54 protein-coding genes and 1 pseudogene (2 of these 55 running past the window's edge) are annotated in these 56355 nt (G+C 68.0%); 31 read left to right on the forward strand and 24 right to left on the reverse strand.

Going from position 1 to position 56355, the window contains the following annotated elements; translation table 11 throughout:
- From IG98_RS0126180 to IG98_RS0126190, 3 genes are all read right to left on the reverse strand, one after another.
- Window positions 1-250, reverse strand: the start of a protein-coding gene (locus tag IG98_RS0126180; RefSeq protein WP_030917507.1) for a quinone-dependent dihydroorotate dehydrogenase. Its footprint begins 836 nt before the window's first position; only the first 250 of its 1086 coding nucleotides appear in the window; the start codon lies at window positions 248-250; its stop codon lies beyond the left edge, outside the window.
- A 95-nt stretch (window positions 251-345) separates the two neighbouring features.
- A complete protein-coding gene (locus IG98_RS0126185) occupies window positions 346-1053 on the reverse strand; it encodes a GAF and ANTAR domain-containing protein (protein ID WP_051752921.1) in 708 nt (235 codons plus the stop codon).
- A gap of 45 nt (window positions 1054-1098) precedes the next feature.
- A complete protein-coding gene (locus IG98_RS0126190; RefSeq protein WP_051752923.1) occupies window positions 1099-1569 on the reverse strand; it encodes a GAF domain-containing protein in 471 nt (156 codons plus the stop codon).
- Between the two features lie 173 nt (window positions 1570-1742).
- Between IG98_RS0126190 and IG98_RS0126195 the strand changes: the two genes are divergently transcribed.
- The 4 genes from IG98_RS0126195 to IG98_RS0126210 all read left to right on the forward strand — a co-directional run bounded on the left by IG98_RS0126195 (window position 1743) and on the right by IG98_RS0126210 (window position 4174).
- Window positions 1743-2126, forward strand: coding sequence for a hypothetical protein (locus tag IG98_RS0126195; protein WP_030917516.1), 384 nt, complete (start codon window positions 1743-1745; stop codon window positions 2124-2126).
- 53 nt (window positions 2127-2179) lie between these two features.
- A complete protein-coding gene (locus tag IG98_RS0126200) occupies window positions 2180-2944 on the forward strand; it encodes a phosphatase PAP2 family protein (protein ID WP_030917518.1) in 765 nt (254 codons plus the stop codon).
- A 25-nt stretch (window positions 2945-2969) separates the two neighbouring features.
- Window positions 2970-3701 carry a phosphatase PAP2 family protein gene (locus IG98_RS45310; RefSeq protein ID WP_063766289.1) on the forward strand — a complete coding sequence of 244 codons (732 nt, stop codon included), beginning with the start codon at window positions 2970-2972 and terminating at the stop codon, window positions 3699-3701.
- Window positions 3702-3925: 224 nt separating this feature from the next.
- Window positions 3926-4174 carry a hypothetical protein gene (locus IG98_RS0126210; protein ID WP_030917524.1) on the forward strand — a complete coding sequence of 83 codons (249 nt, stop codon included), beginning with the start codon at window positions 3926-3928 and terminating at the stop codon, window positions 4172-4174.
- A 231-nt stretch (window positions 4175-4405) separates the two neighbouring features.
- Here the strand turns inward: IG98_RS0126210 and IG98_RS0126220 are convergent, their stop codons facing one another.
- The 3 genes from IG98_RS0126220 to IG98_RS0126230 form a co-directional block, all read right to left on the reverse strand.
- Window positions 4406-6307, reverse strand: a complete 1902-nt coding sequence (locus IG98_RS0126220; protein WP_030917526.1) for a glycoside hydrolase family 15 protein — start codon at window positions 6305-6307, stop codon at window positions 4406-4408.
- A 132-nt stretch (window positions 6308-6439) separates the two neighbouring features.
- A complete protein-coding gene (locus IG98_RS50825) occupies window positions 6440-6577 on the reverse strand; it encodes a DUF2267 domain-containing protein (protein WP_211264104.1) in 138 nt (45 codons plus the stop codon).
- An 86-nt stretch (window positions 6578-6663) separates the two neighbouring features.
- The gene (locus IG98_RS0126230; RefSeq protein ID WP_030917529.1) at window positions 6664-7599 is read right to left on the reverse strand and encodes an AraC family transcriptional regulator; all 936 of its coding nucleotides are present in this window, start codon (window positions 7597-7599) and stop codon (window positions 6664-6666) included.
- Between the two features lie 112 nt (window positions 7600-7711).
- Between IG98_RS0126230 and IG98_RS0126235 the strand changes: the two genes are divergently transcribed.
- Window positions 7712-8227, forward strand: a complete 516-nt coding sequence (locus IG98_RS0126235; RefSeq protein WP_030917532.1) for an anthrone oxygenase family protein — start codon at window positions 7712-7714, stop codon at window positions 8225-8227.
- Between the two features lie 169 nt (window positions 8228-8396).
- Window positions 8397-9524 (forward strand): serine hydrolase domain-containing protein, encoded by a 1128-nt coding sequence (locus tag IG98_RS0126240; RefSeq protein ID WP_051752927.1) that lies wholly within the window; start codon window positions 8397-8399, stop codon window positions 9522-9524.
- Between the two features lie 110 nt (window positions 9525-9634).
- On the opposite strand, the gene IG98_RS0126245 is transcribed toward IG98_RS0126240, so the two are convergent.
- From IG98_RS0126245 to IG98_RS0126270, 6 genes are all read right to left on the reverse strand, one after another.
- Complete coding sequence (locus tag IG98_RS0126245; RefSeq protein WP_030917538.1) at window positions 9635-10501, reverse strand: NAD(P)-dependent oxidoreductase; 867 nt, start codon at window positions 10499-10501, stop codon at window positions 9635-9637.
- Between the two features lie 90 nt (window positions 10502-10591).
- Window positions 10592-11623, reverse strand: a complete 1032-nt coding sequence (locus IG98_RS0126250) for an ABC transporter ATP-binding protein (protein WP_030917541.1) — start codon at window positions 11621-11623, stop codon at window positions 10592-10594.
- A complete protein-coding gene (locus IG98_RS0126255; RefSeq protein ID WP_084195670.1) occupies window positions 11620-12354 on the reverse strand; it encodes an ABC transporter permease in 735 nt (244 codons plus the stop codon). Before IG98_RS0126255 ends, IG98_RS0126250 begins: the two co-directional genes overlap by 4 nt.
- Before the next feature lie 76 nt (window positions 12355-12430).
- A complete protein-coding gene (locus IG98_RS0126260; RefSeq protein ID WP_030917546.1) occupies window positions 12431-12838 on the reverse strand; it encodes a TOBE domain-containing protein in 408 nt (135 codons plus the stop codon).
- 242 nt (window positions 12839-13080) lie between these two features.
- Window positions 13081-15228 (reverse strand): SF1B family DNA helicase RecD2, encoded by a 2148-nt coding sequence (gene recD2 / locus IG98_RS0126265; protein WP_030917549.1) that lies wholly within the window; start codon window positions 15226-15228, stop codon window positions 13081-13083.
- A gap of 577 nt (window positions 15229-15805) precedes the next feature.
- Window positions 15806-18934 (reverse strand): tetratricopeptide repeat protein, encoded by a 3129-nt coding sequence (locus IG98_RS0126270; RefSeq protein WP_084195659.1) that lies wholly within the window; start codon window positions 18932-18934, stop codon window positions 15806-15808.
- A 303-nt stretch (window positions 18935-19237) separates the two neighbouring features.
- On the opposite strand from IG98_RS0126270, the gene IG98_RS0126275 reads away from it, so the two are divergent.
- From IG98_RS0126275 to IG98_RS0126285, 3 genes are read left to right on the forward strand one after another with little or no spacing between them, the layout of a single operon-like run.
- The gene (locus tag IG98_RS0126275; protein WP_245651717.1) at window positions 19238-20368 is read left to right on the forward strand and encodes a hypothetical protein; all 1131 of its coding nucleotides are present in this window, start codon (window positions 19238-19240) and stop codon (window positions 20366-20368) included.
- A gap of 22 nt (window positions 20369-20390) precedes the next feature.
- A complete protein-coding gene (locus IG98_RS52005; protein WP_030917558.1) occupies window positions 20391-21047 on the forward strand; it encodes a hypothetical protein in 657 nt (218 codons plus the stop codon).
- Window positions 21044-21976, forward strand: coding sequence for a carbohydrate kinase family protein (locus tag IG98_RS0126285; protein WP_030917560.1), 933 nt, complete (start codon window positions 21044-21046; stop codon window positions 21974-21976). The genes IG98_RS52005 and IG98_RS0126285 overlap by 4 nt, the downstream gene beginning before the upstream one ends.
- A 41-nt stretch (window positions 21977-22017) precedes the next feature.
- Here IG98_RS0126285 and IG98_RS0126290 read toward each other — a convergent pair whose 3' ends face one another.
- Window positions 22018-24153: a tetratricopeptide repeat protein gene (locus IG98_RS0126290; RefSeq protein WP_051752928.1), complete on the reverse strand. Its 2136-nt coding sequence runs from the start codon at window positions 24151-24153 to the stop codon at window positions 22018-22020.
- Window positions 24154-24602: 449 nt separating this feature from the next.
- Between IG98_RS0126290 and IG98_RS0126295 the strand changes: the two genes are divergently transcribed.
- The 6 genes and pseudogenes from IG98_RS0126295 (at window position 24603) to IG98_RS0126315 (ending at window position 32082) form a co-directional block, all read left to right on the forward strand.
- The gene (locus tag IG98_RS0126295; protein ID WP_030917566.1) at window positions 24603-25628 is read left to right on the forward strand and encodes a LacI family DNA-binding transcriptional regulator; all 1026 of its coding nucleotides are present in this window, start codon (window positions 24603-24605) and stop codon (window positions 25626-25628) included.
- Between the two features lie 287 nt (window positions 25629-25915).
- Window positions 25916-26461, forward strand: a pseudogene (locus IG98_RS54360) (hypothetical protein); the annotation flags it as partial.
- 28 nt (window positions 26462-26489) lie between these two features.
- The gene (locus tag IG98_RS54365) at window positions 26490-27728 is read left to right on the forward strand and encodes a ricin-type beta-trefoil lectin domain protein (RefSeq protein ID WP_211264105.1); all 1239 of its coding nucleotides are present in this window, start codon (window positions 26490-26492) and stop codon (window positions 27726-27728) included.
- 193 nt (window positions 27729-27921) lie between these two features.
- On the forward strand, window positions 27922-29130 hold the full coding sequence (locus IG98_RS0126305; RefSeq protein ID WP_030917569.1) for an ROK family transcriptional regulator: 1209 nt from the start codon (window positions 27922-27924) through the stop codon (window positions 29128-29130).
- A gap of 497 nt (window positions 29131-29627) precedes the next feature.
- On the forward strand, window positions 29628-31031 hold the full coding sequence (locus IG98_RS0126310; protein ID WP_051752929.1) for a M14 family zinc carboxypeptidase: 1404 nt from the start codon (window positions 29628-29630) through the stop codon (window positions 31029-31031).
- 160 nt (window positions 31032-31191) lie between these two features.
- On the forward strand, window positions 31192-32082 hold the full coding sequence (locus tag IG98_RS0126315) for a MurR/RpiR family transcriptional regulator (protein ID WP_030917576.1): 891 nt from the start codon (window positions 31192-31194) through the stop codon (window positions 32080-32082).
- 165 nt (window positions 32083-32247) lie between these two features.
- Here IG98_RS0126315 and IG98_RS0126320 read toward each other — a convergent pair whose 3' ends face one another.
- Window positions 32248-32976 (reverse strand): class I SAM-dependent methyltransferase, encoded by a 729-nt coding sequence (locus tag IG98_RS0126320; RefSeq protein ID WP_030917579.1) that lies wholly within the window; start codon window positions 32974-32976, stop codon window positions 32248-32250.
- A 404-nt stretch (window positions 32977-33380) separates the two neighbouring features.
- Here IG98_RS0126320 and IG98_RS0126325 point away from each other — a divergent pair, with 404 nt between their 5' ends.
- Entirely contained in the window at window positions 33381-33575 is a 195-nt protein-coding gene (locus IG98_RS0126325; protein ID WP_030917583.1) for a DUF5999 family protein, read from the forward strand.
- A gap of 196 nt (window positions 33576-33771) precedes the next feature.
- Complete coding sequence (locus IG98_RS0126330) at window positions 33772-34143, forward strand: ATP-binding protein (protein ID WP_051752932.1); 372 nt, start codon at window positions 33772-33774, stop codon at window positions 34141-34143.
- Between the two features lie 379 nt (window positions 34144-34522).
- Here IG98_RS0126330 and IG98_RS0126340 read toward each other — a convergent pair whose 3' ends face one another.
- Window positions 34523-34993: a MarR family winged helix-turn-helix transcriptional regulator gene (locus tag IG98_RS0126340; RefSeq protein WP_030917589.1), complete on the reverse strand. Its 471-nt coding sequence runs from the start codon at window positions 34991-34993 to the stop codon at window positions 34523-34525.
- 76 nt (window positions 34994-35069) lie between these two features.
- Here IG98_RS0126340 and IG98_RS0126345 point away from each other — a divergent pair, with 76 nt between their 5' ends.
- The 6 genes from IG98_RS0126345 to IG98_RS0126370 all read left to right on the forward strand — a co-directional run bounded on the left by IG98_RS0126345 (window position 35070) and on the right by IG98_RS0126370 (window position 42724).
- Window positions 35070-37163 (forward strand): MMPL family transporter, encoded by a 2094-nt coding sequence (locus IG98_RS0126345; protein ID WP_037971346.1) that lies wholly within the window; start codon window positions 35070-35072, stop codon window positions 37161-37163.
- 348 nt (window positions 37164-37511) lie between these two features.
- Window positions 37512-38771: an MFS transporter gene (locus tag IG98_RS0126350; protein WP_030917595.1), complete on the forward strand. Its 1260-nt coding sequence runs from the start codon at window positions 37512-37514 to the stop codon at window positions 38769-38771.
- 420 nt (window positions 38772-39191) lie between these two features.
- Window positions 39192-39377, forward strand: coding sequence for a hypothetical protein (locus tag IG98_RS0126355; protein ID WP_030917598.1), 186 nt, complete (start codon window positions 39192-39194; stop codon window positions 39375-39377).
- A 466-nt stretch (window positions 39378-39843) separates the two neighbouring features.
- Window positions 39844-40854 carry a hypothetical protein gene (locus IG98_RS0126360; protein ID WP_030917601.1) on the forward strand — a complete coding sequence of 337 codons (1011 nt, stop codon included), beginning with the start codon at window positions 39844-39846 and terminating at the stop codon, window positions 40852-40854.
- Entirely contained in the window at window positions 40854-41219 is a 366-nt protein-coding gene (locus IG98_RS0126365) for a GntR family transcriptional regulator (RefSeq protein WP_030917604.1), read from the forward strand. Before IG98_RS0126360 ends, IG98_RS0126365 begins: the two co-directional genes overlap by 1 nt.
- Window positions 41220-41374: 155 nt before the next feature.
- A complete protein-coding gene (locus IG98_RS0126370; RefSeq protein ID WP_037971319.1) occupies window positions 41375-42724 on the forward strand; it encodes a phytase in 1350 nt (449 codons plus the stop codon).
- A gap of 193 nt (window positions 42725-42917) precedes the next feature.
- Here the strand turns inward: IG98_RS0126370 and IG98_RS0126375 are convergent, their stop codons facing one another.
- From IG98_RS0126375 to IG98_RS0126395, 5 genes are all read right to left on the reverse strand, one after another.
- Window positions 42918-43283: a DsrE family protein gene (locus IG98_RS0126375; protein WP_030917611.1), complete on the reverse strand. Its 366-nt coding sequence runs from the start codon at window positions 43281-43283 to the stop codon at window positions 42918-42920.
- A 181-nt stretch (window positions 43284-43464) separates the two neighbouring features.
- The gene (locus tag IG98_RS45320; protein WP_063766291.1) at window positions 43465-44037 is read right to left on the reverse strand and encodes a carboxymuconolactone decarboxylase family protein; all 573 of its coding nucleotides are present in this window, start codon (window positions 44035-44037) and stop codon (window positions 43465-43467) included.
- A gap of 74 nt (window positions 44038-44111) precedes the next feature.
- Window positions 44112-46697 carry an ATP-binding protein gene (locus tag IG98_RS0126385; RefSeq protein ID WP_030917614.1) on the reverse strand — a complete coding sequence of 862 codons (2586 nt, stop codon included), beginning with the start codon at window positions 46695-46697 and terminating at the stop codon, window positions 44112-44114.
- A gap of 327 nt (window positions 46698-47024) precedes the next feature.
- Window positions 47025-47333, reverse strand: a complete 309-nt coding sequence (locus IG98_RS0126390; protein WP_030917617.1) for a hypothetical protein — start codon at window positions 47331-47333, stop codon at window positions 47025-47027.
- Window positions 47330-47617, reverse strand: a complete 288-nt coding sequence (locus IG98_RS0126395; protein ID WP_030917621.1) for a hypothetical protein — start codon at window positions 47615-47617, stop codon at window positions 47330-47332. Before IG98_RS0126395 ends, IG98_RS0126390 begins: the two co-directional genes overlap by 4 nt.
- Before the next feature lie 746 nt (window positions 47618-48363).
- On the opposite strand from IG98_RS0126395, the gene IG98_RS48115 reads away from it, so the two are divergent.
- From IG98_RS48115 to IG98_RS0126410, 3 genes are all read left to right on the forward strand, one after another.
- Window positions 48364-48765: a winged helix-turn-helix domain-containing protein gene (locus tag IG98_RS48115; protein ID WP_030917624.1), complete on the forward strand. Its 402-nt coding sequence runs from the start codon at window positions 48364-48366 to the stop codon at window positions 48763-48765.
- Window positions 48766-48905: 140 nt separating this feature from the next.
- Complete coding sequence (locus IG98_RS0126405) at window positions 48906-49748, forward strand: helix-turn-helix domain-containing protein (protein WP_030917627.1); 843 nt, start codon at window positions 48906-48908, stop codon at window positions 49746-49748.
- A complete protein-coding gene (locus IG98_RS0126410) occupies window positions 49735-49935 on the forward strand; it encodes a DUF397 domain-containing protein (RefSeq protein ID WP_030917630.1) in 201 nt (66 codons plus the stop codon). Before IG98_RS0126405 ends, IG98_RS0126410 begins: the two co-directional genes overlap by 14 nt.
- A 126-nt stretch (window positions 49936-50061) precedes the next feature.
- Here IG98_RS0126410 and IG98_RS0126415 read toward each other — a convergent pair whose 3' ends face one another.
- Entirely contained in the window at window positions 50062-50901 is an 840-nt protein-coding gene (locus tag IG98_RS0126415) for a permease-like cell division protein FtsX (protein ID WP_157594524.1), read from the reverse strand.
- An 89-nt stretch (window positions 50902-50990) separates the two neighbouring features.
- Here IG98_RS0126415 and IG98_RS0126420 point away from each other — a divergent pair, with 89 nt between their 5' ends.
- The gene (locus IG98_RS0126420; protein WP_030917635.1) at window positions 50991-51185 is read left to right on the forward strand and encodes a hypothetical protein; all 195 of its coding nucleotides are present in this window, start codon (window positions 50991-50993) and stop codon (window positions 51183-51185) included.
- 151 nt (window positions 51186-51336) lie between these two features.
- Here the strand turns inward: IG98_RS0126420 and IG98_RS0126425 are convergent, their stop codons facing one another.
- A complete protein-coding gene (locus IG98_RS0126425) occupies window positions 51337-51993 on the reverse strand; it encodes a response regulator transcription factor (protein ID WP_030917638.1) in 657 nt (218 codons plus the stop codon).
- Complete coding sequence (locus tag IG98_RS0126430) at window positions 51990-53165, reverse strand: HAMP domain-containing sensor histidine kinase (RefSeq protein WP_030917640.1); 1176 nt, start codon at window positions 53163-53165, stop codon at window positions 51990-51992. The genes IG98_RS0126425 and IG98_RS0126430 overlap by 4 nt, the downstream gene beginning before the upstream one ends.
- A 188-nt stretch (window positions 53166-53353) precedes the next feature.
- On the opposite strand from IG98_RS0126430, the gene IG98_RS0126435 reads away from it, so the two are divergent.
- Both IG98_RS0126435 and IG98_RS0126440 read left to right on the forward strand, forming a co-directional pair.
- Window positions 53354-54244, forward strand: a complete 891-nt coding sequence (locus tag IG98_RS0126435; protein ID WP_030917642.1) for an ABC transporter ATP-binding protein — start codon at window positions 53354-53356, stop codon at window positions 54242-54244.
- Window positions 54241-55230: an ABC transporter permease gene (locus IG98_RS0126440; protein ID WP_030917644.1), complete on the forward strand. Its 990-nt coding sequence runs from the start codon at window positions 54241-54243 to the stop codon at window positions 55228-55230. The genes IG98_RS0126435 and IG98_RS0126440 overlap by 4 nt, the downstream gene beginning before the upstream one ends.
- Window positions 55231-55269: 39 nt before the next feature.
- Here the strand turns inward: IG98_RS0126440 and IG98_RS50835 are convergent, their stop codons facing one another.
- Window positions 55270-55416, reverse strand: coding sequence for a hypothetical protein (locus IG98_RS50835; protein ID WP_157594525.1), 147 nt, complete (start codon window positions 55414-55416; stop codon window positions 55270-55272).
- 217 nt (window positions 55417-55633) lie between these two features.
- On the opposite strand from IG98_RS50835, the gene IG98_RS50840 reads away from it, so the two are divergent.
- Both IG98_RS50840 and IG98_RS0126450 read left to right on the forward strand, forming a co-directional pair.
- Window positions 55634-55927 carry a hypothetical protein gene (locus IG98_RS50840; protein WP_157594526.1) on the forward strand — a complete coding sequence of 98 codons (294 nt, stop codon included), beginning with the start codon at window positions 55634-55636 and terminating at the stop codon, window positions 55925-55927.
- Between the two features lie 28 nt (window positions 55928-55955).
- On the forward strand, window positions 55956-56355 hold the 5' portion of the coding sequence (locus IG98_RS0126450; RefSeq protein ID WP_030917646.1) for an SRPBCC family protein. It continues 116 nt past the right edge of the window; 400 of the gene's 516 nt are visible here — the first part of the coding sequence; the start codon lies at window positions 55956-55958; its stop codon lies off the right edge, out of view.

Genomic DNA, 56355 nt, shown 5'->3' on the forward strand with positions numbered 1-56355 from the left:
AGCCGAGCGCGGACATGGCCTCCACACAGCCGGCGTCCTTGTCGAATCCGGCCGCCAGCCCGAACGGGCCGGGGAAGTGCACGCCGAATGCCTGCACGCGCAGTGCGGGATCGCGCGGCGCGAGGCTGCGGTGGAGCAGCCTCTTGACCACGGGCATGACCGAGAGGGCACGGAGCGCGCGCACCATCAGATGGTGCGCGTCCTCCGCGTCGAGGCGGCTGAGGACCTGCGAGAAGACGAATTTGTACATCACCGATCAGGTTAGTGCCCCTACCGGGCAGGGCTCGCGCCGGAGTGCCTGATCAGTGGGCATCCATCGGGCTCAGCTCCATGACGTGAGCAGGATCACCGCATTTCTCCGGCTCCCTCACCGAGTAGTTCGGCTGCGAGGTCGGCGACCCGGCGACGGCTGTCCCTGGCCTGCTTGCGCAGACCGGTGAAGGCCTGGGTGGCGGTCAGGTCGTGCTTTCCCATCAGGTAGCCGATCGCCCGCTCGATGACCACGCGGTAGTCGAGGGCGTACTGGAGCTGCTCGGCCAGCGCGCTCTTCTCCTCGGCGGCCATCGCGGCGGCGAGCAGCTGCTCGATCACGTCCGCGTAGCCGTAGAGGGCTTGGATGTCCGACTCGTCCCATTGGTAAACCGTGGCCTGGTAGACGTTCAACGTACCGACCGGCTCGCTGCCGAGCCGGACGGGCACCCCTGCCACCGCCCGTACCTCCGGGTGAAGCAGGTCGGCGAGCTTCGGCCAGCGCGGATCGACGCACACGTCGTTTGAGGTCACCGCACAATTCTCTTCAAACGCGGAAATGCACGGCCCCTGACCAAGATGGAGCTGCGCACCCTCAAGACTCCGCCCCGGGTCGTCGGTGGCGACCAAATAACGAAGATCCTTGCCCTCCTCCGCGAACATCAGCCCCGCACCCGAATACCCGAACAGCGAGTTCACCACGTCCACGGCACGTTCCAACTGATGGACTATGCCTGTGGCGGGCGAGGTCGTCCTGAGCTTTCTCAAACTCGCGACCAGCGCTTCCGGATCAATGTGAGTCATATGCGGGGCGCCTTTCAGCGTCGACCTGGTTACTTGACATACACACTACGACTGCCCAGAAATGGGAGATCTATTGGCCAGCGTTTGGAGAACCATCACCATGAGCTCGCCGAGGCGTTCTCCGGCCCGGACTTTCGCGGGTTGCCATTCATGGCTCATCCGGTCGTAGAAATTCAGGGTGCCGATCAGCCGTTCCTCGGTTCGCAACGGCACCGAGAGCACCGCGCGGACCTCCGAGACCCGCGCGGCCACGCCGGGGAACCCGAGGGGCCTGGCCGCCCGCAGGTCGTCGACCGTGACGTCTTCCCCCCGGACCAGGCTCTCGATGGCCGGCCCGGAACCGATCTGCTCCTGGATCAGCTCCAGGCGCCGGCCGTGGTCGTCGGAACCGCCGATCGCCCGCAACCGGTCGTGGTCGTCTATCAGCATGAGCGCCGCGCCGTCGGCGCCGAGAACGTCGGCGAGCGCACCGAGGGTGCGATCGATGAGCCGGGAGAGTTCGAGGACCTGTGTCATGGGCGGGCTTCCTCCACGTCGAGGTAGCTCCGCGGACACAGGGCGGAATGATTTGCGGATCAGAGCCTAGTGCTGCCCGATGACTCCGGCCAAGCCGTTCTCCTCCCCGGCCGCATATCGCCGTCAACACATCGTCAAGCGTTCGACAAACAGAGATCGGCAAGGTGGACCGCATGAACACCCTGTCACGTTCGGCCATCGCCCGGCGGCGCCGCACCCTGGCGCACATCGTGCTCCGCGACCTCACGGAGACCGGTGATGTCACTGTCCCCATCTGGTGGGAGGAGGAGATCCAGCGGGAGTTCGACGGGCTCGGCGGGTTTCTGGCCGAGCTGAGCCGCCAGTGGTGGACCGCCTACGCCGCGCACCTGGACGCGCTGATCGAGCTCGGCGTCGACGACCCGTCCCAGGCGTGGGACGACGTCGCGGCGCAGATGCCTCAGCTACGGGCCGTCCTCGACGCCTACAAGGACGAGGTGGCACTCGCCGAGGCCGAGCGACGGCACTGCGACGTCCTGCGCTGGACCACCCGACGCGAATCCAGGCCCGCGGCCTGAGGCTTTACCCGGAGTGGAAAGAATATTCACCGGAAATCGGGTAGCCATGGACGATGGTTCGATCTGTCCAAGGTGAGTCACCACCTCACGGAAATCCCGATGATCACTCCGCCGACCTGCGCCTGGGCATACGCCTGACGCTGGCCGTGGTGGCAGTGGCGATCTTCACGGTGCCGTTCGTGGTCCTGCTCGTACTTGTGAAGACCTCCTCCTCACCACTCAGGAGCTTCGACGAGAGCATCGCCCTCCAGCTGCACGCCCAGGCACTGGATCACCCCGGCTACACGACCTTCCTCAACGTGGCGACCGAGGTGTTCGGCCCCTGGACATGGCGTGGGCTGGTGCTGCTGACCGCCGCCTGGCTCTGGTACCGGGGCGCGCCGCGGCTGGCCGTCTGGGCGGTCGCCACGATCACCTTCGGCGGCCTGCTGAACCTCGCGGTCAAGGGGATCGTCGACCGCGCCCGGCCTGATCTGCCCGACCCGGTGGCCTCGGCGCCCGGCGCCTCCTTCCCCTCCGGCCACGCGATGAGCGCCGCGCTGGGCGCGTGCATCCTCGTGCTCATCCTGCTGCCCTTCCTACGGACTCAGGCCTCCCGGATCGCCGCCTGGATCGTCGCGGCGGTCATCGTGGTGTTCGTCGCCTACAGCCGGGTGGCGCTCGGCGTCCACTGGACCAGTGACGTCGTCGCCGGGGTCGCGCTGGGCGTGGTGGTCGTGGTGGGAACCGCCGTGGGCTTCGAGGCCTGGCGCCGGGGAGAGGGCCGCAAACCCGTCGAGCCGCCCATGGAAGGCATCGAGCCCGAGGCGTTCCGGTGAGGTCATTTGGGGTAGCTGGCGCGCCATGTCGAAAATGTCGGTGGACTTCAAGGGCGTGACGCGCCTCATCCTGGTACCGCTGGCCATCATGGCCGCTCTGACGATCGGCGTCGGACTCCTCATCACCAAGGTCCTGCAGACAACAACCCTGATGGCGAACGACCAGGGGGTCAACGAGCAGCTGGCCCAGGGCCGCACCGCCTACTGGAGTTCGATCACCGATGTGATGTCGGGTCTGTCCGACACCCCGGTGATCATCACTGCGACCGCGTTACTCGTCCTCGGCTTCCGGCTGGTCTTCAAGCGCTGGAACGAGTCGATCTTCCTCGCGCTGGCGGTCTTCTCCCAGTCGGCGATCTTCCTGCTGGCCACCGTCTTCGCCCAGCGCAAGCGACCCGCCGTCGAGCATCTCGACCCGGCCCCGCCCACCTCCAGCTTCCCCTCGGGCCACACCAGTGCCGCTGTCGCCTTCTACTGCGGTGTCGCCCTGGTACTGACCGTCCACACCCACCGTTACAAGATCCTGAGCGTGCTGTGGTGGCTGGTCGGCCTGGGCATCCCCCTCGGTATCGGCTACTCGCGCATGTACCGCGGCATGCACCACCTGAGTGACGTGAGCTGGGGCTTCCTGCTCGGCCTGGTCTGCATCGCGGTGGCGGCCAACGCGCTGCTGTTCCGGCCGGTGGTGGGGGAGAAGGAGAAGGCCCCGAGGCCGGGGGGAACCGCCCGGTCGTACCGAGAATCGGCCGGGGGGTGAGAGAGACATTCCCCACCCACGGGATCGCTTCACATGAGACCGTTATGAAGCAGCGCCACCAAGTCTCACATCTGTCACTTGGGGTCGCTCAATGATCGCCCTGCGCTACGAAGTAAGATAGAAACCCCAATAGGGAGATTCACCTCTCTCCGGCGGGGCACGAACAGCCAGCCGGCCGGACAGAGAGACGTTCGACGGCTACCCTCAAGGAAGGAAGCCGGCCCATGGATCACCAGTCCGTCGTCTGCGCCAAATGTACGGGCGTTCTCCTCGCCACCGACTCCCGCACCTACACGGCGCAGCGAGGTCGCCTGATCCTGACCAACGGCTACTGCGGCTGCCCTGCCACGCAGGCCCCCGCCGAGCAGGTCACCGAGCAGCAGCATCAGCCTCAGCCCGTCGCGGAGCAGCCCGCGTACACCTCTCAGCAGAACGCGCAGCCCGCAGGCCAGAACTCGATGGTGGTCGCCTGACGACATCGACGGAGGGAGCGGTCGCGGCGTCGGGGGGCGTGCGCGACGGCTCGGCCACTCAGCGGCCCCGTGTGTTCAGCCGCTGAGTCCCCAGGCCAGCACCACCGACAGGCCACTCGTCGCGAGCAGGCCGACGAGCACCACTATCGCAATCACCCGACGGTTCATACCCGAAAGCCTAGCCAGGCCGTTCGGGTGCTCTCGTACGTCCGCGTGCGGTCATGACCGCTGCTAGGTCGGCCAGGCGGTCGAGGTGAACTGCTCTCGCTCCGCGCGGATGATGTGGATCACCGCGTTGATGAGTGCCAGGTGGGTGAACGCCTGGGGAAAGTTGCCGAGGTGGCGCCCGGTCACCGGGTCGATCTCCTCGGCGTAGAGTCCGAGGGCGCTGGCGAAGGAGAGGACCCTTTCACAGAGCCTGCGGGCCCGGGTGTACTCCCCGATGTCGACCAGCGCCGAGACGAGCCAGAACGAGCAGATCGTGAAGGTGCCCTCCTCGCCCGACATGCCGTCGTCCGTGTACTCCGTCCGGTAGCGCAGGACCAGGTCGTCGGCTGTCAGCTCGTCGGCGATGGCCAGAACGGTGGCGCGGACCCGGGGATCACTGGGCGGCAGGAAGTGCACCAGCGAGACGAGCAGGAGTGACGCGTCGAGAGCGTCGGTGTCGTAGTGCTGCTTGAACACCCCTCGCTCGCTGACGCCGTTGGCGCACACGTCGACGTGGATCTCGTCGGCGATCGCCTGCCAGCGCGTGGCCAGCTCGAACTCCTCCCTGAGCAGGGCGAGCCGGGTGCCCCTGTCGATCGCCACCCAGCACATGATCTTCGAGGAGGTGAAGTGCCGTGGCTCTCCGCGCACCTCCCAGATGCCCCGGTCGGGCTCCTGCCAGTGTCTGATGGCCGACTCGACCTGCCGTTTCAGGACGGGCCAGATCCGCTCGTCCACGCGGTCCCGCGACCTGGTGTGGATGTAGAAAGAGTCGAGGACGGCGCCCCAGACGTCGTTCTGGCGGTGCTGGTAGGCGTCGTTGCCGATCCGGACGGGCCTGGCGCCCTCGTATCCGTGAAGATGGTCGAGGATGTGCTCCTTCAGCTCGCGCTCGCCGTCGACGCCGTACATGATCTGGAGCTCCTCGTCCCGCTCCGCGACATCGGCGATGAACCAGAAGAAGTCGTCGGCCTCCCAGTCGAAGCCCAGCGTGTAGAGGCCCCAGAGGGCGAGGGTCGAGTCTCTGATCCAGGAGTAGCGGTAGTCCCAGTTGCGGCTGCCGCCCGGGGTCTCGGGCAGGGAGGTGGTCGCCGCCGCGATGAGCGCGCCCGTCGGGGCGAAGGTCAGGCCCTTGAGGGTGAGGGCGCTGCGCTCCAGGTAGCTCCGCCAGTGGTGGTCGGGAAAGTTTCCCCTGGCGAGCCAGTGCTGCCAGTGGTGGGCGGTCCACACCAGCCGCTCGTAGGCCTCCGCGAAGGTGTACGGCGGCTCGTGCACGGTCCACGACAGCGCGCAGAAGCGCGTGTCCCCCTCCTTGAGGAGGGTGCGCGCCGTCGCCCGCCCGGCCTCGAACCCCAGCCGCAGGTCCGTGGTGAGCCTGAGCTCCAGGCTCTGCCCCGCCGCCCTCGCGACACCCTGGTGGTAGCCCCTGTCGGTGTACGACCAGCGGGCGGGGATGCGGCCGTAGTCGAACATCGGCTCGCAGCCGAGCGTGACCTGCGCCTCCCCGCTGACACAGCGCACCGTGCGGAGCAGCACGTGGGAGGCGTCGTAGTCGGTCGGCGCCCTCCGATGCGTGTGGGAGAGCTCCTCGTGGTGATGCCAGGGCCCTATCAGGAGCAGGTCGCGCACGATGATCCAGCCGGTGGGCGTGCCCCAGCTCGTCTCCAGGATCATGGTGCCGGGCAGGTAGCGGCGGGCGGCGGGCACCCTCATGTCCGCGGGACCGAACCGGAAGCCTCCCGCGCCCCGGTCGAGGATGGCCGCGAAGACGCTGGGAGAGTCCATCCTGGGCAGGCAGAGCCACTCGACGTTCCCGCTCGGCGCGATCAGCGCGGTGACCTCACAGTCGGACAGGAACGCGTACTCGGCGATGGGCGGGAAGGGAGAGGCGCCGTGCAGCGCGCCCACCGATGGATCCGCGGTCATAAGCCCCTCCTCTCCTCGGCCGCCCTGCTCGGGAACACCTGTCGTCACACCCACCGGTTCCGGGATTTCCGGCCCGCGGCGGGGAACCAGGCTGTCCGCTTCACCAGGCCCCCCGCCCGCCGGCCCCCCGGGTCAGGTGGTGGTCTCCACCATCTCCTGGAATTCCCCGGGAAGCTGTGCCAGAACATGATCGAAAACTTCGTCGTCGATCAGCTCACGCAACGTGGTCAGCACCGCTCGCACTCCGGTGCCGGTCTCCTTGTATTCCATGTCGTCCCCCTCGACCGGCTAGCCTTCCCGGTCGGTACGAGAATGAACGCCCAGGTCACCACCTGTGTCCACTTCCCGGGGGCTGGCTACCCCGCCCCGGCGCGGTACTCCTGCGGGCTGACCCCGCGTACCCGCTTGAAGGCCGTGCTGAGCGCGAACGAACTGCCGTACCCGACCGACGCGGCCACCGCGCCGACCGTGGCGTCGGTCTCGCGCAGCAGGTCGGCGGCCATGGCCAGCCGCCAGCCGGTGAGGAAGGCCATCGGGGACTCGCCGACCAGTTCGGTGAAGCGGCGGGCCAGGGCAGCGCGGGAGACGCCGGCCCCGGCGGCCAGGGCGGCCACGGTCCAGGGGCGGGCGGGGTTGTTGTGCAGCATGCGCAGGGCCTTGCCCACCACGGGATCGCGGTGGGCGCGGTACCAGGCGGGGGCCCCGGCCTCGGGACGGGAGAACCAGGCCCGCAGGACGGCGATGAGCAGCAGGTCGAGCAGCCGGTCGAGAACGGCCTCCTGACCCGGCTCGTCCTTGACGATCTCGTCGGCGAGCAGCGGGATGATGGGGCAGTTCCAGGCGTCTTCCGGCAGGACCAGCAGCGTGGGCAGCGCCTCCAGGAGACGCCGGCTGATCTCCCCGCGCATCTGGTAGGCGCCGGTGATGATCACCGCCGACCCGTCCGGGCTGTTGCCCCAGGTGCGGACGCCCAGGTCCATCGCCTGGGCCAGGTCGTGGCCGTCGAGGGTGGTGCAGTGCTGCCCGGGGTGGATCACCACTTCGGGAGGCGTGGCCGGGTCGTCGGCGACGGTGTAGGGATCGGGACCACGGATGATCGCGACGTCCCCGGGCCCCAGGCGCACCGCGTCGCCGCCGTCGGGGACCACCCATGCCTCGCCCCGCACCATGGCCGCCAGGGCGAGCGGTGCCCGATCCTGGATGCGGAGGGACCAGGGCGGGCTCAGGATCGAGCGGAGCAGGAACGCTCCCCGGGCTCTCGGCCCGTCCAGGAGGTCGGTGAGTGCGTCCACGATCAACACTGTAGACGCTGAAACATGGAATCGCGCTTCTCAACCATGGCCCGTCTTGCCGCCGGCGACTTCACTGGCGGTATGCCGGAAAACCCACACGGAAGAGGATGTGATGTCGGTGCTGTTCCGAGGCGTCGCACTGGTCGCGGCGGCCATCACGATGGGGCTCACGGCGGGCCTCTTCTACGCCTACAGCTGCTCCGTCATGCCCGGCCTGGGCCAGACTGACGACCGGACCTTCGTCGGCGCCATGCAGCGGATCAACGTGGCGATCCTCAACGGCTGGTTCGCGGTCTGCTTCGGCGGCGCACTGGTGCTGACCGTCCTGGCCGCGCTGCTCCACCTGCACCGGGAGGGACGACCCGTGCTGCCCTGGATCGTGGCCGCGCTCGTCCTGTACGTGCTGGTGCTCGTCATCACGGCGCTGGTCAACGTGCCGCTCAACAACGCGCTCGACGCGGCCGGGGAGCCCGACGGCGTCGCCGGCCTCGCGGCGGTGCGCGAGCGGTTCGAGGCGACGTGGGTTCGCTGGAACCTCGCCCGCACCGTGGCGTGCGTCGCCGCCTTCGGCTGCCTCACCTGGGCCCTCGTGCTGTACGGGCGCATCGGGCCATCGGGCGGCTCGTGACCCGGGCGGACTGCCCGGCCGCCCGTGCCCCACCACCGGGAGCCCTCACCGGAGAGACCTCAACAGGAGGACTCCGGGCGGTTACCGTATGGGGAACCGCCCTGCCCCTGCCAGAGAGCTACCGGAAAAGCCTGCCACGATCCCCACCGCCGAGCTCACCGGAGGAAACATGGGAAGGATCGACATCGGCCACCGCCTGTCAGGACCGGTCGTCGCGACGATCACCGCACTCACACTGACCGCCGGGGCGACGCCCGCCCTGGCCCGGACGGCGCCGGTCTCCTTCACCCCGGCCGCCGCCAAGGCGGGCTCCTTCGACCTCATGTGGCCGTCGGCACATCCGGTCGAACTGCGGAACGCCCCCAGGCGGCTCTCCGTGACCTACACCTACAAGGGACGCGAGCACACCCTTGACAGCTTTCTCACACGAACGAAGACCAACGGCTTCGTCGTCCTGGACGGCCAGAAGATCGTGAACGAGCGCTACGTCCAGGCCGATCCCGATACCCGGTTCCAGTCCTGGTCGATGGCGAAGTCCTTCACGTCGGCCGCGGTCGGCATCGCCCTGCACGAGGGGCACATCCGCTCGATCGACGACCCGGTGACCGGTTACCTGACCGAACTACGCGGCTCGGGCTACAACGGAGTGTCCATCCGCGACCTCCTCCGGATGTCGTCGGGAATCGACTGGGACGAGCGCTCCGACGTGCCTGACCTGCATAGGAGCGCTGTCCGGGGCCAGTCGGTCACGAAACTGGCGGCGCGGCAGGTACGCGGCTGGAAACCCGGCAGCAGGTTCGAGTACACGAGCATGAACTCCTTCGTGCTCGCCAAGCTCGTCAGCCGCGCCACCGGTACGCCGTATCACCGATACGTGGAGGAGAAGATCTGGAAGCCCGCCGGCATGGCGTCCACGGTACGCGTCGACAGCGACTCAGGCGGCGACAGCCTCGGCTACTGCTGCTACCACGCCACCGACCGCGACTTCGCCCGGTTCGGCCTGCTCTACCTCCGCGACGGACGGGCAGGAGCGCGTCAGGTGGTGCCGCGCTCCTGGGTCAGGAAGTCGACCACACCCTCCGCTTCCTTCAACCCCGGCTACGGGCTGCACTGGTGGCTCGGCGGCGACGGCCGGGGCGACTTCATGGCCGCCGGGTTCGGCGGGCAGTACATCTACGTCTCGCCCAGGCACGGGGTGGTTGTCGTCAAATCGGCCCGCTCCGCCTCGGGCCAGAACCAGGGCGAGACGCTGGCCGCGTTCCGCGCCGTGGCCGCCGAGGTGGCGAGAACCCGCTGATGCCGGACCAGCCGCGAGAGGATGCCCCAGGGCGTGCTCTGTGGATCTTCGCCTGGGCTGCGGATCGGCCGGACGGATGCCCCGCACGGCGGCGACGCGGGGCAGTACACCTAGCGTGATCCGCCGCGCAGCAGCTCGACGATCGCGCCGATGTCGGCGTCGCTCCAGCCGCGCTCGGCCGCCTCCTCGTAACGCCGCTCGACCAGCCGGGCGATGGGCAGCTCAAGACCGCTCGACTCGGCCAGCTCGGCGGCGAGCCGCACGTCCTTGGCGGCGAGCCTCGTCGTGAACCACCCCTGGTGGTCGCCGGCCAGGACATCGTCGATCCGGTTGTGCAGGGCGGGCGCGACGGTGGACCACTGGAAGAGGAAGTCGTGCAGCAGCATGTTGTCGAGGCCGGCGGCCTGGCTCGTGGCCGTCACCTCGGCGAGCACCGCGATCCCGGACATGAGCAGGTAGTTGCTCAACAGTTTGAAAGCGAGCGCGGCGCCGGGGTCGGCGCCGCAGTAGGAGTAGGCGGCGAAGACCTCCGTCCACACCGGCTTCAGCGCGTCGACGAGGTCGCGCTCGCCGCCCACCAGGACCGCGGCCTTCCCCTCGGCGACGGCCGAGGGACCGCCGAGCACGGGGGCCGCCACGAATCGGCCTCCCGGCACCAGGTCCCGCATCTCGCGAGCCGTGGCCGGGGCGACGGTGCTCAGGTCGGCCACGACCGGCCTGGTCGACTCGATCGGGCCGGCCTGGACGAGCTGGGCCATCACCTCGCGGACCGCCCGGCCGTCGGCGAGCGACAGCAGCACCGCCTCGGCCGCCCGCACCGCCTGTCCGAGCGAGGCCGCCTCGACCGCGCCGAGGCTGACCGGCTCGTCCGCCCGGCCCGGCGTGCGGTTCCACACCGTGACCTGGAAACCGAGCCCCAGCAGCCGCCGGGCCAGCGCCCGCCCCATCATGCCCATCCCGAGCACGGCAACGCGCATAGGTCATCCCCCCTCCCCGTCATTATGCGCACCGGGGTTCCGGCGGCCGTGCCGCCACGCGGACCGCCGCCCATCCCGCCGACCGCGGCGTCAGAACGGGTAGACGTGGGTCTCGGTGGCCTTGACCGACGCCCAGATCCGCTGTCCGGGGGTGAGGTCGAGGTCGGCGACGGCGGCGGGGGTGACGTCGGCCGCGGCGGCGATCGGCCCGGCCAGGTGGATGCGGACGCTGTCGCCGTGCCGTTCGATGCCCTCGATCGTGGCCTGCCAGAGGTTGCGCGGGCTGCCGTCGGGGCGGGTCCGATACAGCGCGACCGCGCTAGGCGGAAAGGCGACGAACGCGGGGCCCTCCAGCTGCTCGGCGACGCTGAAGAGCACCTCTCCGACGGAGACCTGCTGTCCGGCGGCGGTGCCCCGGTAGAGGTTGAGGCCGACCAGGCGGGCGACGTAGTCGGTACGCGGGCGCCGGGCGACCTCGGCGGGGGTGCCCTGCTGCACGACGGCGCCGTTCTCGATGACGACCAGACGGTCGGCGAGCACCATGGCGTCCAGCGGATCATGGGTGACCAGGACCGTCGCGCCGCCGAAGTCGGCCAGGTGGCGGCGGAGCTGGGAGCGGATCTCCAGGCGGGTGTGGGCGTCCAGGGCCGCCAGCGGCTCGTCCATTAGCAGCAGGCGCGGCTCCACCGCGAGGGCGCGGGCCAGCGCGACGCGCTGGGCCTGACCGCCGGAGAGCTGCCGGGGTCTCATCGTGGCGTGCCCGGTCAGGCCGACGCGCTCCAGCCAGACCGCGGCACCGCGCCGCGCCTCCGCCCTGGAGGCGCCGCGGCAGCGGGGCCCGAAGGCGACGTTGTCCAGCGCGGACAGGTGCGGGAAGAGCAGGTAGTCCTGGAAGACCACGCCGATCGGGCGTCGTTCGGCCGCCAGGGTGTGCAGCGCCTCGCCGTCCAGGCTGATCCGCCCGCCGGACAGGGCGGTGAGCCCGGCCAGCGCGCGCAGCGCCGTGGTCTTGCCCGCACCGTTGGGGCCGAGCAGGGCGACCACCTGCCCCGCGGCGACCTCCAGCTCGATGTCCAGCTGGAAGCGGGGCCTGGTGACGACCAGCCGGGCACTCAAGGTCACGGGGCACTCACCCACCGCTCGCGCAGGCCGGCCAGGATGATCACCGAGACGGCGAGCAGGACGAGACTGAGCACGATCGCGGCCTCGGGTTCGGTCTCCAGGGCGAGGTAGACGGCCAGCGGCATGGTCTGGGTCCGGCCGGGGAAGTTGCCGGCGAAGGTGATGGTGGCGCCGAACTCACCGAGCGCGCGGGCCCAGCACAGCACGGCTCCGGCGACGATGCCGGGGGCGATCAGTGGCAGGGTGACCCGGCGGAAGATGATCCAGCGGGACGCTCCCAGTGTCGCGGCGGCCTCCTCGAAGCGCAGGTCGGCCGCACGCAGCGCGCCCTCGACACTGATGACCAGGAACGGCATGGCGACGAACGCCTCGGCGACGACCACTCCCGCCGTGGTGAACGGCAGGGTGATGCCGAAGGTGGCGTCCAGCCACTGGCCGATCAGGCCACGCCGCCCCAGCACGAGCAGCAGGGCGACCCCGCCGACCACCGGGGGCAGCACGAGGGGCACCGTGATCAGCGCCCGCACCAGGCGGCGCCCGGGGAGGTCGACCCGGGCCAGCAGCCAGGCCAGCGGCACGCCGAGCAGCAGACATACCAGCGTGGCCAGGGTCGCGGTCACCAGCGACAGGCGCAGCGCCTCCAGCACATGGGGCTCGCCCAGCCTCTCGACCAGCGTGGACCAGGGGGCGCGCACCAGCAGCCCGGCCAGCGGCAGCGTCAGGAAGACCATGCCGACCACCGCGGGCAGCACCAGCACCCAGGGCAGGCGACCCGCCACACCATGCGCCCTGCCGCTCACCTGGCTGTCAGCTCGCCGTACGGGCGTGATCGGGGATCTCCACCACGACGTTGGTGGACTTGATCACGGCGACCGCCATCACCCCCACCTCCAGGCCCAGCTCGTCGGCGGCCTGGCGGCTCATCAGCGACACCACCCGGTAGGGGCCCGCGGCGATCTCCACCTGGGCCATCACCGCGTCCTTGATCACCTCGGTCACGATGCCGCGGAAACGGTTCCGCGCCGAGGAGAGCCCGGAGCCGTTCTCGGACTCGATCTGGGCACGCGCGAATGCCGCCAGGTCCGCGCCCGCCACCATCCGGTGACCGTGCTCGTCCCGCTGGGCCGCGAGCCGCCCGGCGTCCACCCAGCGGCGGACGGTGTCGGGACTCACCCCCAGCAGTGCGGCGGCCTCACTGATCCGAAACGTCGTCACGACAATCACCATACCTTTGCATATGCAGGCTTTTATCGCCATATTTCATGGCAGGCGCCCACCCCGGGGTGGGCGCGCACCTCATCTTCGCCCTCCACGGAAGCCGGACGACCCGGTTGACCCCTCCCGCTCCCCCGTCGTCATGTTCGGCGACTCCTCGGCCAGGCTCACCCGGCCGGGGAGTCGCCCTTCCGTCATGGTTCCGGGGTCCGAAACGGTCAGGGGCGCTTCGGAGGTCCTCGTCAGTCACCGATCAGTACGGTTCCGAGGCTCAGCGCGAGCCGGCGGGCGAGCCCGGTGTTGCGGCGGTGGCCGAGCCGCTGGACGGCCATCTCCAGCGCCTTGCGTTCGCCGACGACGACCACCCAGGACCGCGCCCGGGTGATCAGGGTGTAGAGCAGCCTGCGGCGGAGCATGACGCCGCCGGACTCGGTGACCAGCGGCGCGACCACGAAGGGATACTCACTGCCCTGGGAACGGTGGATGCTGATGGCGTACGTGTGGGTCAGCTCGTCGAGCTCGCCGAAGCCGTACTTCACGATCTGCCCGTCGTCGGTGCGGATCTCGACGAGCCGCTCCTCGGTGGTGACGGCGGTGACCGTGCCGGTGTCCCCGTTGAAGACGCCCTTGTCGTAGTTGTTGCGGATCGGCATGACCCGGTCGCCGACCCGGAAGACCGAGGCGCCCGACCAGTGTTCCGCGACTCCCTCGCGAGCCGGGTTGAGCCGCTCCTGGATCATCCGGCCGATCTCGGCGGTCCCGGTCAGGCCCCTGCGCATCGGGCACAGCACCTGGACCTGGTCCGGGCTCACCCCCTGCTTGCGCGGGATCGCCACCGTCGCCAGGTGCGTCACCCGCTCGGCGACCTGCTCGGGGTCGTCGACCTCCTCGAACCAGAAGCCCCCGCCACCGGGGATCGGAGGCACCTCTCCGGCCCGGATCCGGTGAGCGGCTCTGATGATCCCGCTCCCCTCGGCCTGGCGGAAGACACGGGTCAGCCGGATCCGCGCGATCTCCTCGACGCGCAGCAGGTCGGCCAGCACGCTGCCGGGGGCGATGCTGGGCAGCTGATCACTGTCGCCCACGATCAGCAGGTGGCTGCCCACCGGGACGACCGCGGTGAGCCGGGTGGCCAGATGCAGGTCCAGCATGGAGGCCTCGTCGACCACGATCAGGTCGGCCTGCGCGGGTGTCTGCTCGAACAGCGCGCCGCTGTCGGTGTCCGGTTGGTGGGCCAGCATCCGGTGCACGGTCATCGCGGGCATGCCGGTGAGCTCCGACAGGCGCTTGGCCGCCTTGCCGGTAGGCGCGGTGAGGGTCACCGAGCCGCCCATCGCCTTCGCGGTCGCCGCGATGGTCCTGACAGTATGGCTCTTCCCGCAGCCCGGACCGCCGGTGATGATGGACACGGTGCTGGTCAGCGCCATGTTCACCGCCGCCCGCTGATCCTCGTCCAGCCCGGGATCCTCCTGGAAGGCGCGCATGGGCAGCGTCGAAGTGGCCTGGATGAGCCTGGTCAGCTGGGCGGTCAGGGTGAGTTCGCGGCTGTGGGTCTCCCTCAGGTACACCACGGCCTGCCCCCGGTCGTCGGGCGACACCTCGACGACCACCCTGCGGTCGGCGACGAGGGCGTCGAGCGTCCGGCGGACGAGGTCGTGGTCCTGCTCGACCAGTTCCGCGGACTGGGCGACCAGCGCGACCAGCCGTACGTAGCAGTGCCCGTCGCGGCTGGCCGCCGTCTCCAGCCTGTCCAGGATCGCCGCCTTGATCCGCTGCGGGCTGCTCTCGGAGACCCCGGAGCGCAGGGCGACCCTGTCGGCCGTGGCGAACGCGATGCCCCTGACCTTGCCGATGAGCCGGTACGGATCGGAGGCGAGGACGTCGCCCGACTCGGCGCCGAACACCTGGTAGATCCTGGCCGCGAGCAGCGGGCTGATCCCGAACCCCTGCAGGGTCACCATCAGCTCGGCGATCGCCTTCTGCTCCTGCCACGCGTCGGCGATCTGGGCCTGCCGCGCGGGGCCGATGTTGACGACCTCGATGAGCCGTTCGGGTTCGGTGTCGATGACGGTCAGTGTCGTCTCACCGAAGTGGCTGACGATGGCGTGGGCGAGCCTCGGCCCGATACCCCGGATCAGACCGGAGCCCAGATAGATCCGGATGGCCCTGACCGTGGCCGGGACCAGCCGCTCGCACGCCGTGACCTCGAAACGCCTGCCGTGACGCGGATGCTCGCCCCACGCGCCGACAAGCCGGAGCGTCTCCCCCGGCTGTACCCCGCCCAGGGCCCGGCCGGAGGCGACGAAGCCGGGCATGCCCTCGGCGCTCATCCGCGCGATCGTGTACTCGTCCTCCCGGACGTACACCAACTGCTCGACGGACGCCTCCACCGCGGCGAGCCATCCCTCCCCTTGACCCCACTCCTGGCACCTCAGACTAGGTGATCGGGTGTCCCCGCAGAGCGTCACCTGCCAGGTCGTCCGTGAGTGGGACACGACGTACCTGAGATCAGGAGCGGTTCCGTCGTTGGAGGGAGTGATCGTGCCTCGGTGATTCCGGTGTCGCGATGAGCGGTTCGAACAGAGAAAGGAGGCGGATCAAAAGTCCGCCTCCTTTCCGCACCCACCTTTTCATCCCTCAGGCCGAAATACCCACATTAACCAGAAATTCGGCAACATATACGACATAAACCATGAACATCCCTGAAATGGACATCAAGGTGACAAACTGTCGATTCACCATATATCCCTAGCGGTCAATAGCGCTTTCTGATTTCCGATCCGAGTTTCTCCGGAGCCGTTATGGCACTTAGAGCTTACCAAAAATCAAAGAGACGTAAACCGCGATAAGGTCTTTTAGTGCATATGTCCAAGTAAGATAGATAGTGACCGCAAGTTCCACAAAATGGCCTACATGCCCCTATGACCGTTTCAGAAAAACCGATTTAGAGTGGAAAATGATCATACTTCAGGGCGAGCAGGCGTTTCCTAGCTCGGCGAGCCGGGCTCGGACGGCCTCGGCTTCGGGGACTCCCAGAGGCTCGTACAGATCGAGCGCCCGCCGCCAGTGTTCCTCAGCCCGCGCCCCCTCGCCAAGGTAAGCAAGCGTGACACCCATCTCGTCCAGCGTGCGGGCCTCCTGGTAGACGTCACCGATGACACGCGTCAGAGCAAGGGCCTTCTCATGGCAGGCGAGAGCGGCGTCGTAGCGGCTCGCACGGCGGTGGATGCTGCCGATCCCACGAAGCGCCCGGCTCTCCTCATATCGCTCCGATATCTCCATCGATATCCTCAGCGCCTTCTCCCGATGGGTGAGCGCCTCTTCATCCCTGCCCATGCGCGCATAACAACCGCCGAGGTTGTTCAGCACGTCCGCCTCGCCTCGCCGGTCACCGATGTCGCGATATCCGCCCAGGGATTTTCCGTAGCATTCGAGCGCTTCGGTGTATCGTCCCAGGCACTGGTAGGCGTTTGCGATGTTGCCGAGCCATATGGCCTCGTTCTGGGTTCCCATGTGGGGGTACAGGGAGGCGGCTTCCTGGTAATGCTCCAATGCCGTGGCATGGTTACCGAACCGGATCTCGACATCGCCGAGGTTGTTCAGCGTGACCTGCTGCCCGCGCCGATCGCCGTTCTGCTGGTACAGCACGAACGCCTCCCGGAAAAGTCCGGCCGCCTCGACGTAACAGGACCGATGCCATTTGATCATCGCGATGTGGTCGAGACTCGCCGCCTGACCGTAGCGGTCGCCGATCGCCCTGCGCAGGTGCAAAGCCCGCTCGAAATAGTCCAGTGCGACATCGAACTCGGAGCGGTGCCAGTGCACCAGGCCGCAGTGGTCGAGCAGGTCGCCGACGGCCCGTTCGTTGTTGAGGACACGCTGGATCACGAGCGCCTCACCCGCCAACCGGAGCGCTTCGTCGTTCTGACCGGTCCGCCATCGCACCACGCTGAGGTCGGCCAGCGCGCGAGCCGTCCACGCCCGGTCCCCCATCTCCCGCCACATCGCCACAGCGCATGCGTGGAGATCGGCCGCCTCCGCCCAGTGTCCCGATGCGTGGAGGTGGCGGCTGAGCACGTGGGAGAGGAGCGCCGCGTACCTCACCCATCCATGGCCGGCGGCGTGGCGCGTGATGAGAAGGAGATTGTCCAGTTCGGCGTCCATCCAGGCACGGGCCTGATCCTCGGTGCCGATGACCGATCGAAGGTGTGACGGGCTCGACACCTCGACGGGGCCACGTGCCAGGTGCGGATAGAGCAGCCGATCCACCGTGTCCGCCATGAAGAGGTAGTAGTCGAGAACCCGCCGGAGCACCTCTGCCCGCCTGCCGTCCGACTCCCCGCTGGACAGCAGGCGGGCGTAGTCGCGAATGAGGTCGTGGAATCGGTACCGGCCCCGTAGAGGTTCGGCGATCAGATGGTGATCGTGAAGGTCTTCGAGGAACTTCTCCGCGTCGGCCTGGTCGACTTCCAACAGCACCGACGCGCACTCGGAGGTGATTTCCGTTCCAGGATGCAGCCCGAGCCAACGAAACGCCCGCTGCTGCCATTCATCGAGACAGTTGAAGGAGAGTTCGAACGCCGCGGTGATCTCGCGGTTCTCCGCGCGGATCTCGGCCAGTCGCCGGTCGGCTCTGCCGAGCAGTTCCACGAGGTCGGTCACGCTCCAAGCGGGCCGATGCCGGAGCCGGTTGCCGGCCAACTGGATCGCGAGGGGGAGATATCCGCAGAGCCGTACGACCGAGGCGACGTCGTCCGCCTGAAGCACGCGTTGCGGGCCCACCACTCGGGCGAAGAGCGTGGCCCCATCCTCGGGAGACAGCACGTCCAGGGAGAGCGACTGGACATCGTCCAGTCCGGCCAGCCGCCGCCTGCTGGTGACCACGACGAGGCAGCCGGGCGCCCCTGGGAGGAGGTGGCTGATCTGGTTGTGCCCCGTGGCGTTGTCAAGAACGATGAGCACCCTGCGACGAGCCAGTTCGGTCCGCCACACCGTCGCGCGCTCGTCCAGGCCGCTCGGAATACGAGGAGCGGGGACACCGAGAACACGGAGAAGCCGGTCCAGCGCGGTCGCCGGATCCACCGGCTCGTTCTGGGCGTCGTGGCCATGCAGGTCCAGGTAGAGCTGCCCGTCGGGATAGTCGTCGGTGATCCGGTGGGCCAGGTGCACGGCCAGGGCGGTCTTCCCGACACCCGCCATGCCGTCGATCGCGAACACGGTGACCGTGTCTTTCCGCGCCCGCTCCCCGATCAACCAGTCGAGCTCAACGGTTCGGCCAGTGAAGGTGCGGCTGTCACGAGGAAGGTTGTTCACGGGGGTGTCTTTCCGGACACCGGGCTGGGATTCGGGCAGCAGTGCCGGGTCCCCCTGGAGGATGCGTTGGTGCAACGCCCGCAGACCGGGGCCGGGTTCGGTGCCGAGTTCACCGACGAGCCGCCCGCGGGCCTGACGGTAGGCGAGAAGGGCCTCCGTCTGCCGGCCGCTGCGATAGAGCACCTGCATGAGCAACTCGACCAGCCTCTCCTCAAAGGGAAACCGGCCAATCAGATCGTGTAGTTCCGCCACGAGATCGGCATGCCCGCCCTGCAGGAGTTCGAGTTCCATCCGTTCGACGATGCCGCCCAGTAATTCGCCTTCGAGATTCTGGCGGGTCTGTACGGCCCAGAAACCGGATAGACCGGCCAACGGCTCCCCTCGCCATAACCGGCCCGCTTCACGGTAGAGTTCCGAAGCACGGCCGATATCACCCTTTTCGGTTACCGAACGGGCTTGCGAACGGAGCGCACGAAAGCGGTGGTAGTCGATGTTCCGGGGGTCTATTTCGAGAAAATACGCCCCGGAACCGTATCGTAGGCCCACGTCCTCTCCGGTGTCCTGGAGGCGTGCCCTCAGCCGGGCGATGTGAATGTACAGGCTGCTCCGGGCTTTCGGCGGTGGATTCTCATCCCATACCTTGCGGATGAGCGACTCTGTGGATACCGGCTTGCCCGGCGCCATGAGAAGGATGGCCAAAACGTGGCGCTCTCTGGCCCACCCCAGGTCACAGCGCTTTCCTCGGGACCAAAACTCGACTGGACCGAGAATACGGAATTCCATTCGAGCCCCTTTCTCAGGGAGCCACCTTCCCGTATGACATTTAAACCCAGGTGAGTCAATCGAGATGTAAGTGACCGGACCAGCTCTACGACCTATTTATCCTTAATAAGCCTTGGCTGGCAACAGGATCGCCGCAAGGGTTTCCGCAAGTTCCGGCAGTGACTCTCAGGAGAGGGCGGCACATCTCGCCCGCACACCGGAAGGAGGGATAGCCCGCGAATGTCTGGCCACGAATGGAGCAGGGTTCCGATCGGACTTGACGCCCGCCGATGGGTGACACGCAGGGACTGCAAAGCGGTTCTGGTGATCGTCCACACCGTGACCTCGGGACAGCGTCTGCTGGACACGGTCCGTCTCGTGGAGTCCGACCTGAGAATCCAGGTCGTGTTCACCATGGCTCCGGATGTCTTCAGCAATGGAGTGGCACAGTTCATCAGCGGTCTGGGCGCGGTGTCGCTGCCCTGGCCACAAGCGACACAGCAGAGATTCGATCTTGCCCTCACCGCCAGCCTGGGCTCGATCCACGAGATCCACGCGCCCTTGATCGTCATGCCGCACGGTGCCGGCTTCAACAAGTTCGTCACCGTGCGGGAGGGGGCCCGTGCCGTGGGCGACCGCGTGGCGTACGGACTCGACCCCCAGCGACTGCTGCATGACGGCGCCGTACTCCCCGCGGGGATCGTCCTCTCTCACGAGTCCGAACTTGGGAGGCTGGGCCGGACCTGTCCGGAGGCACTGCCCGTGGCCTCCGTCATCGGCGACTCGTCGTACGACAGGCTGGTCTCCGGCCTGCCGCACCGCGACTCGTATCGCCGGGCGCTGGCGGTCGAGCCGGACCAGAGACTCGTCGTCGTCAGCTCGACCTGGGGCCCGCAGTCGCTCTTCGGCCGGTGGCCCAACCTGCTCCCCCGTCTGATCGCCGAATTACCCCGGCGGGAGTACCGCATCGTGGTGCTCCTGCATCCCAACGTATGGTTCGGGCACGGTGTCTGGCAGGTGAGAACTTGGCTCGCCGACTGCCTGCGGCACGGGTTGAGCCTGGTGCCACCGGAAGCGGACTGGCGTGCGGTCCTCGCCGCGGCCGACTGGATCATCGGGGACCACGGGTCGGCGACCCTGTACGGGACGGCCACCGGAGTTCCGGTCGTGCTGGCCGGCTTCCCCCGCTCCGGCATCGATCCGGCATCCGCGCTCGCCAAGCTCGCCGCCATCGCCCCTCGGATCTCCAGGCTCGGTTCACTCCGCGGCCAGTTGGCCAGGATCGCCGCCGAGGTGCGGCCCGACCACTACCGAACTGTCACCGAAGGCATCACCTCTGCGCCGGGTCGTTTCGATCGCAACATGCGCCACCTCATCTACCGGCTGTTGGATCTGCGGCAGCCCGCGACCATCCCGGTGACCGCACCGGCCTCGGTGCCCTTCCTCGTCACATAGACCAGCCAGATCGGAGGCCGACATGCTCGGCAAGCTCGTCTCAGTCCACCTGTTCCGGCTGGAGCACACACTCAGGTTGTGCCGGATCCCGCCCGGAGCCCTCACCTCGCGGCGGAGCGTGCCGGCGATCCTGGTGATCCCTCGCGAGGGCCCGCTCCGCGCGCCCCACCTCATGATCCTGTCTCGTGTACGCCACCATCGCGGACTACCCCCCGGCCCTCGGCTCTTCGACGGCACGCACACCGTCGTCGGCCTCGACGACCTCGCGGACCAGAACTGGTGTGAGGTCGCCGACGTGCTCGTGGGCCAGAAGGTGCCCTGGAACGTTCCAGAACATGGCGTGGCACGCCTCCTCGACCGGTATCCCGGCTGTGAGGTCGCCGCCGTCAGGCACGGGCGCGGATGTCTGGCCGGGTTGCGCGACGGACGGCTCGCCGCGGTCACCGAGGTGGGCGGGTTCCCGAGTGGCGCCGGCTCGTGGCCGGAGGTCTACGGGTCGTTCCTGTACGCCTGGCGGGTCGCCGAGATGCCGTTCAACGGCCTGGCCACCGCCTCGGTGATCGTGGGCCGGTACACCGGTTCGTCCGCGGGCCGGCTCGGATCACTCGAAGTCGCCGGAAGGGCGCAGATCAGATTGGCCAGGCGCCGGGCGGGAAACGTCGGAGGGATGTCCGCATGACCCGGAAGATCGTCGTCGCCGGTGTCGTCAGTTTCTACCTCTCGGTCGGGATAGCGGAGTTCCCCCTGCGCTACGCCCCCACGTCATCGCCACGCTGGCTCACCGGCGGCGTGTCCGGGGCGGCCGGCCACATCGCCCGAATCCTGAAGACGCTCGGCGACAACGTACACCTGTGCACCGTCGTCGGCCGCGACCCCATCGGTGCCGGCATAGCCGCCGAGTTGGAGCGTGCGGGCCTGGTCAGTTCCGGAGTCATCGAGGGCGCGGAATCGTCGGCGGGCCTGACGCTTGTCACGCCCGACGGCCGCCGCATGGGATTCCCACACCTGGCGCCCGTGAACCAGGTCGGGTATCCGCCGGAACTGTTCGACGCGAGCGCACACGGCGCCGACCTCCTGGTCCTGACGAACGCGAAGTTCGTTCGAGACCTGGTAGGGCCCGCGGTCCGGCTCGACATCCCCATCGCCGTGGACGTCCACCTGATAGCCGATCTCGCCGACGAGTACAACCGTCCATGGCTGGAGGCCGCGCAGATCGTTTTCTGCAGCCACGAGCGCCTTCCGGATCCGCCGGAACTCTGGGTGGCGAAGATGTTCGACCGTTACCCGGGCTGCCGGTTGGTGGGCATCGGACTCGGCGGGCAGGGAGCGATTCTCGGCACGAGGGACGGGCAGCTCATCAGGGTGGAGGCCGTGACCCCCCGGGAGGTCGTCAACACCTCGGGGGCGGGCGACACGCTGTTCGCCACCTTCCTCCATGTCTGGCAGAACACGAGCGATCCGGTGCGGGCCCTCAAGGCCGCGGTGGTGCACGCGGGCTGGAAAATCGGCTGCTGGACCCCGGTGACGGCGTCACTGACCTGCGAGGAACTGTCCCTTTTGAGTGCCTCGCACTCGCCTCGCACCCTCGTCGGGCGCTGGGACGTCTGATCATCAGATCCCCCCAGACGCGATGGAGGGATGCCTCCCCATCACGTGCTGTCCAGACGTGACAACCGGTCATCCAACTGCCTGCTCCGAGCCCCCCTTCGCGCGAGGATCCGCTCTGCTTCCTCGTAGAGACGGCGCGCTTCGTCCCGCCCATGGCTCTCCAGAGCGAGATCCCCCAACGCCTGGAGGGCCTGGGCCTCGCCCGTGTCCGAACCGATCCGCCGCATCTCCTCCAACCCCTGTGCCAGAAGGCCGATCGTCGCCGTGGGCCCCCCGGCCCTTGCCCGGCCGAGCAGGATGAGCACGCGTGCCTGGTTGTACCGATCGGCCTCCGGTGCGAGGAGCCGTCGCGCCTCCACCAGATACGCGACGGCCTCCTCCACGTGTTCCACCTCGATCAGCGCGTTGCCGAGGTCGCACAATGTGAGAGCGGCTTTGCGTGGTTCGCCCGCCGCACGGTAGTCGCCGAGCGCTTCCTCGAAGAGCACGATGGCCTCATCGACATGACCCCGATCCATCTCCACCAGCCCCAACCGGCGTCGGCTTCCCGCCATCCGTTGCCGATTTCCTGCGCGGCGCCAGATTTCCAGTGCCCCGCGGAAATCATCGGCGGCCTCGTCCAGTCGGCCGAGCGTGCGCAGTGCCAGACCGGTCCGGTTCAGCATCTTGGCCTCGGCCCGGGAGTCCGAGCAGGCCCGTGCCGCGGCCAGCCCCAGCATGTCGACTTCCAGCCGTTCGGCGTGATGACCGCGATAGAGGAACAGTGGCCAGAGCGCGTCGACCAGCTGCCACGTCGTGGCAAACAGACCTCGCTCGAAGGCGGCGCGGCCGGCCGCTCTGAGGTTGCCGAACTCGTACTCAAACCAGTCGAGTGCCTGCACCGAGTCGGCGAAGACAAGAGGCTCGGCAGGTTCGTAGACCACCGCCTGGCAGAGAACGCGACGGTAGGGCATCGCGACCTGGCTCGCGGTCGAAGCGGTGTACAGGAACCAGTCCAGCGCTCTCCGTACGGTCTGGTCGCGGGTAGCCTCGGGTTCTTGCTGCTCGGCCAGCCCACGGGCATGCAGCCGGGTTAGGTCATGGAAGCGATAGCTTCCCCCCGGTACGTCGTCGAGCAGGTTGGCGTCCGTCAGGACTTCCAGCAGCCGCCGGACCTGGGCACGCGGAAGCAGCACCGTGGCGGCGGCCGCCCAACTGTCGAAAGTGGTGCCGGGGAAAAGCCCGAGCAGCCTGTAGAGTCGTGCCGCCTCCGGCGGTGAGAGCCCGTGGTAGGAGAGCGTGAGAGCTGCCTGGATCGTCATGTCGTCCTCCACCGACAGCGCGGAGAGACGCTGTCGCTCATGGGTGAGGGCCTCCACCATCTCGGACAGGGACCAGTGCGGTCTGGTGGCCAGCCGCGCGGCGGCCACACACAGGGCGAGGGGCAGCCGCGCGCACAACTCCACCAGCTCACCGGCGGCATCCGGCTCTCTTTGCACCCGATCGTCGCCCACGATCCGTTGCAGCAACGTCAGTGCGGCGTCCGCACTGAGCTGGTCAAGCTGCACTCCTCTCGCGCCCCGCACCAGGAGCCCCGCCAGACGCCACCGGCTCGTGACGATCGCGACGCTGTTCGCCGAGGCCGGCAGGAGCGGGCTCACCTGAGCCGCCGAGAGGGCGTCGTCCAGCACGACGACCAGGCGACGCTCGCTCACTAGGGACTGGTAGAGCGCCGAGCGCTCCGCCAGGCCGCCGGGTATGCGCTCGGGCGCGATTCCGAACGCGCGGATGAACCGTCCCAGGACCTCGACCGGCTGCACGGGGGCGTCTGCGGCATGCCCCCGCAGATCGGCGAAGAGCTGGCCGTCGGGGAACCCTCCGCGCTCTCGGTGCGACCAGTGCAACGCCACCGCGGTCTTGCCGATCCCCGCCGGACCACTGACCACCGCCACGTTCGGCACACCTGTCCCGCCGCGGCCGGACCCTATGACGTCCAGCAGGGCGAGTGCCTCACTGCGATTGACCAGGATGCTGCCTGCCGGCAACTGGGTCGGCTTCGGCAGGGGGATGGACGCCTGATGCAGATGAATCCCACCATGGACGTCGCGAGCCTGAACAACCGGCCCCAGCACGGTCCCGCCCAGCTCGTTGACGTGGCCCTCGGATCTCTGGTTTCTGTCGCTGAAGTCGGCACTCATCGCCCTGCTTGCGTCGTGGGCGAGAAGTCACACCCACAAGGTCATTGTCAGCCGGATTAATGACTCCCACACCTGAACGGTCGCTTCCATGCTTAACGGTCTCCGAAGTCTCCGTCAAGGCGAAAAAAATCGCCGCACGTTATCCATCCAACAAAACGTGCTAAAAAAGATGCTTTGACCTGGTCAAATGCTCTTTCGTGCCATTTAGCGGACATGCCACTTAAGCGATAACAGCCGTGACGCAAAATCATATAGACGCGCCCAGCGATACTCACCCCAAGAGATATCAACATGGTGAGGCGGAGTGGGCCGGGTGGCGATGGCGTGGCAGGCGCCCCGGGAGAAGGACTGCTCCCGGCCGGCCCACAGCCGTCCGGCATCACTGAGGATCAGTCGCCGGCCGCCGATGGTTATTCTGACGACAGGGACGCGGCGACCAGGGGGCGTGAATGGCCAGACCCGGGACGCGGGCGACCGTGCGCGACGTCGCGGCGGAGACGGGCCTGTCGATCGCCACCGTCTCGCGGGTCCTGAACGGGCAGGCCAATGTCGCCCCGCGCACCCGGGATCTGGTGCTACAGGCCGTCGGCCGCCTCGGAGACCAGGCGCCCCAGCCGCGCGCCAGGCAGGAGGCGATGGCCGGCGGCACGATCTACGTGCGCTGCCCCTACCTGCTGACCGACTATTTCGGGCTCATCGTCTCCTCCGTCGGGGAGACCGTCGAACTGCACGGCGGGCAGATGATCCTGAGCACCGGAGAGTCCGCCCAGCACACCCCGGTGCTCTCCGGCCTGCCCGACCGCCCGGACATCGCGGGCGCGATCCTGATCCTTCCCCCGGAGCCGGGCGACGAGCTCGTCCGGCTCCGTGACCGGCGCTTCCCCTTCGTGGTGATCGACCCCAGGACACCGCCTCCCAAGGACATCGTGGCGGTGTCGGCGGCACACTTCGCCGGCGCGCGCAAGCTGATGGCGCACGTGGTCGAGCTCGGCCACCGCCGGGTCGGCATCATCGGCGGTCCGGTGGAGTGGCTGCCCAGCGAGGCCAGGCTGGCCGGCTACACCGCGTCGCTGGCCGACGTCGGCGTCCTGCCCTCGGCCGAGTTGCTGCGCAACGTGCCGGAGCCCAACACGGAGAACGGCTACCGCGCGGCCGGTGAACTGCTCGACCTGCCCGAGCGGCCGACGGCCCTGATCGCGTTCAACGACAAGATGGCGGTCGGCGCGCTGTGGGCGGCGGCCGAGCGCGGCCTGAGCGTCCCCGGCGACCTCTCGGTCGCGGGTTTCGACGACATCGACATCGGCAGGGCGACCCTGCCGATGCTGACCACGGTGCGCCAGCCCCTGCAGGAGATGGGCCGGATGGCGGTCACGCTGCTGATGCGGCTGCTCAGCCGGCACAGGCTGGAGGCGCTGCACGTCTCCCTGGGCACCGACCTGGTCGTCCGCGGCTCCACCGGACCCGCTCCTTACTGATTGTTTCATTTGTTTCAGAATTGACCCACCCCTGGAACAGCCGCGTAAAGCACGGTAATTCCGACCTTGACAACCAATTCCCAGCCGTGTTGTTCTGTGCTGTAACAGACAGGTTTCTTACTTGTTACATTTGTTACAGCGGCGGCTCCCCGGGTGCCGAATGCGATCCGATTCGAGCAGCCCAGAGCCTCGCGGACCCTGTCGCACCCCCCGAAAGGATCCCTGCCGTGTTTCGACCTCCCCGCCGGGCCCTCACCCTGGCCCTCGCCTGCGTCGCCGCCCTGTGGATGGCGGGGCCCGGCGTCGCCTCGCCCGCCCTCGCCGCGGGTGAGCCCGTGAACGTCTGGCTCACCACCACCTCCGACTCGGACGGCCGGACCGTCACGCGGGGCCTCCAGCAGCAGTCCGCCATCGCCTTCGGGCCTGCCGGCGGCAGCGCCAACCACACCATCACCGTCAACGAGGGCACCACCTACCAGCAGTTCGAAGGGGGCGGAGCCTCGATCACCGACACCACCGCCCACCTGCTGCGCGGTGGAGCGATCAGCGCGACCACCCGCGACGCCGTGATGCGCAAGCTCTTCCACCCCACGGACGGCATCGGCCTGTCGTTCGTACGCAACCCGATCGGCGCCTCCGACCTCTCCCGGCCGGGCCACGTCTCCCTCGACGACACCTGCTGCGACCTGGGCGACTTCGGCGCGAACGGGTACGACACCAACGTGCGCCTGCTCACTCAGCAGGCCAGATCGCTCAACCCGGAGCTGCGCGTCAAGGGCGTGCCGTGGAGCGCCCCCGGCTGGATGAAGGACAACGGCCGGATGGACCAGATGGGCTGGCTCAAGTGGGAGTACTACCTCCATGTACGCCCAGTACCTGGTCAAGTACCTGCAGAGCTACCAGGCCGCCGGAATCCCGGTGAACTACATCTCGGTGCAGAACGAGCCCAACTGCTGCCAGGCGGGCAACCCGACCGCGATGAACTACCCCGGCATGAGCTGGAACCCCTCGGGGCTGGCCGAGTTCACCAAGAACCACGTCTACCCGGCCTTCCGCGCCGCCGGCATCACCACCAAGGTCCTGGTCCACGACTGGAACTACGGTGACTACGCCAGCTTCGGTTCAGGCGTGCTGAACGACGCGGGCGTGCGGAACGACCCGCTCTTCGGCGGCATCGCCTGGCACGGCTACTTCGGTGACCCCGCGGTCGGCACCCAGGTGCACAACCAGTACCCGGCCGTACGCCAGTTCAGCACCGAGCACTCGGGCGGCACCTGGATCGGCAACCAGCACAACGAGGATCTCTCCGACATCGTCGGCTACGCCCGCAACTGGAGCGGCAGCCTGGTCAAGTGGAGCCTCGCGCTCAACCAGAACATGGGCCCGCACAACGGCGGCTGCGGCACCTGCACCGGCCTGATCACCGTCCAGGAGGGCGGCTCCCGCGCCGGCCAGGTCGACTACACCATCGAGTACTACACGACCGGCCACCTCACCAAGTTCGTCAGGCCCGGGGCCTACCGGATCGACTCCACCGCCAACGGCACGATCCAGAACGTCGCCTGGCGCAACCCCGACGGTTCCAAGGCCCTGATCGCGCACAACGGCGGCACCTCCGCCCAGTCCGTCCGGGTCAACTGGGGCAACCAGTCCTTCGTCTACTCCCTGCCCGCCCGTACCACCGCCACCTTCACCTGGGCCGGCGCCTCGGCGGGCACCGGCGGCACCATCACCGGCCTGGGCGGCAAGTGCGTGGACGTCGCGGGCGGCAGCAGCGCCGACGGCGCCGCCGTCCAGCTCTACACCTGCAACGGCACCGCCGCCCAGCAGTGGACCCGCCCCGGCGACGGCACGCTCCGCGCGCTCGGCAAGTGCCTGGACGTCGTCGACAACGGCACGGCCAACGGCAGCCGGCTCCAGTTGTGGACCTGTTTCGGCGGTCCCAACCAGCAGTGGACCTACAACTCGACGACCAGGGACCTGGTGAACCCCGCGACGAACAGGTGCGTGGACGTCACCGGTAACACCAGCGCCGACGGCACCCGCCTCCAGCTGTGGGACTGCGCCGGCGGCGCGAACCAGAAGTGGACGATGTCCTGACCTGGGTGTCGTGGACCTGCCCCGTCCAGCCGACGGGGCAGGTCCGCGGCCTTTTGTCGCCGGTTCGCCGGTACGGTGCCCTGCCACCTCATCCCTGGACGGCCTGACGATTCCGCGGAGTGCGCTAAGAATCTAGAATCATCATTGTCGTCAGGCACAACGGCGACAGCCCCGAGTCGTCAGGATCCCCACGATGCTGAAAGCCGGTCCGTCCCAGGAGGAGATCCGCCAGCACAATCTGGGCACCCTGCTCCGGCATGTTCACCTCGGCGGACCGGTCTCCCGCACGGTGCTGGCCGATCGGATGGGGCTGAACCGCAGCACGATCATGGCGCTGACCGCGGAGCTCACCTCGGCGGGCCTGGTCCGCGAGGAACTCCCCAAGGAGACCGGCAGGGCGGGCCGGCCGTCGCTGGTGGTCCGGCCGGAGTCCGACCGGGTGTACGTCCTGGCGTTCGACGTCGCCGTGGACCGGCTGGTCGCCGCCAGGGTCGGGCTGGGCGGAAAGATCCTGGACCGCAGGGAGGCGGTCCGGGCGCGCGCCGGGGCCGACCTCGACGACGTGGTCGAGGTGCTCGCCGGGTTGGCCCGCCCGATACACCGCGAGGCGGCTCCGGACTCGGTCTGCGTCGGCGTCGGCGCGGCCTACTGCGGCATGATCCGGCCCGGTGACGGGATGGTGCGTTTCGGGCCCAACATGGGCTGGGTGGACCAGGCCTTCGGTGCCGAGCTCGGCCTCAGGCTGGGGCTCGGACTGCCGGTCTCGGTGGGCAACGAGGCCCACCTGGGCGCGCTGGCCGAACACGAACGCGGGGTGGGCATCGGCTTCGCGAACCTGGTCTACCTGCACGGGGATGTCGGCGTGGGGGGCGGGATCATCGTCGGCGGCAAGCTGCTGGACGGCGACGGCGGGTACGGCTGTGAGCTCGGGCACATGATAGTGAACCCGTACAACGGACGGCCCTGCGGATGCGGATCGCGAGGCTGCCTTGAGGCGGAGGTCGGCGAGCAGGCCCTGTTCGACGCCGCCGGCCGGGCCTCCGAGCTGGTCGGCCACGACGGCATAAGGGCCGTGGTGGACGCCGCCGACCGCGGCGACCTCGCGGCCCAGAACGCGCTGGACCGGATCGGCGACTGGCTCGGCATCGGGGTGGCGAACCTGATCAACCTCTTCAACCCCGGATTGGTGATCTTCGGCGGGATGCTGCGTGACATCTACCGGGGATCGGCGGCCCAGGTCCATCGCCGGGTGGCGGCCAATGGACTGGTGATCTCCCGGGAGAAGGTACAGCTCCGCACCTCGGCTCTCGGGAACGACGTCACCCTGATCGGCGCGGCCGAACTCGCCTTCTCCGAAATACTGGCCAGCCCCCTGGAAGTGCTCGCCCGTACGACGTCATGACCAGGTGTTCTCCCTGACCGTCGTACCGGTCGAACCGCTGCCCACGACGTCCCCGGGAACCAGTCGGCCCCATTTTGTAACAGACCCTTAACCACCATATGGTCCATGTCCCGATTGACTTGGCACCCGGCGCCCCAGCACGACACCTGAGCATCCACACGACACCCCCACCCGATCCGGTCCGAGGCTCACCCGCCCGGCGGCGCCCCGCCCGCTCCGGAGACATCCCTCACCCCCGACATTCCGCACATGTGCGGAAATACCATCGGCACAACTGGTTGACAACCATACATTCATGACGAAGACTAACTGAAAGTTTGCAATCAACGGTCGATGGCCGGTTATCCAAGAGCGCTCCCGAAAGAACAGAGCGGGAAGAAGCACGCGTTTCTGATGCCAATTCGTCCGTGGCTAGAAAGGTTCATTTCAGCATGTCTTCAAGAGACTCGCAGTCCCCCACGGCCTGGAGCGCCAAGAAACGCGTTTTGACGCTTGCGTTGAGCGTCGGACTTCTGGGAAGCCTCAGCATTCCGGCGGCCACCACCACCTTCGCCGAGTCCACCGACATCGCAGCAACCGCCCAACTGCTGGCAGCGCAGTCAACGACGCTGCCCAGCGGCCGGACCACCTACCGGACGATCACCGACTACAACGACGAGATGCTCGCGCTGAGCAATCAGCACCCCGATCTCGTCAAGCACATCACGCTGCCGCACAAGACCCGCCAGGGCCGCGAGGTTCACGGTATCGAGGTGACCCGCGACGTCAACGCCTCCGACGGCAAGCCCGTGCTGTTCATGATGGGAATGCACCACGGAAACGAATGGCCCTCGGGTGAGCACACCCTGGAATTCGCCTACGACCTGGTGAACAACTCCGGGAAGGACCCGAAGATCAAGCGCCTGCTCGACCAGGCGCGGGTCATCTTCGTCCCGGTCGTCAACGTGGACGGGTTCGTCATCAACCGGCGCACCAGCTGCGGCATCTCGCCGACGTGCGCCAGCAGCGGCGGAGTCGACATCAACCGCAACTACCCCTTGGGCTGGGGCAGCAACGCGGGTTCCAACGTGACGAACCGCGGCCCGGCTCCGGCCTCCGAGCCCGAGGTGCGGAACATCATGGACCTGACCACGGCCAACCAGGTCACGGTCCTGATCACGAACCACACCTCCGGTCACACCCTCCTCCGCCCGCCGCTGGAGAAGCGCGCGGGCGACACCCCGGACGAGGCCGTCTACGCCGCCCTGACCGACGCGATGGCGGCCAAGAACGGCTACACGGGCATGAAGTCGGGCTTCGACTACGAGACGACCGGCGAGACCCCGGACTGGTCGTACTACGCCACCCGCGGCCTCGGGTTCACGTACGAGATCATGAAGACCCAGTCGACCAACAACACCTACCCCGAGGTGATCGAGGACTACCTCGGCACCGGTCGCTACGAGGGCAAGTCGAACCGTGAGGCGTTCATGGTGGCCCTGGAGTACGCGGCGAACCCGGCGGGACACTCCGTGATCACCGGCAAGGCACCGAAGGGCGCGGTGCTGACGATCACGAAGGACTTCGACCTGTGGACCGCGCCGATCCGGCAGTCCAGCACCGTCCTCGACCCGCCCCAGGCGGTTCCCACCCACCTGGAGTCCAGCCTGGTCGCCCCGACCAACGGCAAGTTCACCTGGCACGTCAACCCGTCGGTGCGGCCGGTCCCGGCCTACACCGAGAGCGGTGTCGTCGCCACCGGCCCGGGCAACTTCCTCCAGGAGAGCTGGACGCTCACCTGCGCCCGTCCGAACGGTGAGGTCCTTGAGACGGTGAAGGTCACCGTCGACAGGGGCGAGCAGGTCGATGTGCGGCTGCAGGAGTGCAAGACCCGCTTCAACGGCAACGGCCCGAAGCACTGAGCGCGTCCCGATAAGCCGGGCGGTCCCCTGTGGGGGGCCGCCCGGCACCGCTTTCGCCCCACACTCTTGAAGTCATGCGGCCAAAACCCGATCACCTTGCCCGCCGGGCGGTGAGAATCATCGCTGGGTCCGTCACTTCACGGGGAAGGGAAGTTCAGGAATGGGGCACGCCAGGGAGACCGGCCAGCCGCTCGCCGTGCCGGACGCGTCGCGGATCACCGCGAACCTGCGCAGGCTCTTCGACGACCACCGGCTCTCCCCCTCACAGCGCCGGATCGCGCGCTACCTGCTTGAGCACGCGCAGGAGGCCGTCTTCTTCACCAGTGCCGACATCGCCGAGCGCGTGGGCGTCAGCCAGCCGTCGGTCACTCGCTTCGCCGCCGCACTCGGATTCAGGGGGTTCCCCGAGTTCCGGGACGCGCTCCGCTCATCGGTGTTCGGCGGCGCACAGCCGGCGCCGCCCGCGGAGGACCTCAACGAGATCCAGAAACTGGTCAACTCCGAGATCCGCGACCTTGAGCGACTGCGGGACAACCTCCGGGATCTGAGCCAAATCCGGGAGGTGGCGGGGCAACTGGCCCGGTCGCGTCCTCTCCTCGTGATGGGACTGCGGATCTCCGCACCGCTGGCGCACCTGTTCGGCCATCTCGCCGAAAAGGTGCTCCCAGACGTACGGGTACTGGACATCGCGGGCTCGATCGCGGAGGACCGGCTGAGCCGGGCGGCGGAATCCGGAGCCGAATGGGTGCTCGCCATCGGGTTGCCGCGCTACCCGCGCGAGCTGGAACAGGGGCTCACCTGGGCGCGCCGGGTCGGGCTGAAGATCGCCCTCATCACCGACCAGCCGGTGGGCCGACTCACCGAGCTCGCGGACGAGGTCCTGCTCGCACCGGTGAGCTCTGATTTCGCCTTCGACTCCCACGCCGGTCCCACGGTGCTGTGCACCGCGCTGCTCCACACCATGCTGGACACCCTGGCCACCGAAGGACAGGCCCGGCTGGAGTCCTTTGACGACAGCGCCACGGAACGCCAGATCTTCCTCCCCTACTGAACGCACCGGCCGCGATCGTGATCTGCCTGTCGACCCCGATCCTGTGGGCCGTGGTCGGCAGGCGCGGTGCGCGTGATCCACCGGGAGGTGAACTGCCCCAGCCCGGCCATCCTTTGTGCGAAGGCAGCGCCACCTCCGTTCGGCGCGGCGCTCGCTCAGGCCGCTTCAGGCCGTACGCTCTGCGATGAACACGAACTCGCGCCCTGGGCGATCAGGGGCTTCTCGCACGTCCAGCACTCGGTAGCCGCCGGCGACCAGGCTCGTTTCCACCTCGTCGCGGTCGCGAAACCGGAGCGTCGAATCCGAGGTGACGACTGCGCCGTCCGCCAGAAACGTGTAGGTGAAGCGGAAGGAGACCAACGGCAGACTCACATCGGTGACCTCAAGACGTCGCTCCACTGATCCGGTCCCTGGAATGTCCAGGGTGACCTGAGCAGCGTCAGCAGCCCATTCTTCCCAGGCCCGATATTCGGGACGCCTGGTCTCGAATACAAGGTAACCACTCGGGCGAAGCGCGGCGTGGATGCCTTGGAGAGTCCGGGTCCAGTCTTCATCGGTGAGAAAGACCTGGGCCACGTTCCCTGTCATCACCGCAAGATCGGCATCGAGCGTCGGTGCCGTCGCGGCATCGCCGTGAATCCAGGTGATCCTTCCGGTCCGATCCTTCGACTTCGCGATCTCAAGTGAGGCCTTGGCCGGATCGACGCCCACCACTGTACGGCCGCTGTCAGCGAGCAGGACTGCCAGGCATCCTGTTCCGCAACCGACATCGAGCACATGCTCCGCGCCCAGTTCATCGGCGATGCCGAGGTAGGCCGTCAGATCGTCGCGGCCTCCGTCAAAAGCGTCGTAGATGGGCGCGAGGCAAGTGTGGGCGAAGATCGCATCAGGCATCCGGCGACCATATCCATGGCCGAGTGCTCCGGCGACGGATTTTCGGTCCAGCACGGACCGGACAGCACGGGTCGATCGCGAGTGGATTCGTCGTCCGCCCCGCCGATGACGGCACCTCAGGTTCGAGCACGTGACGTGCCACCTTCTTGAAGTGATCACTGTCATCGACGGGACGCAACGCAGAGTTACGAGTCCAGGATGGTGGCAGGCCGCGGACGGCGCATTGCAGTTAGCAGGTATGCCGGGACTGTCGTTGGCATGGGGCCCGAATGGGTGCTGCCAGCGCAGACAACGGGCGGCGGGCGCGGCATCGTAGAAGGCGAAAGCAGCTCACCGGACCAGAACGCCGGAGCCGGTGGCTCCCGAAGACTCTCCTGCGGTCGTCAAGGATCGAGGTAACGGTCATGTGTCAGCACAAGCCTCCGTGCCCGCCCGCAAACGCCCTTGATCACGATGCGGCCCGCCTCGTGTCGTTCCACCCGGAACAGGGATGGGGACTGCTCTGCAACGGCGTGGTGCGGTTCGACGACACCGGCGAGCTGCCGCCCGATGGGCGCAGCATCCCCGCCCAGAGGGGGTCCTATGCGCAGGCGGCCTGAACTCGCGTGCCACCGGGGTTCCACGGCGCCCGGCCGGCTCGTTTCCCCGGGCCGGCCGGGGCGTGGCCGTCCGGGGGGATGGCACCGGCTACGGCGGCTCCTCCATGGACTCGGCGAGCCGGCGGCCCGAGCCGTCCGCGCGGCGCGCGTCCGGCGGGCCTCGTGGACGCTGTCGCCCCACAGCTCGTCAGCACCCATGGCGCGGCATCTTGTCCGCGCCCAGCTCACCGACTGGGGATACGACGGGGAGAGCGACACCGCCGAACTGCTCGTCAGCGAACTGTTCACCAATGCCCTGCTCCACGGACGGGGAGCACCGATCATCACCCTTTCCTTCCGGGAGGGCACGCTGCGCTGCGAGGTCGAGGACGAGAATCCGGCTCCGCTCCAGGTACGCGAGGAATCCGACACCGGCGAGAACGGCCGCGGGTTGCTCCTCGTCGACCTGCTGTCCCGTTCCTGGGGCACCGACCGCACGCGCAGGGGAAGGCCCGGAAAGGCCGTCTGGTTCGAGTTGCCCGCCCATCCGCTTCCCCGCGGAAGCCGGCAGTCCGGCCGGTACGGGTAGTTGAAAAGGAGTTCACGTGATGAGGCGAATCCTCGTCGCCAAGCCCAGAAGACCCATCACCAGGATCGACCTCGACCTGCGGACACCGGGCGGGCGGCGGCTGCCGTACTAGTGACCCCTGTGGTCGCGGAGTCGAACCGCCGGCCCTCCGCCCTGCTCGGGCACTCAAGGGCAGGCGCGGACGTCGCTGTCATCTCAGCTTGACGTGGGTGGCTTCCTCCCCGATCGGACCCGGCTCATCGGCGTGGCGCTCGCCGAACATACCGGCGAATGAGCCTGACGGCCCTCGCTGAACCACCTCCCTGGACGTGCCCCCCTGCCGCCGTATGCGGCGAACGAGAAGAACGCAACCGTTCGGCCCGCGCACTCGAAGACAAGGTCAGGAAGAACCCGACTCGGCTCGCAACACGCCGAGTTCCCCGTTCATGGCGTCGAGAAAGGCTGCCACGGTGCGCAACTCCTCCGGGCTGAAACGCCGCAGGGCGTTGCCCGTACTACGGCCGAGCGGACCGAAGAAGGCAGCGGCGAATTCCTTCGCCGCGTCGAGGTAGTGCAGATGGACCACCCGCCGGTCGTGCACGTCGCGAACCCGGCGAATGTGCCCGGCCCGCTCCAGCCGGTCGAGGCACGCGGTGACGGCACCCGACGTGAGGTTCAACTCCTCCCGCAGCCGCCCCGGAGTGATCGGCGACGGAGCGTCAAAGATCTTCATGAGGGCCTGGACATCTGTGGGGTGCAGCCCCTGCTCGTGGGCGAACTCATGGGCGATGCGGTTGAACTCGGCGGTCATCCGGCGCATTCGTACCGCGAAGGACTGCAGGTCGATACCTACCTCGCGATCGCCGTTCATACCGTCATGCTACATTAATTCAACGATTGAGTATCTTAATAGTTGAGCTACATAGCATCACGGAAAGGTGATCTTCATGGCACGGCAACCGATCCGCTGGCTTGTTCCGGCACTGCTGGTGCTGGTCTGGCTGGCCGTCGGCGGGGGGCTGGGGCCGTTCGCCGGCAAACTCACCGAGGTGTCCACCAACGACCAGGCCTCGTTCCTACCGCAGAGCGCGGAGTCGACACGCGTGCTGGAGGTGCAGGACAGGTTCCGCGAGGGGGAGACGCAGCCACTCATCGTGGTGTGGACCGCGGACGGGAAGAACATCACTCCCGAGCAGAGCGCGGCGGCGACTCGGGCGCTCGCCTCGCTGCGCGGCACGGAGGGCGTCGTCGGGACACCCACACCCGCCATCGGATCGGAGGACGGCCGGGCTCTGCAGGGCGTGATCCAGTTCAGTCCCGACCTCGAAGGCCCGCTCGGGGAGATCCTGGACCGGACCGGCTCGGCGGTGGCGGTCAACGGTCTGCGGGCTCAGCTCGCCGGACCACTGGCCACCCGAGCCGACCTGTCCGGCGCTTTCGCCGGGATCGACGGCCTGCTTCTCGGGGTGGCGCTGATCACCGTATTGATCATCCTGCTGGTGGTGTACCGAAGCGTGCTGCTGCCTCTCATCATCGTCACGGGATCGGTCTTCGCGCTGGGCCTGGCATGCGCGGTGGTGTACTTCCTGGCCGACCGCGACATCGTCCGGGTCGACGGCCAGGTGCAGGGCATCCTGTTCATCCTGGTCATCGGCGCGGCCACCGACTACGCGTTGCTGCTGACCGCCCGCTTCCAGGAGGAACTGGCCGCGACCGGCGACCGCTTCGCCGCAGGCCGCGTCGCGCTGCGGCGCTCGTTCGAGCCGATCGTCGCCAGTGCCGCCACGGTGGCCCTGGCCCTGCTCGCACTGCTGCTCAGCAACCTGACCAACAACCGCGCGCTCGGCCCGGTGGGCGCCATCGGCATCGTGTGCGCCGCCCTCAGCGCGCTCACCTTCCTGCCCGCCGCTCTCATCCTGCTGGGTCGCGCCGCCCTGTGGCCGGCGAAGCCGCGTCCGGCCAACGCCGAGACCCGGGGGATCTGGGGCCGGGTGGCCGCCCTGGTCGACCGCCATCCGCGCCGGCTCTGGATCGCCACCATCCTGCCCCTCGTCACCCTCGCCCTCTTCGCGCCGCAGCTGAACGCCAGAGGCGTGCCGCTGGACGAGACCTTCGTGAACGACGCGCCGTCGGTGGCGGCACAGGCGGCGCTGGGCGATCACTTCCCCGGAGGCTCGGGGCAGCCCGCCGTCATCGTCGTCCCCGCCGAGCGGGCCGCGGCCGTGGAGAAGACGGTCGACGGCGTCAAGGGCGTGTCCGACGCCGCGGCGGTGACGCAGAGCGGGCGTCCGGGCGACACCCCCAAGGTCGTCGACGGACTCACGCTGGTGCAGGCGACGTTGAGCGACGCGCCGGACAGCGACGCCGCCCAGGACACGGTCAAGCGCCTGCGCGCCACGCTCGCCTCCGAGAACGGCGTCATGATCGGCGGGTACAGTGCCCAGCGATACGACACGACGGAGACCGCGAAGAGCGACACCCTGCTCATCGTCCCGGTCGTCCTGGCGATCATCCTGCTCATCCTGATCGTCCTGCTGCGCTCGCTGATAGCGCCCGTGCTCCTGGTCATCACCGTGGCACTGAACTTCCTGGCCACCCTCGGCGTCTCCACGCTGGTCTTCACGCACCTGTTCGGATTCACCGGCAGTGACGCGTCCGTGCCGCTGTACGGCTTCGTCTTCCTGGTCGCGCTGGGGGTGGACTACAACATCTTCCTCATGTCCAGGGTGCGCGAGGAGACCGCGCTCCACGGGGCACGAAAGGGGGTGCTGCACGGGCTGGTCACCACCGGCGGGGTGATCACCTCGGCGGGCGTCGTGCTCGCCGCCACCTTCGCCGCGCTGGTGGTGATCCCCCTCGCCTTCCTGGTACAGATCGCCTTCATCGTCGCCTTCGGCGTCCTGCTCGACACCCTGGTGGTGCGGTCTCTGCTGGTCCCGGCACTGGTACGGGACCTGGGCCCGCGGGCTTGGTGGCCTGGCCGCCTGGGCCGCGCCGATATACGACAGGAGTCCCGGGAACTGACCGGGGCGTCAAGGTGATACCCGGCCTGGGCGACGGCGGCGATCCCCTCGTTTCGTGACTCGGCGGTAGCGGCCGAGGGCGGCGGCGACCAGGGAGCCGCCGCCCTCGGCCCGGCGTTCGTGGCGGTGTTCGTGGCGGCGGCACAGGCGGGACGGCCGGCGCCCCAGCCGCCGGCCGAATTCGATATCCAGCCATCGCTGGTTTCGATTTTCCAGAAGGCCCAGCCGTTTCGGCATTGTTGAGATCTGGCCTGCGGCCCGGCCTCGGGTTACCCTGATCGCACTGTGCCCTGAGCTTTAACGTAACCGGCCGTCACCGGACGGTTCTGAATCCCATCCGCACCGAAGTGCTGCGCTGGAGAGCGTGTGCCCGTCTCTGAGAGCCCGTGGCGGGCGCCGGTCACCCTGGCGTACGCGACCTTTGTATTGGCCGGGTTGAACGCCGGTGTGGGCGGAGTGCTGCTGCCCGCGCTGATCGGCGACTACGGCGTCGACATGACGACGATCGGTATCACCTTCTTCGTCTCCTCCGCCGGGTTCATGCTCGCCGGATCCGGTACGGGCCCGCTGCTCGAGCGCCTCGGTACGCGCCGGGCCCTCGCCATCGGCGGCGGCCTGTACGTGATGGCCACGCTGTACATGGCCAGCCGTCCGCCGTTCGTGGCCTTCCTGGCAGTGCAGCTGGTGGTCGGCTACGGCATCGGCGTGCTGGAGTCGGTGCTCAACGCCTACCTCACAGAGCTTCCCTCGGCCACGACGCTGCTCAACCGCCTGCACGCGTTCTTTGGTGTCGGCGCGCTTCTCGGCCCGTTGACGGCCGCCTGGATGCTGACCTTCCTGCCGTGGACGGCCGTATGGCTGGTGCTGGCGGTGGCGTGCCTGCCGCTGGTGGCCGGCTTCCTGCTGGCCTATCCCAGGCCCACCCCCGCGGGTGACGGTGCGGCCGGGCGCCCCGTGAAGACGGGGCCTCCGTATCCTGACGCCTTGCTGCTTCCAACAGACCCCGAGGGCTCCGAACCGGAGCGGGGCGGTCTGCTGACCGCCGTCATGCGCTCGCCCGCGGTGGCACTGGCCTCGGTGTTTCTCGCCGTGTACGTCGGTTTGGAGATCAGTGTAGGCAACTGGGGGTTCACCTTCCTGGTGGAGGAGCACGCGCAGACCGGCCTGACCGCCGGGTACATCTCCAGCGGTTACTGGCTCGGGCTGACCCTGGGCCGGTTCCTGATCAGTCCGGTTGCCACCAGGATGGGACTGACCGCGATCGGCATGACCTACGCCTGCCTGGCCGGCGTGACGGCGAGCGCGGTCCTCACCTGGGCGGCACCGGGAGCGGCCGTGGCCACCGCCGGTTTCCTCCTGCTCGGCTTCTTTCTCGGGCCCATCTTCCCGACGGCCATGGCGGTGGTGCCTGATCTGACCACGGCCCGGCTGGTGCCGACGGCCATCGGCATCATGAACGGGGTATCGGTCATCGGCGGCGCGATGCTCCCCTGGCTGACCGGCGCCATCGGACAGAGCGCCGGGATCTGGACCCTGATGCCCTCCGCCGTGCTCCTCTCCCTGCTGCAGTTCGCCCTTTGGCGGATGATCGTCGCCCGAATGACCCCGGCTCGACCCAGACCTTGATCGACCCGCGAAGTTGCTCGGTACCTCGCCCAGGGAAGACACGGTCAACACCGCCCTACAAGAGATCGTCGATCGACACGGGCGGGCAGCGGCCGTGGCTCGCATGCGCGAGATGGTGAGATCGACTTCTCAGCCATCGACAAGGGTGACAGCACTCACCAGGCCGTGGCGTGACAAAACTCTGTCTCATAGATACCAGCGCCCTGCTCCGTATCAAAAGGACTCGTTCGCCCTATGTCTCGCTGAAGTCTGACAGAGAGGATCCGACGGCCACGTGAAAGGACGCGTCAGGTGACAGGCGGCAGACTACGTGGCCGTAGTGCTGGAGCACTCAGGGCTGGTCGACTTGGACCGAGAGCTCCCAGCGCGAATAAGGCCGCCTGGGCACCAACCACCTGACGCATCCCATAGGGGAACAGCATGACCGAAGTCATCACCACCGATGCCGGTGACCGCTATCACGCCACCTCGGACTGCTGGGGCCTCCGCGCCGGCCAGCAGGGCGGCGAAGTCCTGGGGTTCGACATCCGCGGGATCAGGAGCACGAGCATCTCGGATGCCGAAGCAGAAGGCAAAAAACCGTGCAAGGTGTGCATTCCCGACTGAGACTCGCGCCGAACGATGATCAGTAGGGCGTCTTTCCTGCTCAAAGAGAGCGCACGCTTTATATGACGTCACCTACCGTGCGGGCGCCCTTCTGGGCACTCACGCGGTAGGTCGACAGTGGCACGGCGGTCCCTGACCGGGGAAGGGATGGGGCCGCTGTGCCCGTTCACGGGCGGCCGGTCCCGGTGGGTGCCCAGCGCTGGACGAGCGCGGTCATCTCGGCTTCACTCATCTGTGCCTTGAGGCCCTCGACCGTACGGTCACAGATGAGCAGAGGTCCGGAGGTGGGCCAGGTGGCGATGGCGTGGAACAGTCGGCTGCCCGTCGACGGACCTGGTGAAGCAGTACACCCCTTCACCGTCATCCTCCGGAGAGGGTGTCCGGGCCTGACCCGGGAAGCATCCTGTCACCGTTCAGAAACTGTTTGCACTGTTATATTTAACAGCAAACAGTTGGAGGTTGAGCCATGTTCATCCCCATCCCCTTCGCGTCTCCTTACCGCCCCGATCACGCCGCGCCAGGCAGGGTCCGCCGCCTGATCCTGACAGCCGCCGGCCCGCTACTCCTGCTGATCGTGCCCATGACCCTGGTCACCCTGTACGGGGAGCGCCTCCCCGACCGCGTTTACCTCCAGAACTGGGCCATCGACACCGAGTACGAGCCCACCTGGCAAGGTTGGGCCTCACAACCCCTCTGGGGGGTGATGGTGTGGTTCGAAGCGCTGCTCATCGTCTCGTTCCTGCGCCACTGGCGCTTACCTCAGGTCCAGCGGGCCCTGGTGGCCGGGAGCTTCCTCATCGGCGTGGCCGCTCCGGTGTCCGGCGCGCTGTGGCTGCTGATGCTGGTCGACGCCCCGGGTGCCGTGGCCCGGCCCGCCTGGCTCCTGATGGTGGAGATCGCCGCCGCCGCGGGGGCATTCGCTCTGGGCTGGGCGGCGGCAGGTCCGCTGCCGCCGGCGCCCGAGACCACCGCCGTACCGCCGCCGCATGCGCCCACCATGACGCTCGGCCCGTGGCAGCGTGCCATGTTCGTGACCTCCGCCTGGTCGGCACAGAGGCTGCTGGCCGCCGCGGTGCTGGCCGTGGTCACCGCATGGACCGTGTCCGAGGGCTCCGGTGCATGGCAGGGCACGACGGTACTGGCGCTGTGGACGGTCTTTGAAATGGCGCAGGCGCGTACCCGTCTGCAGATCGACGGCTCGGGGGTCACGGTGCGGTTCCCCTGGCTACCCGCCCTACGCCGGACGGTGCCGTACCCGAGGATACGATTCGCTGAGGCCAGGAGCGAAGCTCCCGCCGGACGGTACAAGCTGGACGACGGTGATGCGGGCTGGGGTGTCGTCGGCAGGAAGGGGCCGGCGCTCGTCCTGTCGTTGAGTGATGGCCGGCTGTTCGTCTACTCCACGCGCGAAGCGGAGACGGCGGCCGCGCTGGTCAACGGATGGCTGAGCAGGCAGCGACAGGGGGAGACGGCGTAGTGCTGATCACAGTTGACCCTTCATCGGCACAGTCACTCGCCGACCAGGTGGCGGCCTCCGTACGCGCCGCGCTGGCCAATGGCACGGCGGCCCCCGGAGACCGGCTCCCTTCGGCGCGCAACGTGGCCACCGCCCTCGGCATCAACCTGCACACCGTGCTACGGGGCTACCAGCAGTTGCGCGACGAAGGATTGGTGGAACTACGTCGCGGCCGAGCGGCTGTCATCACCGGCACGGCCGACCAGTTCCGCCTCCGACTCGCCGCGGCAGCCGAGGAGTTCGCCAGGGCCGCCCTGCATACCGGAGCCTCCGAAGAGGAAGCACTCGTCGCAGCCCGGAAGGCGTTGCTCGCCATGCGAGCCTGAGTAGCAGCCTCCCACCCCGGCACCTCGCAACGCCCTGGAGTCCGCGGCATGACCGCAGCCGACGACGTCCTCCCCGCATGACGAGTTCCAGAGTTCAACTGACAGCTATCTACCGGTCAGATCCGCGGCAATCTTCGTCGGGCACGCTCGAACACGTGACTCACATCCTGAAAGCCGCACTGTCGGTTGGCACAGTTGCCGCCACCCTGCTCGCCGCCTCCCCCGCGGCGGCCTTTCCCGCCGTTGAGCATCGGGGCGATCCCGCAGTCGTGACGACGGACAGCGAGACACCTGCCCTTTATGACGACGAAAAGGGGGGCAACGCCTCCGGTGACGACCCCGCCATCTGGGTCCACCCGAAGGACTCCCACAAGTCGATCGTGATCGTGACCGCCAAGGAGGGGGGCCTCCGCGTCTACAACATGAAATCCCGGGAGCTCCAGTCACTGGCCGCGACCGAGGCCCCGCGGGCCGACACGGCCAAAGGCCGGTACAACAACGTCGACATCGCCTACGACATCACGCTCGCCGGCCGCGTGGTCGACGTCGCGGTCGTCTCGGACCGCTACAACGACCAGCTCCGGTTCTTCGTCATCGACCCGGCCGGCGCCGCGGCGCGTACGCCGCTGACCGAGGTCACCGCGGCTGATCAGCGGTTCCTGTTCAACCCTGACCGTGAAGCCGTCGGCGAGGAGCACACGGCGTACGGACTCGCCGTCTGGCAGCCGAAGCGCGGTGAGACGTATGCCGTCGTCACCCAGGAAGGTGCCACGACCCTCGCGACCGCGCGCATCGTCGAGGTCGACGGCAAGCTCGGCTACACGAGCGTCAAGAAACTGACGATGCCGAGCACCTTCAAGCTGCCGGACGGTTCGACCTGGTTCCCGTGTGAGGAGCCGGGCGTACTGCCGCAGTTCGAGGGTGTCGCGGTGGACCAGAAGTCGGGCGTTCTCTATGCCGCGCAGGAGGATGTCGGCCTGTGGCGGCTACGGCTGCCGCTCGGCTCGGGCGGGCAGCCGACGCTCATCGACAAGGTCACCGACTTCGGCATCCACGACGCCTACGACGAGAAATCCGAAAAGTGCCGGCCAATCGACCCGAAGGCCAAGGGGTTCGGCGGCAACCTGCTCACGGCTGACGCCGAGGGCGTCGACATCTACTACGGCCCGGGCTCGACCGGATACATCATCGTGTCAAGCCAGGGAGACGACACGTTCGCGGTCTACGACCGGCAGGGCAAGAACGCTCCGGTGGGCGGCTTCCGGGTCAAGGGCGCCAAGGGAGCCGACGACGTCAACGGCTCCGACGGGCTTGCCGTGACGAACCGTCCCGTCGGTGACTACCGCCAGGGCCTGCTGGTCACGCACGACGAGCCCGAGACCGGGCCCGACGTCGACGACGAACGCGACGCCACGAACTTCTCCTACGTCTCGTGGGGTGAGATCGCCAAGGCCCTGTCGCTCAAGGTGACCACGAAGGCCGGAAACGACCCGCGGTTCCGCTAAGGCGGACTGCCGCAGGCCGGTCGCGTGAATCAGGGACGCTCTCGGCTGACAAAGCTCTCAACCGGAACGCCTCGGGGCATGGTCCTCCGAGGCGTCTCCGTTTTCCGCTCTGTCGATCCCCGGTAGACCCAGGACACGATCTGTCCGGAATCTCTGCAGCACCTCATTTCCATGCTTCGGTGCCCTCGGGACATCAGTAACTGAAGGTGGTCGCGCCCTCGTCGCCGATCCACTGCCACATGGGGACGGTGCCGCCCAGCTCCGCGCCCTCGATGAGTCGCTGTTTGTCGAGCGCGCGGGCCTCGAAGCAGATCGGACAGACCAGGTAGTGTCCGCCTGCCTTGGCGTACCGGGCCACGAGGTCGGCCAGTGGAGGGCAGCCGTCACACGCGACGGCGATGGCGACGCCGTCCAGCGCCAGCCGGGCCGCTTCCTTGGTGAGGAACATGAGCGTGGGACGGCCCTGCTCGGCTGCGCCGACCGCGACCAGGAACGCCACCGTGACCCGCTCAGGGTCCTCAAGCCCGGTGGTCAAACTGACGACAGCTTTTCCGGCCATGGATCTCTCCTTGTCTTTCGTCGATGGAGCACGTGGACTTTCTGAACGACTCGGCACCGGCGAACCGCCGTCACCCGGTCCTTCGCCCCGCATTCCGCACGTGACCCCGATCGACCTGGGGTGATCACCCGCTGCACTGGCTCAGATATAGCTGCTGACCTGCAACGGTGCGGAAAACGACCTAGCCGGAGACGGCTTCGACGCCGGTTGTCCCGAGGGCCGCCCGGATGCCGGGGTGCAGCCCGTCAAAGACCGGATCCGGGACGGCACCGACCGCGGACAGGACGCCGCTGAAGAAGCGGCGCAGGCAGACGGCGAGCACGATCTGGAGGATGTCGACATCGGCCAGCCCGTGCCCGCGCAGAATGTCGATGTCCGCCTCGGTCACCGTGACAGGATCGGCGGCAACGCGTTCGGCGAAGTCCATGACCGCCGCGTCCACCGGAGCCAGCCCCGCGTCGTGGCGGTCGGCCACGATCGCGCGCAGCGCCGCGTCGTCGTAGAACCGCTCACGCAGCACGGCCGCGTGAGCGAGACCGCAGTACGTGGAACCGAGACGGCGGGCGGCGGTCAGGGTGACCAGCTCGTAGCGACGCAGGTCCATGCCGGCCTTGACCGCCTCCCCCAACTGCTGCCAGGCGCCGTAGACCTCAGGCCGCAGCGCCAGCACCCTGAGGTAGTTGGGCACGTATCCCAGGGCGGCCCGCTCGGTCTGGTAGAGCGGTGATTCGGCGGGCGTGCTGAGATAGGTCATGGTCTCCCCTTACGGCGGCGCCTCCGCACAGAACGGTAGGACCTCCGCGACGGTCCGCGATTGGGGAGATCTCCCTAATTTGCGGGATCCCGGAGCAGGTTCAGCCGGTGCGCCGCAGCGACCGCCTGGCCCCGGCTGGCCACACCGAGCTTGCCCAGCACCGCGGAGATGTGGTGGTCGACGGTCTTGACCGACAACGACAGGCGCCCGGCTATCTCGGCGTTGGACAGCCCTTCGGCCAGTAGCGCCAGCACCTCCACCTGGCGCGGCGTCAGACCGGCGGCGTTGGCGGCCGTCGCCCGGCGGGGACCGCGTGGCACCCGGGTGAATCCGCGCCTTCTCAGCTCGGCCCGTAACCTCTCCGCCGCCCGCGTGGCCCCCAGCTCGTCCAGGACCCGCAACGCCTCGGCCGCCGCATCCTGCTCACCGCCCGCCAGCACCTCGACGCGCGCGTATCCGGCACCGCGCCGGGCCCACTCCGCGGCCGCGCCCGCCCAGTCGCCGTCGATCATCAGCTGGTACGGCCGCACCACCGCACCCGGGATCCCGGTCCCGCCGGCCCGCCATAACCGGTAGGCCAGCTCCCCGACGTAAACCGGGTGGCTCACCGTCATGGCCAGGTCCAGGCCGCGCCGAGCCTCCTCGGCGGCACGCTCGGCATCGCCGCGCCACAGGAAGAACTCCGAGCGGGCCGCCGCCACCGGGCAGACCCGCTGCACCTCACCGGTACGTTCGGCCTGGCGGGCGGCCTCGTCCAGGGTGGCCGACGCCTCGGGCTCGCCGCGAGCCGCCTGGATCCGGCCCCGCGCCACCAGCGCGGGAACCACGGCGACCCCGGCCCGGACCGGCCGGTCCAGCGCCGCGTCCGCGTCGGCCAGCGCGCCGGTCCAGTCACAGCGGGCCAGCCGCACCCCCGCCCGCACCCCGAGCAGGTACTGGACGTAGCCGTCGAGATCCTGCCGGGTGGCGTAGGCCAGCGCCCGCTCGACCGCCGGGACGGCGGCTTCGTACTCGGCCAGCTCGACCAGCGAGGTGGCCAGGTTGACCAGTGCCCGGGCGGCGTGATCGGTCAGCCCGAGGGATGAGGCCCGCTCGTGCGCCACCCGCAGCGCCGCGGCCGCGCCGTCGTCACCGTCCATCAGCCGCGCGCTGCTCACGTTGATCACGGCGTGAACGGAGGTCTCCACATCCCCCAGCCGGTCGGCCAGGGTCCGTGCCCGCTCCCCCCACGTGACCGCGGTCTCCCGCTCGCCCGCCAGCATGTGCAGCTGCGACCGGTTGCTGTAGGCCATGGCCAGCTGTCGGCCCGGCGGCCCGGCCTCTAGGACCGTCACCGCTCGGGCGGCCGCCTCCCGGGCCTCCCCCGCGTCCCCCGCCCACCACGCCAGCCGGGAGATCCAGCGCAGGTTCTCCCCGACCTGTTCAGGTTGCCGCAGATCCTCCCGTACGGCCAGCGCCGCCCGCCGGGCCCGCAGCCCCTCCTCGGCCAGCCCGGCCAGATACGCCTGGAAGGCGTACGCCTCCAGCAGCTCGGCCCGTTGCGGGGCCGGCAGCCGGTCGGCGTGTACGGCCGCGACCCGGTAATGTGCCGTCGCCTCCCGATGCGCGCCCTGCTGGGCCGCGCCGACCCCCGCCACCTGCCCGTACCGCAGGACCGCGGCCTCGTCCCCCGCGTGCAGCGCGTGGTGGACCAGACGGCCCGGGTCGACCCCGGCGGCCCCCGCCAGCACGCCCAGCACCCGCCGGTGCAGGACGGCGCGTCGCGCGGGCGACATCGCGTCCTCCACCGCGCCGCGCAGCAGCTCGTGACGGAACGACACGCCGTCACCAGACGGCACCAGCACCCCGGCGTCGACACACAGGTCGACCAGGTCCGACGCTCCCGCCACGACGGCGGCGTCGGCGCGAGTCGGGATCACCGCCACCAGTTGGGCCAGCTCCCGGGCGGGCCGCGGCAGTGCCCGCATCCGGTCCAGGACGAGATCCTGCACAGTGGCCGGCACCGCCCGGCCGTCGGCCTTGAACAACTCGGTCACCAGCAACGGATTGCCGCCGGTCAACCGGTAGACCAGCTCCGGATCCCGCCCGGCCCGGTGCGCCTGCTCCGTCACACACGCCGGAGACAGCGGCGACAGCGACACGCGTCGCACGATGGCGCTGGGCAGGGCCGCCAGGGCGCCCCGCAGTGGGTGCTCGGCGCCCACCTCGTCGTCACGGTAGGTCACCACGACCAGGGCCGACATCCGGCCGATCCGTCGGCCCGACCAGACCAGCCAGTCGAGTGTGGCCTCATCGGCCCAGTGGGCGTCCTCCACCACGACGACCGGGCGCGGCCGCTGCGGCGGGCCGGAAAGCTCGTCCAGGAAGGCCGCGAAGATCTCCTCCCGCGCGGCGCCGGCGTTCAGCCGATCGGCCAGGATGTTTCCGGTCTGGCGGCCGATGTCGTGCAGGGGGCCCAGCGCCCGCGGGGTGATCAACCGGTCGCAGCCGCCCCAGAGCACCCATGCCGCCGACCCGCATCGCCGGGCGAACTCGGTCACGAGCGCGGACTTGCCGATGCCCGCCTCGCCGGCCACCACCGCCACTCGACCGCCGCGGGCGCTCTCGCGCAGAAGATCGCCGAGGAGATCCAGCGTCGCGGAACGCTCCCACAGCTCCATCCACCTGATGCTAAACCGTTCTCTGATCCTCGCTGTTTGTCAGTGCGGACCAGCGAGCCGCCGCGGCATTTTCCCTGTCGGGATTTCCCGTTTCGCCAATGCGCGCCTGGCACGAATACCGGGCGTTTTCCCGCCTCCCACCTGACCGGACAGCCGATGCGCTGCATCAGCTGACAATCTTCAGATTCGGCAGGACCGGCCCGGAGAGAGCGCACGCTTTACACGACGTCACCTACCTCTCGGACGCCTTTCTTGGCACCCGCGCGGTAGGTCGGCAACGGCACGGCGGTCCCGGACCGGGGGAAGGGATGGGACCGCCGTGCCTGCTCACGAGCGGCCGGGTCCGGCGAGCGCCCAGCGTTGGGTGATCGCGGTCATCTCTGCCTCGCGCATCTGGGCCTTGAGACCGTCGACGGTCCGGTCGCACAGAAGCAGTGGTTCGGGGGTGGGCCAGGTGGTGATGGCGTGGAAGAGGCGGCTGCCGGTGCCGTACAGCACGGCCCAGCCTGGCCAGGTGATCTCCAACATCGCCGCTTCGGCGCGGGCCTCATGGTCCCAGGTGTAGTGGGGTACGGGGGCGGCGGCCTGGCCGTCGCGGTGGCGTCCGCGAGGGCGGGTGGGTCGTCGCCGGATCATGAGATCACCTGCCCGGCGGCCTGTCCCCGCGTCTGCCCGGCAGAGGTCTCCGTGACGGCAGCGGCCTGGGCGTTGGCCTCTTGGGCGATGGCCTCCTGCCGGTCGGTCTCGGCCCGCAGAGCCTCCAGGCTGTCGGCGTCGATGGTCCGTTCGGCCCCGGCGTGGAAGGCGGCCAGGGAGAAGGGCTCCTCCCGGCTGGCCCACAGCCGTCCGGCGTCACTGAGGATGAGCCGCCAGCCGGGAATGGTGGTGGGTTCTGGGGTGGTGGACCTACCATCGTTCATTGATTGGATCTCCATCTGATCAAGGGCCCGTCTGTTCGTTGGTCGCGGAGGACGGGCCCGCTTCATGTGGTGGGGAAGAGCGTGGAGGGGTGTGCCGTACGGGCCGAGTGGCCGGTACGGAGACGGGGTGACCGCTACACGGTGCAGGGCACAGACGGCCGATGGCCGGGGATGGGCCGCGAGGCGACGTACGGTGCCGGGCCGGGACGCTCTGAGATGGACGGGCCTGGACGGGCGCGCCGGGCGAAGGCGGCAGGGCTCCCGCCTGGGCAACGATGCCGGTACGGCGGGCACGACGACCGGGACCTGCCCAGAACGGCGCTGGGCGGGTACCGACGGAACCGCCTTGGCCGGAGCCCTCGGAGTGGGCGACTCGAAGCAGGACAAAGAGCGGTCCCCGGTACGGCGGGCCTCCAGGCGCATGGCCATCAGACCTCCGGAAGGCTGTGCGTACTCGTGATCGGCGGGCCGGTCGGGGCAGCCGTGCGCGTAGGGGGCGTGCCCGCAGGCGGCGCAGCCCATCGGCATCGGCGGCGCATCCAGGAAGCAGCAGCAGCCAATCGCCGTGGACCGGTCGAGAGCCGGAGCACTAGGGTTGTTCACGGATCAGGACTCACTTCCTGGTCAAGGGCCTGTTGTCGGTGGGCAATACCGATAGCGGGCCCGATTTCTGTTGATAATTTTGCTGGCCTGCTCGCCTACTGGCCAGCAGGCAAACTGGGGTGCAGGCCTAGTGGCATGGTGCGATGCCCATCGACCCTGATTCCTACGAGCCCCTGTACCGCCAGGTCGCCGGCGATCTACGCCAGCGGATCTCCAGCGGCACCCTGCCCCCTGGCCAGAGGCTTCGGTCCGAGCCTGACCTGGCACATGAGTACGGCGTGGGAGTTGACGCGCTGCGTGATGCTCTTGCGGTGCTCCGAAGCGAAGGCCTCATCCGGACAGTGAGCCGCGAGGGTTCCTACGTCCGTGAGCAGACAGAGCCGGTCGTGGTCCACGTCGAAGGTCCGGCGCGAATTCGGGTGCGCCTCCCGACTCTGGCCGAGCGGAAACGTCTGCGACTGGCAGAGGGGGTGCCTGTCCTGGTCGTGGACAACGGAGAGACGTGCGTCCTGGCGGCATATGAGACGGAGATCGAGATCCCATGACGTGCCACGTGCAACCCCCCTTTCAGGGCTGCGTCCTCTGGGCCTCCTATGATGATGCGAGAATCCCACGAAGACAACCGCATCTAATAAATGACCGATAAGTCCATACGCCAGAAAGATCAATGCGGAAAACTGTCCGCATGAAGCACTCCACCGTTCGGCTGCGCCGCCTGTCACGTGAGCTACGCATATTGCGTGCGACCACAGGAATGACGACAGAATCCGCCGCCGAACAGCTCGGCTGGTCGCGAAGCAAGCTAAATCGGTTCGAAACAGGAAAAGGCGCACCAACACCTGCCGATGTGGCAGCGATCTGCCACCTGTACTGCGCGGAAGCGGCAACCACCGAAGCCATGGTGCAACTCACCCGCGAAGTCGCCCGACGCGGCTGGTGGACGGCCTACTCCGATGTGTTCACCGGGTCGTACGTCGAGTTCGAGGCAGCGGCCAAGACGATCTGCCACTGGGCACCACTGGTAATCCCCGGCCTGCTCCAGACCGAGAACTACGCCCGAGAGATCATCAGAGCGGGCCACCCGGATCGGCCTGACATCGAACTGACACGCCGCGTCGATGCACGGATGCAGCGCAAGACCACCTTGCTCGGCGCTCACGCCCCGATGTTGCACATCCTCATCGGCGAAGGTGTCCTTCACTACCCTGTGGGCTCAGCCAACGTCATGCCCCATCAGCTTGGCGAAATCCTGCACGCCATGGACCGGCCAAACATCACCGTCCAGGTCCTCCCGTTGCAGGCCGGCGTTCACGGCGGCACGGAGGGAGCCTTCTCGGTATTGTCCTTCGGCGACGACGATCCAGATCTGGGCTACGCCGAATGTCCAGCAGGTGAGGTATACGTCGAGGACAGCGAGCAGATCCGGCGACTTATGCTGACATTCAAGCACCTTACCAACGCGTGCCTGTCCCCCGAGGAGTCCGCGGCATTCATCACCGCGGTGAGGAGTAAACATGACCTCCCCTGACCTGTCCAGCGCCACATTCCGCAAGTCGACCCTCAGCGGCCCCAACAATGATTGCGTCGAAGTGGCGACCAACCTGCCGGGCCTCATCGCCGTACGCGACAGCAAGAACCCCTCCGGCCCCGCACTGACCTTCTCCCCGACGGTCTGGAGCAACTTCCTGACGGGCATCCGCAACGGAGAAATCTGACCAGACGCTGGATGCCACATGATCAGCGCCATCCGGCCGTACGGCAACACGAGCCCTCATCGCGCACTTAGACGATCACCGTGACTTGTACTCAAGCTGCCTGAACTGACTTCTCGATCAGGCGGGTCAAAGACCTAAACCATAAAAAACAGACACCTTGCCCCCTCCCGCCACTCCGGGCAGGCTGTTCACCTTGTCCACGATCGATGGGACGAGCGCCGGGTCGTCAAGTTTGACGTAGTAGCTCTCGTAGTACTCATCCAACGGCTTGGGCTTGGCATCGTCGTCCTTGCCCTGAGGATCAGGATTCACCACGTGCGACAACAGGGCGTCGAACTGCTTGGACATCCACATGTCATGCGCCTGATCCGCGAAATAGATGCGCTTGACGCCTTTCATTCTCTTCAGTAGAGCCTCGATCTCCTCTCTCTCGCCGGCCGTCGCCCTACCTCGTTCCTCGCAATATCCCGGTCTTCTGTTGTTGTCACACAGGAGGACGACTATATCGGCCTTACCCTCCCAGAAGGGGGTGGGTATGACACGGGCGATGGAGATACCGGGCAGCGCCTTGATCGCCGAGTCGAAGGCAGGTGCGTCACTCCACCGATGCAGCCTTCCGGTGAATGCCTCTGGCATATCGTTTTCTTCTATGACCCTCGCCAGGCCGGGAGCGTCCGCCAACATCCCGGCCAGCGCCTCTTGTTTACTCTTATAGTGGAGATCTGTAATTTGCGGCATCTGCCGTAGGATCTGCTCCATCGCGCGTCTCTGTAGCGGAGTCGCTTCCTTGTCTCCGCAGGCATCCGAACCGTCGTTCTTGGTGCACAGACGAACGGAGAACTGGCCACCTTCCGGCCAAGGACCGATCGGGGCCGCGAAGATTTTCGGGAACCGGTCTGCCTCTGCAGCCGAGGCGCCGAACAGGAGAGCTGTCATCGCGGCAAAGACGAGAAGTACACGGAGCACAGGGGAAATTATGTCTTGGGCCGAGAGCTTCCAGTGCGAATAAGGCCGCCTGGTCACCAACCACCTGACGCATCCCGTAGGGGAAAAGCATGACCGAAGTCATCACCACCGATGCCAGCGACCGCTACCACACCACTTCGGACTGCTGGGGCCTCCGAGCCGGCCAGCAGGGCGGCGAAGTCCTGGGGTTCGACATCCGCAGGATCAGGAGCGCGAGCATCGCGGAAGCCGAAGCAGAAGGCAAGACGCCGTGCAAGGTGTGCGTTCCTGAAACCGAACGATGATCCTGTTCAGACGGCGTGATCAGGGGCGAGGTCGAAAGTCCTTCGGGCGTCGATCAGACCGGCCGTACGGGCTGCGGCCACATCATGGACGGCGTCCGGCGGCAGGCGGAACCCACACCAGCCCGCCTGATAGGAAGGCTGTCGGTCCTCATCAGGTGATGCGGTAGCCGACGCCGGGGGTGGTGATGATGACACCGGGGTCGCCGAGTTTGCGGCGTAGCCGGCTGATGGTGACGGTGACCGTGTTGGTGAGAGGGTCGGCGTGTTCGTCCCAGACCTGTTCCAGGAGGTCTTCGGTGCTGAGGAGGGCAGGGGTGGCCCGCAGCAGGGCTTCCAGGAGGGCGAACTCTTTGACCGACAAATCAAGGGAACGGCCGTCGCGGGTGGCGACGCGGCGTACGGGGTCGAGTTCGATGCCTGCCGCGCGCAGGATGCGGGCGCGGGCGGCGGGCTGGCGGCGGGCCAGGGCGCGGATGCGGAGCACGAGTTCGGGGAAGTGGAAGGGCTTGGCGAGGTAGTCGTCGGCGCCCAGAGCCAAGCCGCTGACCCGGTCGCCGGGCGCGCCGGCCGCGGTCAGCATCAGGACCATCACTCGATGGTCGTGTTCAGTGATCATCTGGCAGAGGACGTCGCCGTGGATTCCCGGCAGGTCGCGATCCAGGACGACCACGTCGTAGGGGTTGAGGTCGAGTTTGGCCGCGGCCTCCAGACCGTCGTGCGCCACGTCCACCGCCATGCCCTGGTCACGCAGACCCTCGGCCACGACCGCGGCAAGGGAGCGCGAGTCCTCGACCACCAGCACCCTCACGCCGGGACCCTCGCCGCGAGAGGCAGCGAGACGGCGACCCGGAGGCCGCCTTCCGGCCGGGCGCGCAGGTCCAGGCTGCCGCCGTGCGCGGCGGCGATGGCGGCGACGATCGACAGCCCGAGCCCCGATCCGGTGTCGGAGCCGGTCCGGTCCGCGCCGAGCCGGTGGAACGGCTGGGCCAGCAGCGCGACCTGTGCCTGGTCGAGAACGCGCCCGCCGGTCTCCACGACGAGCAGCGCCGCCTCCGTATCGGCGGTGGCGGTGAGGCGAATCCAGCCGCCGGGGTGGTTGTGCAGGATCGCGTTGTCGATCACGTTGTCGACCATACGGGACAGCAGTGTGCTGCTTCCCCGCGTCCAGGCGTCGTCGAGGACGCCACCGTCGTGAACGGTGAGCTGCTTGCCGGTGATGTCGGTGGCTCTGGCGTCCAAGGCAGCCGCCACCAGGCGGCCGAGCGAAAGTGTCTGCCGGGCGGCCAGAGCACCGTGCTGGGCGCGGGCGAGCATGAGGAAACCCTCCAGGAGCCGGTCGACTTGGTCGAGTTCGGTACGCAGCCGATCGGCCAGCGCGGCCGTTTGCGCTGGTATGGGTTCCGGCTTGGCGATGGCCACGTCCAGACAGGCCCGCATGGTCGCCAGCGGGGTGCGCAGTTCGTGGGAGGCGTCGGCGATGAACCGGCGTTGCGCGGCGAAGGAGCCCTCCAGGCGTTCCAGCAGGTCGTCGATGGTGTCGGCGAGGTCCTTCAGCTCATCGGCCGGGCCCGGTACGGCCAGCCGTTGGTGCAGGTTGTCGGCGGAGATCCGGCGGGTGGCCGCGGTGATCCTGCCCAACGGGAGCAGCACCCGGCCCGCGAGGACGCGGCCCAGCACGGGTGCCAGCACGGCCACGATGGCGAGTGCGACCGCCGAGCCGATCAGGAACTGGCGCGACTGAGCCGCATGCGCCTGCGACAGCTGGGCCTGGAGCCGGGTGACGAGGTCTTGGGCGGCCGCGAGGGTGAGCCGGCCCTGCGGGTCGCCGGGGAGCGCGGTCTCAATGGTCCGCGTCCCGCCCAGGCCGATGAGGTTGGCGATGACCAGCAGGCCGACGGCGGACACGAGGAACGTTCCTCCGTACAGGACGGTGAAACGCCACCGTACGGTGCGGGTCGGTGGCGCCAGTCGTCGCGGCATCCTCATTTGGTCCTCTCCGTTTCCATCCGGACCTCCAGGATGCTGTGCGGGGCCTAACAGCGGTGTGACAGCCTCCGTTCGGCCCGGGTTAGGGCGACGTCCGTACAACCGAACGCATGCGAGCAACCGTCGGACAACGACCGGGTCACGCTCATGGAATTCACGTCAGCAGCGGGAGAGGACACGGAATGGACTTGGCGCTGGAGACTGACCAGCTGGGTAAGCGGTACGGAAAACGGTGGGCGCTACGGGACTGTTCGCTGCACCTGCCGACCGGATGTGTCGCCGCTCTGGTCGGGCCCAACGGTGCGGGCAAGAGCACGCTGCTGCACCTGGCGGTGGGCCTGCTGCGGTCCGACGCCGGGACAGTGCGGGTCTTGGGGGAATCTCCGTACGGCAACACGGCGGTCCTGTCCGAGATCGGATTCGTCGCCCAGGACACCCCGTTGTACCGGGACTTCACCGCGGCCGAACTGATCACCATGGGTGCCAGGCTGAACCGGCGCTGGGACGCGGCCCTGGCCCGAAACCGGCTGGCACAGCTGGGTATCCCACCCGGTCAACCAGTCGGCAGGCTGTCCGGTGGGCAACGCGCTCAGGTCGCCCTCGCGCTCGCCCTGGCAAAGAGGCCGCGGCTGCTGCTGCTCGATGAACCGGTGGCCAGCCTGGATCCACTGGCCCGCAACAACTTCCTGCGCCTGCTGGTGGACAGCGCCGCCGAGACCGGTGCCACCGTGTTGCTCTCCTCGCATCTGCTGGCCGACCTGGAACGGGCCTGCGACTACCTGATCGTGCTGAATGCCGCCAGGGTGCGGCTTGTCGGCACGGTGAACGAACTGATCGCCGAGCATCGGCATCTGGTCGGCCCCCGCCACGGACATCATCCGATCCCCGGGGTCACAGCGGTGGTCCAGGCCGACCACACAGAGCGACAGACGACCCTTCTGGCGCGCATCCACAAGCCCGTCGCCGATCCCGCCTGGACGATGCGCGAGGTGACTCTGGAAGACCTCATCCTGGCCTACCTCTCCGAGGGCGACACCCAGGCCGGCCACACCGAATGGGAGGTGTCGGCATGATCTGGCTCGTCTGGCGGCAACACCGCAAACAAGCCCTGTTCGTCAGCATCGGGCTCGTGCTCATCGCCGCCCTGATGATCCCGACCGGTCTGACGATGCGCAGCGCGTTCGTCGACAACGGCGTGGCCGCCTGTGTCCGCCTCCTGGGTGACGCCGAGCTGGTCCCCATCAACATCCGGTCCTGCCAGGGGGTGCTGGACGATTTCAACAACCAGTTTCAGTCGCTGGCCACGGTGGGGGTGCTGTTCTTCGTCCTGCCGCTGCTGGTCGGGCTTTTTCTGGGAGCTCCGCTGGTCGCCCGCGAGCTCGAACACGGCACCCACCGTCTGGTCTGGACCCAAAGTGTCAGCCGACGGCACTGGGCGCTAGCGAAATTCGGGCTCGTCGGTGCCGCCACGCTGGCTGTGGCCTGCGTCTATGGGCTGGGAATGTCCTGGTGGATGGCTCCCTTAAGTCAGACCGGGCAGTTTTCTCGCTTCAACGTCTACGTCTTCGATATGCAAGGCCTGGTCCCGATCGGCTACACCCTTTTCGCGGTCGCCCTGGGTGTCTTCGCCGGCACCATCTGGCACAAGGTGCTGCCCGCCATGGCCGTCGTCCTTGTCGGTTTCCTCGGTCTGCGCTTCGCTCTGACCATTCTGGCCAGACCGAACTACCTGCCCGCCGAAACCTTCTCCTATCCCGTGCAGGGACCGACCCACGCGCTCAACCCGACACTCGGCAACTGGGTCCTGTCCGTAGGTGTCCGCAACTCTTCCGGTGAACTTGTGCAGGCCAATGGAACCGTGGAGTGTCCCGTTGGCGCTCAGGGACCGGGAGGGCAACCCTGCGGCGGCGGACTGCTCGGACCCGACGCCTACAACTGGCAGCTCTACCAGCCCGGCAGCCGATACTGGCTGTTCCAAGGCATCGAAAGCGGAATCTTCATCGTCCTCGCTGCACTCCTGCTCTTCCTCGCCATCCGACGCATCCGACACATCGCATAGGCGACTTTGCCGATGCGCCACCGCGATGAAGGGCCCGCATCAGGGCGGCGCCATGATGATCGAGAAGCCACCCGGATGCTTCTTCTTTACTGCGGTCACGGTCGCGGCGTTCATCAGCCTGTGGTGGTCCAGCGTGTCCTCCCCGTACACCGAGGGCCTGTCCTCACCCAGGCCGATCACGTTCACCGAGGCCCAAGGTGACGTTTCGCCTTGGACGCGCTGCTGACCTTCGTCGCCAAGAGTCGGTGGTAATCAGATAAACAACGATCAAAGGTCGACATTTCAGGACAGTGAGCCGGGAACGCCACCACCGGTGGGAAGCCTCTCTCTTCATCATGCCGTTGGCCGACGGCACGACGATCCCGCCCGGATTCCGGGCGGATTCCGGGCGGAGGAGGCTGTCATGTCGTACGAGATGTTCAAGGACGCGGGCCACCAGGTCATCGTCGCCACACCCTGCGAGGTCGTCTCGCCGATCGCCACCGACGGCCTCGCATCGCAGACGAGCGGCGGGGCCGAGCAGGCGGCCAGGCTCAAGCAGGTGGTGGAGATCGCGGCCGGAGTCACCAACCCGGTCGCGCCGGCAGGCGTCTGGGTTGGAGGACTACAACGCGGTCTTCGTACCGGGCGGGCACGGCCCGCTAAAGGATCTGGCGGTCAACACCGACTCCGGCGCGCTCCTCATCCGCTCCACTGAAGAAGCTCACCTGAAAGGGATCGCGATCATGGCATCGCAGAGTGCGATCAACTGGCCGGACAAGTACCTTCCCGGCACCACCGACAACTTCGTGTCCAACGAGATCATCGTCAGGGGCATCGGTGTCGCGCAGGTCTGGCCGTACCTCGTGGACACCTCCAAGTGGACGACGTACTACGACAACGTCTCCGACATCACCTTCCCCGACGGCGACGGGCCCGAGTTGGCCGACGGCACCCGCTTCAGCTTCGCCACCTTCGGCTTCCCGCCGCTGGACGCTCAGGTGGTGGAGTTCGAACCGCCCACCGAGGGTAAGACCGCGCGGTTGTCGTGGACCGCCAGGCAGGACGGCCCCCCGGAGGAGCAACTCGACGTGCTGCACGCCTGGCTACTGGAGGACCTGCCGGGCGACCGGGTCCGGATCCTCA

Origin of the sequence: Streptosporangium amethystogenes, assembly GCF_000721075.1 — a bacterium.
Taxonomy (GTDB): Bacteria; Actinomycetota; Actinomycetes; order Streptosporangiales; family Streptosporangiaceae; genus Streptosporangium; species Streptosporangium amethystogenes.

Bases quoted from the DNA above. Each gene is read 5' to 3' on its own strand.
- IG98_RS0126330 (WP_051752932.1), top strand. From the start codon at position 33,772: ATGGCGCGGCATCTTGTCCGCGCCCAGCTCACCGACTGGGGATACGAC.
- IG98_RS0126235 (WP_030917532.1), top strand. From the start codon at position 7,712: ATGTCGGTGCTGTTCCGAGGCGTCGCACTGGTCGCGGCGGCCATCACG.
- IG98_RS45320 (WP_063766291.1), bottom strand. From the start codon at position 44,037: ATGACCTATCTCAGCACGCCCGCCGAATCACCGCTCTACCAGACCGAG.
- IG98_RS0126320 (WP_030917579.1), bottom strand. From the start codon at position 32,976: ATGCCTGATGCGATCTTCGCCCACACTTGCCTCGCGCCCATCTACGAC.
- IG98_RS45310 (WP_063766289.1), top strand. From the start codon at position 2,970: ATGTCGAAAATGTCGGTGGACTTCAAGGGCGTGACGCGCCTCATCCTG.
- IG98_RS0126315 (WP_030917576.1), top strand. From the start codon at position 31,192: ATGGGGCACGCCAGGGAGACCGGCCAGCCGCTCGCCGTGCCGGACGCG.
- IG98_RS0126395 (WP_030917621.1), bottom strand. From the start codon at position 47,617: ATGAACGATGGTAGGTCCACCACCCCAGAACCCACCACCATTCCCGGC.
- IG98_RS0126410 (WP_030917630.1), top strand. From the start codon at position 49,735: ATGACCTCCCCTGACCTGTCCAGCGCCACATTCCGCAAGTCGACCCTC.
- IG98_RS0126190 (WP_051752923.1), bottom strand. From the start codon at position 1,569: ATGACACAGGTCCTCGAACTCTCCCGGCTCATCGATCGCACCCTCGGT.
- IG98_RS0126270 (WP_084195659.1), bottom strand. From the start codon at position 18,934: ATGGAATTCCGTATTCTCGGTCCAGTCGAGTTTTGGTCCCGAGGAAAG.
- IG98_RS0126390 (WP_030917617.1), bottom strand. From the start codon at position 47,333: ATGATCCGGCGACGACCCACCCGCCCTCGCGGACGCCACCGCGACGGC.
- IG98_RS0126385 (WP_030917614.1), bottom strand. From the start codon at position 46,697: ATGGAGCTGTGGGAGCGTTCCGCGACGCTGGATCTCCTCGGCGATCTT.
- IG98_RS52005 (WP_030917558.1), top strand. From the start codon at position 20,391: ATGCTCGGCAAGCTCGTCTCAGTCCACCTGTTCCGGCTGGAGCACACA.
- IG98_RS0126220 (WP_030917526.1), bottom strand. From the start codon at position 6,307: ATGACCGCGGATCCATCGGTGGGCGCGCTGCACGGCGCCTCTCCCTTC.
- IG98_RS0126430 (WP_030917640.1), bottom strand. From the start codon at position 53,165: ATGCCGCGACGACTGGCGCCACCGACCCGCACCGTACGGTGGCGTTTC.
- IG98_RS0126440 (WP_030917644.1), top strand. From the start codon at position 54,241: ATGATCTGGCTCGTCTGGCGGCAACACCGCAAACAAGCCCTGTTCGTC.
- IG98_RS0126240 (WP_051752927.1), top strand. From the start codon at position 8,397: ATGGGAAGGATCGACATCGGCCACCGCCTGTCAGGACCGGTCGTCGCG.
- IG98_RS0126255 (WP_084195670.1), bottom strand. From the start codon at position 12,354: ATGGTCTTCCTGACGCTGCCGCTGGCCGGGCTGCTGGTGCGCGCCCCC.
- IG98_RS54365 (WP_211264105.1), top strand. From the start codon at position 26,490: ATGTACGCCCAGTACCTGGTCAAGTACCTGCAGAGCTACCAGGCCGCC.
- IG98_RS0126435 (WP_030917642.1), top strand. From the start codon at position 53,354: ATGGACTTGGCGCTGGAGACTGACCAGCTGGGTAAGCGGTACGGAAAA.
- IG98_RS0126345 (WP_037971346.1), top strand. From the start codon at position 35,070: ATGGCACGGCAACCGATCCGCTGGCTTGTTCCGGCACTGCTGGTGCTG.
- IG98_RS0126290 (WP_051752928.1), bottom strand. From the start codon at position 24,153: ATGAGTGCCGACTTCAGCGACAGAAACCAGAGATCCGAGGGCCACGTC.
- IG98_RS0126420 (WP_030917635.1), top strand. From the start codon at position 50,991: ATGACCGAAGTCATCACCACCGATGCCAGCGACCGCTACCACACCACT.
- IG98_RS0126195 (WP_030917516.1), top strand. From the start codon at position 1,743: ATGAACACCCTGTCACGTTCGGCCATCGCCCGGCGGCGCCGCACCCTG.
- IG98_RS0126295 (WP_030917566.1), top strand. From the start codon at position 24,603: ATGGCCAGACCCGGGACGCGGGCGACCGTGCGCGACGTCGCGGCGGAG.
- IG98_RS50840 (WP_157594526.1), top strand. From the start codon at position 55,634: ATGTCGTACGAGATGTTCAAGGACGCGGGCCACCAGGTCATCGTCGCC.
- IG98_RS0126185 (WP_051752921.1), bottom strand. From the start codon at position 1,053: ATGACTCACATTGATCCGGAAGCGCTGGTCGCGAGTTTGAGAAAGCTC.
- IG98_RS0126355 (WP_030917598.1), top strand. From the start codon at position 39,192: ATGACCGAAGTCATCACCACCGATGCCGGTGACCGCTATCACGCCACC.
- IG98_RS50825 (WP_211264104.1), bottom strand. From the start codon at position 6,577: ATGGAATACAAGGAGACCGGCACCGGAGTGCGAGCGGTGCTGACCACG.
- IG98_RS0126325 (WP_030917583.1), top strand. From the start codon at position 33,381: ATGTGTCAGCACAAGCCTCCGTGCCCGCCCGCAAACGCCCTTGATCAC.
- IG98_RS0126375 (WP_030917611.1), bottom strand. From the start codon at position 43,283: ATGGCCGGAAAAGCTGTCGTCAGTTTGACCACCGGGCTTGAGGACCCT.
- IG98_RS0126245 (WP_030917538.1), bottom strand. From the start codon at position 10,501: ATGCGCGTTGCCGTGCTCGGGATGGGCATGATGGGGCGGGCGCTGGCC.
- IG98_RS0126210 (WP_030917524.1), top strand. From the start codon at position 3,926: ATGGATCACCAGTCCGTCGTCTGCGCCAAATGTACGGGCGTTCTCCTC.
- IG98_RS0126285 (WP_030917560.1), top strand. From the start codon at position 21,044: ATGACCCGGAAGATCGTCGTCGCCGGTGTCGTCAGTTTCTACCTCTCG.
- IG98_RS0126305 (WP_030917569.1), top strand. From the start codon at position 27,922: ATGCTGAAAGCCGGTCCGTCCCAGGAGGAGATCCGCCAGCACAATCTG.
- IG98_RS0126200 (WP_030917518.1), top strand. From the start codon at position 2,180: ATGGTTCGATCTGTCCAAGGTGAGTCACCACCTCACGGAAATCCCGAT.
- IG98_RS0126340 (WP_030917589.1), bottom strand. From the start codon at position 34,993: ATGAACGGCGATCGCGAGGTAGGTATCGACCTGCAGTCCTTCGCGGTA.
- IG98_RS0126405 (WP_030917627.1), top strand. From the start codon at position 48,906: ATGAAGCACTCCACCGTTCGGCTGCGCCGCCTGTCACGTGAGCTACGC.
- IG98_RS48115 (WP_030917624.1), top strand. From the start codon at position 48,364: ATGCCCATCGACCCTGATTCCTACGAGCCCCTGTACCGCCAGGTCGCC.
- IG98_RS0126360 (WP_030917601.1), top strand. From the start codon at position 39,844: ATGTTCATCCCCATCCCCTTCGCGTCTCCTTACCGCCCCGATCACGCC.